Origin of the sequence: Bacillus tequilensis (genome assembly GCF_012225885.1) — a bacterium.
Lineage (GTDB): Bacteria > Bacillota > Bacilli > Bacillales > Bacillaceae > Bacillus > Bacillus tequilensis.
The window spans coordinates 1,874,728-1,932,398 of record NZ_CP048852.1 but is presented as its reverse complement, the minus strand read 5'-3'; the positions used below and the strand labels follow the sequence as shown (position 1 = coordinate 1,932,398).

Genomic DNA, 57,671 nt, shown 5'->3' with positions numbered 1-57,671 from the left:
CGGACAATACAGCGGTTGTATTCGAGGGTAAACAATTCACCTACGAAGAACTGAACCGGCGGGCTAATCAGCTTGCGCGAACCTTGCGGGCAAAAGGAGTGGGGGCGGATCAGCTTGTCGGCATTATGACTGAACGCTCGCTGGAGATGATGGTAGGCATTTTGGGAGTTTTAAAAGCGGGCGGCGCATATTTGCCGATAGATCCTGATTCTCCGTCTGAACGCATTCGTTATATTTTGAGCGATTCAAGTCTCAGCGTATTGCTTTATCGTGGGAAGCTTCCGGATGGTATCGACTTCCCAGGAACATGTATCGATCTCATGGAGGAACATGCCTACCATGAAAAAGGCAGCGGCCTTGCGCTCTCTTATCAGTCGAGTCAACTGGCCTACGCCATTTATACTTCCGGCACGACGGGCAAGCCTAAAGGCACGTTAATTGAACATCGCCAGGTCATTCACCTGATAGAAGGGCTGAGCCGCCAAGTATACTCTGCCTATGAGACGGAGCTGAATGTAGCCATGCTCGCCCCATATTATTTTGATGCTTCTGTTCAGCAGATGTATGCTTCCTTGCTGTTAGGTCATACCTTGTTTATTGTTCCCAAGGATGTCGTGTCAGACGGTGCAGCATTATGCCATTACTATCGGCAGCATTGCATTGATATAACTGACGGAACACCTGCTCACTTAAAGCTTTTGATAGCTGCAGGGGATTTGCAGGGAGTCCCGCTTCGGCATCTGTTAATCGGAGGAGAGGCTCTTTCCAAAACGACGGTAAATAAATTCATGCAATTATTCGGCAAGCCTGGGGATGCGCCTGCGATCACCAATGTATATGGGCCTACAGAAACTTGCGTAGACGCGTCCCTGTTCAACATAGAATTTTCTGCCGAGGCTTGGGCACGCAGTCAAATTCATGTTCCGATAGGCAAGCCGTTAGGCAGAAACCGCATGTACATTCTTGATTCAAAAAAACGGCTGCAGCCGGCTGGCGTTCAAGGCGAGCTGTATATTGCCGGGGACGGGGTCGGGCGGGGTTACTTGAACCTGCCGGAACTAACGGATGAAAAATTTTCTGCCGATCCGTTTGTCTCGACGGACCGAATGTATAGAACCGGTGATCTGGCCCGCCTCATGCCGGATGGAAATATTGAATTTATCGGCCGGATTGATCACCAGGTGAAAATTCACGGTTTTCGAATTGAGCTCGGTGAAATCGAAGCGGTCATGCTTAACGTTCCTGATATTCAAGAAACCGCCGCAATTGCCCTTAAAGATGCGGATGGAGATTATTTCCTATGCGGATACTATACTGCGGATAAGCCAATACAGATCAGTGAACTTCGCGAAAGAATGGCCCGGCATTTACCGGGATATATGATACCGTCTCATTTTGTGCAGCTGGATAAGCTGCCGCTGACGCCAAACGGGAAGTTGAATCGCCAGTTATTGCCGGCTCCGGTCAAAAAGCGTGACAGCGGCATAGAGTACGTCCCGCCGCAGACTCCGACAGAAATCCAGCTGACAGCTATTTGGCAGGATGTTCTCGACTTAGAGCAAGTCGGGATTCGAGATCACTTTTTTGATATTGGCGGACACTCTCTGCGTGCAACCGCGCTTATCGCAAAAATACAAAAGCAAATGCATGTCAAAATTCCTTTGCGGGACGTGTTCCGTTTCCCAACCATTGAACAGCTCGCGCGGGAAATCACGAAAACTGAGCTAACTGGGTATGCCGCCATTCCTGCAATTGAAAAAAGACCTTATTATCCGGTATCCTCGGCTCAAAAACGATTGTACATTCTTAATCATCTGGAAGGCGGAGAACTCAGTTACAACATGCTGGGACTGATGGCTGTCGAAGGTAAGCTTGACCGTGATAAACTGCAGCAAGCCTTCCGCACGCTGATTCAGCGTCACGAATCTTTGCGCACCGGTTTTAAAATGACCGGCGGAGAACCTGTTCAGTATGTCTTAGATCAGGCAAAGTTCGAAGTAGAGTGGTATCAGGCAGTAGAAAATGATGCGGACCTTTATATCCGCCAATTTATTCGTCCGTTTCATCTGGAGGAGCCGCCGCTGCTTCGCGTGGGGCTGATTGAATTTCAACCTGACCGCGGACTTCTCATGTTTGATATGCATCACATTATTTCTGACGGAACTTCCATGAGCGTATTGATTAGAGAATTTATTCGGACATATGAAGGAGAGACATTACCGCCTTTGCGCATCCAGTACAAGGACTACGCAGTATGGCAGACCGGAGAATCGCGGTTAAAGCAGATCCAAAACCAGGAACCCTATTGGTTAGAGCTTTACAGCGGCGACGTTCCTGTCCTTCATCTGCCGACCGATTATATCCGGCCGTCATCACGAGATTTTGCGGGAGCCACGATGCATTTTACACTTGATAAGCAAAAAAGCGACGGATTAAAAAATTTGGCATCCCAAACCGAATCTACTTTATATATGGTGCTCCTTGCCACTTATACATTGTTGCTTTCAAAATACAGCGGCCAGGAAGACATTATTGTCGGCAGCCCTATAGCGGGAAGACCGCATGCCGATTTGGAACCCATTATCGGAATGTTTGTGAATACACTGGCGATGAGAAATTACCCTGAAAAAGGGAAGACGTTCACTCAGTATCTGTCCGAGGTGAAGGAGAACGCATTAAAAGCTTATGAGCATCAAGATTATCCGTTCGAAGCGCTGATCGATCAACTGAATATCGCCAGAGACTTGAGCCGTAATCCATTGTTCGACACCATGTTTGTGCTTCAAAACACGGAGCAGGAACAGCTAGAGATAAATGACGTAACTTTTAAACCATATCCAAGCGAACATACGATGGCTAAATTTGATTTAACCTTAACGGCTGTGGAAGAAGAGTCGGGTATTCACTTCACGATGGAATACTTGACGGCTCTGTTTAAACCCAAAACGATCGAACGCATGATGGGGCATTTTATGCAGCTGATTGATTCGATTATCAAACAGCCTGAGGCCGAGCTGGCTTGTTTGGATATGATGACCCAAGAAGAGAATAGTGACATTCAGAAACTCTTTAACGATACTGCAGCAGGAACACGAATTCCGACTACAGTTCATCAACTTTTTGAGCAGCAGGCTGCGCTTAACCCGGACCATGAAGCCGTCATGTTTGAAAATCAGACTCTGACTTATCGTCAGCTGAATGAACGCTCCAATCAGCTGGCGCGCATCCTTCAAGATAAGGGTGTTGGCACTGATCAGGTGGTTGCCGTTCTCACGGATCGCTCAGCAAATATGATCATCGGCATTTTAGCCATATTAAAGGCGGGCGGAGCATTTCTACCTATCGATCCGGAACTTCCTGATGAACGGCGGGCTTTTATGTTGAAAGACAGCGGCGCCAGTGTGCTTTTGTCTGGCGCGGGTTATGCCATTCCGACGCTCTTTAAAGGGGAAGTGCTTCTGCTTGATGATCCGTTGCTATATCAGGGCGGGACAGACAATCTTAATCTTTTCTATTCGGAAAATGACTTAATGTACGTCATTTACACATCTGGTACAACAGGGAAGCCAAAAGGAGTTCAGCTTGAGCATAAGACGATGACGAATCTGCTCGCTTATGAGCAGGATCATACGCAGCTTCGCTTTGACAGAGTGCTGCAATTTGCCGCAATGAGCTTTGATGTCTGCTATCAAGAAATGTTCTCCGCGCTTTCAAGCGGAGGAACACTCTGTATCATCAGCAATGAGGCAAAACGGGAAATACGCCAGCTCAATGAATTTGTCAAAATGCACAGGATACAAACAGCATTTCTTCCGACCGCGTTCCTTAAGCTTCTTGCCTCGGAGAAACACTATTTCGAACCATTTGCCGAATGCATGGATCACATCATCGCTGCGGGAGAACAGCTCATCGTAACAAGGATGCTGCGCGACATGCTGGCACGCCATCAAGTCACATTGCATAATCATTACGGTCCGTCGGAGACGCATGTCGTGACCATGTATACCGTTGATCCGAATACAGATCAGGAGCTGCAGCCGATCGGCAAACCGATTTCAAATACGGAGATTTTCATTTTGAATGAAGCCGGAACGCTTCAGCCTGTCGGAATCGTCGGCGAACTTTGTATTTCAGGGGTCAGCTTAGCAAGAGGTTATCATAACAGGGAGCCTTTGACGCTCGAAACTTTTGTTCCGCACCCATATGACTCGAATCAACGGATGTATAAAACAGGCGATCTGGCCCGTTACCTTCCTGACGGAAACATTGAATATGCTGGAAGGAGGGACCATCAGGTCAAAATCCGCGGTTACCGGATTGAACTCGGCGAGGCGGAAGCTGCTCTGCTGAGCTTCGAGCATGTACAGGAAGCAGTCGTTCTGTCCAGAGAAAATGCAGATGGCCAAAGCGATTTATATGCCTATTTTACAGCGGAGCAATCACTCTCGATCAGTCAGCTGAAAGAAAAACTCGCTGAACAAATACCGGGATACATGATCCCTTCATACTTTATCCAATTAGAGAAACTGCCGTTGACCTCTAATGGAAAAGTAAATCGAAGAGCATTACCAATTCCTGAAGCAGGTTTGCATACAGGAACCGACTACGTTGCTCCGAGGACGAATATGGAAAAGCAGCTGATATGCATCTGGCAAGACGTTTTGAAGGTAAAAGAAATAGGTGTAAAAGATAACTTTTTCGATTTGGGCGGCCACTCGTTGCGGGGGATGACGCTCATCGCCAAAATTCATAAGCAATTCAACAAAAACATTTCATTGAGAGAGGTCTTTCAATGTCCGACAGTTGAAGAAATGGCAAAGATCATTACGGAATCTGAAGACATCGGGACGGATTATATTCCGGCTGCCAAAGAAAAAGATGTTTATCCTGTATCCTCCGTACAGAAGATGGTTTACCTATCAACACAAATTGAAGGCGGCGAACTCAGCTACAATATGCCGGGAATCCTTACATTAGAAGGAAAAATTGATATAAATCGCTTACAAACTGCTTTCCAAAGATTGATCCAGCGTCATGAATCGCTGCGTACAGGATTTGAAATGGTCCGCGGAGAGCCGGTGCAGGTGATCAAACCGCAAGTGGAGTTTTCTATTGAAAGATACAAGGCAGCAGCTGACGAGGTTGAGGAATGTTTCCGCGCCTTCGTGCGGCCGTTCGATCTCAGCCAGGCTCCATTACTTCGGGCCGGACTCATCGAGTTAGAACAAGACCTGCATATTTTCATGTTTGACATGCACCACATCATTACAGACGGCGCCTCCATGAATATTTTTGTCGAAGAGCTGATTCAATTGTATGACGGCAAAGAGTTAGCTCCGCTCCGTATTCAGTACAAAGACTTTACGGAATGGAAACATCAAAAAGAACAGAAAGAACGAATCAAGAAGCAGGAAGATTATTGGCTCGGTGTATTTCATGAAGAACTGCCGTCATTCGAGCTGCCGAAAGATTTTGCAAGACCGCCGGTAAGAAGCTTCGATGGGAAGCGGCACAATTTCACGCTCGATAAGACTGTGATCCAAGGTATAAAACAGCTGGAAGACTTGACCGGTTCCACCGCTTATATGATTTTGTTTTCGGCCTATTCCATACTGCTGGCTAAATACAGCGGTCAGGATGATTTCGTCATCGGTACGCCTATTGCAGGGAGACCGCATGCGGATTTGGAATCCATCATCGGTATGTTTGTCAATACATTAGCCATCCGTACCGCTCCGATGGCGGAAAAAACATTTATGGACTATATAACTGAAACGAAAGAAACAATGCTGAAGGCTTTTGAAAATCAAGAGTATCCTTTTGAAGAACTAGTAGAAAAACTGGGTGTAAAACGGGACTTAAGCCGAAATCCATTGTTCGATACGATGTTTGTCCTGCAAAATACGGAACAAACGGATATTGAAATAGACTCTCTCACCGTCAAACCTTATGAACAAACGAATGCTACAGCTAAATTTGATTTGCAGCTGACTTTTGTAATGGACGACCAAGATGAGATACAAGGCAGCTTTGACTACTGCACGAAGCTATTTAAAAAGAAAACCATTGCTGTATTGGCCAAGGATTACGTCATGATCCTCTCGGCGATTTTACGAAACCCATCCATTCCTTTAAAAGACATTCAATTAAGCGAAAAAGTGAACAAAAGGAAACATCTCGCAAGCTCAATCGAATTGGATTTCTAATCATGGCCGGCAGCGGCAGTCCCGGCACGAATGCCGCGGCTGCCGCCAGCCGCCTTCAAAACAGGAATGAAACCAACTGGAGGGATATGAATGTCAGAATTTAAACAACAGGAGTTGTTCTGGGGCAGCATGTTTCACACGGAAGACCGTCCCAGTGCATTCCCTTCGTTTCAAATGTCCGACTCAACAGTAAAGCGTGATGCAGCGAGTGCATCTGACTGTATTCACAGTTCATTGAGTTCAGATGTATCCCGGCGCATCCTGACCATGACGAATCAAACGCCGATGGCCGTCTATCTGGTTCTCGTGATCGGAATTAAATCTCTACTGTACAAATACACAGGAGAAGAGAGCGCAATTACAGGGATTCCAACCTTTGAAGACGAAACTGATGAAGATCTTCGTTTAGAACAGCTCATGTTAATCAAACAGAATATCAATGCCGACAGTACGTTTAAATCGATATTCCACGAACTGAAACATACGCTGGACGAAGCGATCTTATATCAGGACGTTCCCTTTGAAAAAATGGCCGGACAGCTGCAGCTGAACTATAATAAAAGTCATTTGCCGATCATCAATACGGTTGTTTCATTAGAGCAAATCCATTCTGATCGTTTCATAGAAACGGCTGCTTCAGATGCTTTGTTTCAGTTTGCTATGGGGGAAGACTCGATAAATGTAAAGTTATGTTTTAATGAACAAGCTTATGACCGCGAGTATATGATACAGGTGATCGGGCATTTAAATCGTCTATTTTCTATCATGTTATTCCAGCCCGACCTCACTCTCGGCCAAGTGGATATCTTGTCTGAAGCAGAGACTAATACTTTTCTCGCTGACTATCATCATACGAAAACTGAATATCCGCGGGATAAGACGATTTATCAGTTATTCGAAGCACAGGTGAAACGAACACCGGATCAACCAGCCATTATTTGCGGAGAAAAGCAATTCACGTATCGCCAGCTCAATGAACGCGCCAATCAATTAGCCCGAACCTTGAGGGCCAAGGGCATCGGGAAGGACCGGCTCGCAGCCATCATCAGCGATCATAGCATTGAGCTAGTCGTGGGAATACTGGCCGTATTAAAAGCAGGCGGTGCCTATGTGCCAATTGATCCGGGTTATCCGAAGCACCGCATCCAGTATATAGTAAATGACTCTGAAGCTGATATCATCTTGACAGAGAGCCATCTCAGACAACAGTTGGATCTTTCGGGCTCAATAGTTTTCATTGATGAAGAAAGCTCTTACCACAAGGACGACACTGACCTTGAACCGATCAGCAGTACGAAGGATTTAGCTTATGTCATCTATACGTCAGGCTCCACAGGCAAGCCAAAAGGTGTGGCGATTGAGCATCAAGGCTTAACCAATTATATTTGGTGGGCCCACAAGGTATATGTCAAAGGAGAAAAAACCAACTTTCCGCTCTATTCGTCCATCGCTTTTGATCTGACAGTAACGTCTGTTTTCACTCCGCTTATTACCGGGAATGCCATGATTATCTACGGAGGCGAAAACAAGGCAGTCTTGCTTGAATCCATTGTGCAGGATCCAAGAGTTGATATTATCAAATTGACCCCGGCTCATTTGCGGTTATTAAAAGAAATGAACATTCCTCATGAGTGCGCCATTCGGAAATTCATCGTTGGCGGCGACAATTTAAGCACTGGGCTCGCCCGAAACATCAGCAGGCAATTCGGCGGCAGAATCGAAATCTTTAACGAATACGGGCCTACAGAGACAGTCGTCGGCTGTATGATCCATTCCTTTGATCCGCAACATGACAGAAGGGAATCAGTGCCGATCGGAACCGCCGCAGACAATATGAACATTTCTGTACTCGATAAGAGCTTGAAGCCGATGCCGATCGGCGTCCCGGGAGAAATCTATATCAGCGGGGACGGTATTGCCAGAGGTTATTTGAATCGGCCGGAATTAACAGCGGAAAAGTTTCTGCCGCACCCGTTTGTACCGGGGGCAAAAATGTACCGGACAGGAGACTTGGCAAGGCGGCTTCCGGACGGTAAGATCGAATACCTCGGAAGGATCGACCACCAGGTGAAAATTCGCGGTTACCGCATTGAAATCGGTGAAGTCGAAGCCGCATTTATTCATATACAGCCGATTCAAGAAGCTATCGTTATTGCATACGAAACCAATGGAGAAACATCTTTGTGCGCCTATTATACGGCACAGCATTCTTTAACCGTAAGTGAAATCCGAGTACATCTGTCCCGGCAGCTTCCCGACTATATGATACCTGCTTATTTCGTACAGCTGACAGCGATACCGCTTACGCCCAACGGAAAAATCGATCGTCAGGCATTGCCTGCTCCAACAGGCAACCTCACAGGCGATACCTATATAGCTCCGCGGACAGAACTGGAAAAAACCCTAGCCGGAGTGTGGGAGTCGGTATTAGGCGCAGAACGCGTCGGAATCGACGATCATTTCTTTGAGCTTGGGGGAGATTCAATTAAGTCGATTCAAGTGACTTCAAGCTTATATCAATCAGGGTATAAGCTTGACATCAAACACTTGTTCAAGCATCCGACAATCGCTGGGGTTGCTCCTTTTGCAGAGCCGGTCACGCGAATTGCTGAACAAGGAGAAATCAAAGGCCGATCGCTGCTGACACCGATTCAACACTGGTTTTTTGCCCAGCAATATCCTGATTCGCACCATTATAATCAATCTGTCATGCTTTATTTCAAAGAGGGGTTGGACGAATCGAGGCTTCAAAAAGTCATGAAGAAGATTGCAGAGCATCACGATGCTTTACGCATGGTTTATGTTCCGACAGACGACGGATATGAAGCCCGAAATCGAGGGATCGATGAAGGAGATTTATTCAGCCTTGAAGTGTTCTCATTACTCGAAGAAACCAACCCGGCCCAAACGATAGAAACGATCTCCAATGGCATTCAGCAATCCATCAATTTAGCCGAAGGACCTCTTATGAAACTGGGATTATTTCAATGCCAGGATGGAGATCATTTGCTAATGGCGATTCATCATCTAGTTGTCGATGGCGTCTCGTGGAGAATTTTACTTGAAGATATAACATCGGCTTATGAGCAGCTCGAAAACGGTGAAGCGATTACGTTGCCTAAGAAGACAGATTCCTACCTTTTATGGGCTGAACAATTGAAACGTTATGCAGAAAGTCACGAATTTGAAGCCGAAAATCAATACTGGTTCGAACAGCAGTATATCCCGCCATATACATTGCCAAAGGACAATGAACAGGAGGCTGGTCTGGCCAAAGACAAGGAAGCGATCATCGTCCAATGGACAGCGGAAGAAACCGAATGTTTATTAAAAAAGTCGAACCGGGCCTATACGACTGATATGAACGATTTATTGCTGACCGGACTTGGAATGGCTATCTATCGTTGGACCGGCCATGAAGACATTCTCATTAGTCTGGAAGGGCACGGCAGAGAATCTATTTTTCAAGACCTTGATATATCACGTACAGTGGGATGGTTCACAAGCCAATACCCTGTTTCTCTCCAAATCAAAGCGGACCAAGATATCTCACAGCGTATTAAAACAGTGAAAGAGCAGTTGCGTCAGATTCCCCAAAAAGGAATAGGATATGGTATGATCAAATATTTATCCGATCATCCGAAAGCACCTGACTGGACCGGACATCCGGAAATCAGCTTCAATTACCTCGGCCAATTCGATCAAGATGTCCGAAATGGAAAAATTAAGATCTCCCCTTACTCCGGCGGAGAAATTGCCAGCAACAGGCATCCCATTACCTATGCGCTTGATATAAACGGCATGATTTCAGACGGACAGCTCTCACTGGCTATCAGTTACTCTGGAAAACAATATCGAAGAGAAACAATAGAAAGATGCGCCGATCTCTTAAAGAGCAGCCTGCAACAAGTTATCGAACATTGTACAGCTCAAGAACAAATACAGCTGACGCCCAGCGATATTTCGCTAAAAGACATCACAATTGCAGAATTAGACCAATTTGCTCAGCAAATACAGCATATTGGCGACATTGAAAATATATATCCCTTAACCCCCATGCAGAAAGGTATGCTGTTTCACAGCTTAATCGATTCAGCTTCCAGAGCTTATTTTGAACAAGCCGCTTTTGATCTCAAAGGAGATTTGGATATCGAAGCATTTACAATGAGTTTATCGCAGCTGGCAGACAGACATGAGATTCTTCGGACTCATTTTTATACGGAATGGAAAGATCAGCCTCTGCAAATCGTATTTCGAAAAAAACCGATCGAAATAACCGTTGAAGATATTCGAACCATGGAGAATGAACAACGCGCCAAGTTCATCGCCGACTTTTCACAAAAAGATCAAGCAAGAGGATTCAATCTTACTCAAGATGCGTTAATGCGTGTATCAATCCTTCGTACAGAGGACGACCAAGCACGAGTGATATGGAGCTTCCATCATATTTTAATGGATGGCTGGTGTATGCCTCTTATTACGAAAGAAGTGTTTGAAACCTATTATGCCATTCTCGAAAAAAGGAAACCGAAGCGAGAAGCCGTGCCCCCGTACAGCCGGTATATCGAATGGCTGGAAGATCAGGATCATAAAAATGCTTCAGCCTATTGGCAGAAATATTTGAACGGCTATGAAGGGAAGACTGTTTTGCCGAAAGAACCCGTTTCAAACCAATCCACTGGATATCAAAAACAAAGACTTGCATGTCATCTGGGAAAACAGCTTTCTGAGGAAATCAAACAGACCGCAAGCCAACATCACGTCACCGTAAACACTTTGATACAAAGTGCATGGGGCTTGCTGCTGCAGCGATATAACAACAGTCAGGATGTCGTTTTTGGAACGGTCGTATCCGGCCGGCCGGCAGAAATCGCGGGTATTGCATCTATGGTCGGTTTATTTATCAACACCATTCCCGTACGTATTTTCGCTCAGCCTGAAATGACCGTTGAACAAGTATTGAAAACGAGCCAAGATCAGGCACTGGTTTCTCAGGCATTTGATACATTTCCATTGTATGAAATACAGGCTCAAACCGAACAAAAGCAGCAGCTGATCAGTCATATTATGGTGTTTGAAAATTATCCGGTCGAGAAACAAATGGAGCACATGAAACAGGATCGTGACACGTTGGACATTCTCAATTTCTATATGGAGGAGCAAACCCATTACGATTTCAATTTCATTGTCATGCCTGCAGAAGAAATAGACATTTATTTTGTGTACAATGGCAACGTCTATGATCATGATAGTGTCAAACGGATGAAAGAGCATTTTCTGCAAATCATTAAGCAGATGGTGAAAAACCAGACAGCGCACATTCGAGATTTAGATATAGTGACAGCTGATGAACGCTCGCTCCTCATCGAAACATTCAATGATACGGCAGCAGATTATCCAAAGGAAAAGACACTTCATCAATTGTTTGAGGAACAAGTGCAACGTACGCCTGATCAAGCGGCTGTTATATTTGGAGAAAAACAGCTGACATACCGGGAACTGAATGAAAGAGCAAATCAACTTGCCCGGGCATTGCAATCAGAAGGCGTGCATCCAGATCAGCCGGTCGGGATTATGTCCGAACGTTCATTGGAAATGATCATAGGACTCTTTGGGATTTTAAAAGCCGGCGGCGCGTATGTACCGATCGATCCGAGCTATCCGGAAGAGCGTATTCGATATATATTGGAGGATTCGGATACGAAGCTGTTGTTAACACAGAGTCATTTGAGGAAGGGCGTGCCTTTTAAAGGGAAAGTGTTAGATCTGAAAAATCCGCGCTTCTTCAAGGAAGATGCTTCGAACTTGAAGCAGACAGCCGGTCCGAATCACTTAGCTTATGTCATCTATACTTCAGGATCCACGGGCAAACCGAAAGGAGTGATGGTTGAGCACCGATCCGTCGTCAACCGTCTCGTTTGGATGCAGGAAAACTACCCGCTGGACAAGCAGGATGCCATTCTGCAAAAAACCCCTATTACCTTTGATGTATCGGTGTGGGAGTTGTTCTGGTGGTCGTTAACGGGTTCAAAAGCAGTATTGCTGCCAAACGGAGGAGAGAAGAACCCTGACATCATTTTAGAGACGATTGCGAAAGAAGATATTACCGTTATGCATTTTGTACCTGCGATGCTGCATGCCTTTCTCGAATCCATGGAGCAGAAAACCGCCGACGAATTAAAGAGAAAGCTGGCGTCATTAACATATGTATTTGCAAGCGGCGAGGCTTTAACGCCTGCGCACGCTGCCGGATTTCATCGCATCATCACACCGGTAAGCGAGTCTCAAATCATCAATTTATACGGGCCGACAGAAGCAACGATTGATGTATCGTATTTTGAATGTGAAACGGGAGAAACGCTCGACTCCGTTCCAATTGGTAAACCGATTTCCAACATTCAATTGTATATCGTACAGCCTGAATCAGAATTTCTTCAGCCGCTCGGTGTACCAGGAGAACTGTGTATCGCAGGAGACGGGCTTGCACGTGGCTACTTGAACCGTCCGGAGCTGACAGCTGAAAAGTTTGTAAATCACCCATTTGAGGCAGGAAAGCGGCTTTACCGGACAGGAGACTTAGCAAGATGGCTGCCCGACGGTAATATCGAATATATAGGGCGAATCGATCATCAGGTGAAAATCCGCGGGTACCGGATTGAACTCGGCGAGATCGAAACGTCTTTATTACAACTCGATGCTGTCAAAGAAGCAGTTGTCACCTCAGTTGAAGAAAAGGGCTCCAATCAACTCTGTGCCTACTTGACAGGGGACGAAGTACTGAATCCAATCCATTTGAAGGAGAAATTGCTTCAAAAACTGCCTGCATATATGATTCCAGCCTATTTTGTACAAGTAGAGAAGATGCCAATCACTAGTAATGGAAAAATCGATCGAAAAGCTTTGCCGGCTCCTGAGAAAAATAAGGTGGCCGGAACTGAGTACACAGCACCGAGAACACCAATTGAAAAACAGCTGGCTGAGATATGGAAGAGCGTTTTAGCCCTCAGTAACCCGGGAATGAAAGATAACTTCTTTGACGTTGGCGGCCATTCGCTCAAAGTATTGCAAGTTATTCATCAAATCAACGACAGTATGGGAATCAACATGCATTATCAAGCCGTATACGAATATCCTACCATCGAAACAATGGCACGCGCCATTCAAGCGGCAATGTTTGAAAACAAGACGGATAACGTATTCGTCAAGCTGAACCAAGGAGATTCAATCCCTATATTCTGTTTCCCGCCTTTAATCGGGTATGGACTGGTTTATCATGAAATGGCGAAAAGACTTGACGGCGGTTGCACCGTCTATGCGGCTGATTTCTTAGAAGAGCCGTCTCGTGAGAAAGAGATCGTTGACCGGTATGCAGAAAGCATGATAGGCATCCAGGAACAAGGGCCTTTTGTTTTGCTTGGTTACTCTTCGGGATCGAATTTGGCTTTTGAGGTTGCTAAAGCTTTGGAGAAGCGGGAACGCACCGTATCTGATGTGATTATGCTGGATTCTAAAATAACCACTTCGGTAACTTATTTATCGGAAGAGGAAATCGAAGAGATCGTCCATCTGAATATGGACATTATTCCGGACTATTACAGAGAATTATTAACCATTCCTTCGATTAAGGATAAAATCAGAAGCTACCTTGCGTATCACAATGAACTGATCAATTCGGGCGCCGTCAACGCCAACATTCATCACTTATTATGCGGCGTCGATTTGACAGATAGAGGATGGACGCAATCAACTGTACAGCATTACCTTGAGTACCAATTAAAAGGAGAACACGTAACGATCTTTGAACCTCACAATATCGAAGAAAATGCAGATGCGATCCGATCTATTATCAAAAGAATTGAAGAACGGCATAAAAACGGACTTCTTCTTGAAGAACAACTGTCAATGGGATCGTTTGCTGGAGACACGAAGTTTGACAAAATGTAAATGATCCAGTGCATAATGCCGCTGACTGCCAACAGCGGCATTTTTTATTGAAAAGGTGAAAGTCATACTCCTGTGTTTGCACGTTTTACTCTAGAAATCATTCATTTATTAGTTTTTGAGACCTGTTGTCATCAATATTAAAAGGAAAAGAGACTCAGCCATTTAAAGGAAAAAAGAAGGATGTTAAGTGATCAGTAAAAAGTGTAGCTTATGTTTATGGGGTCTTGCTTTATGATTGAGTTGCTTATCTGGGAAGTCGTCGTATGCTGCCAATACTGCAATTTCCCAAAAGAACCCCTATTTTAGGAAAAAGGAGGATATTAAGTAATGAGGAAAAAGTGTAGCTTATGTCTATGGGTTCTTGTTTTATTATTGAGTTGCTTATCTGGGAAGTCTGCGTATGCTGCCAGTACGTCAATTGCAAAACATGTAGGGAATTCAAACCCGCTGATCGACCATCATCTGGGCGCAGATCCATTTGCGCTGACCTATAACGGAAGAGTCTACATCTATATGTCAAGTGATAACTATGAATATAATAGCGACGGAACGATTAAGGATAATACATTTGCCAATTTGAATAAAATATCGGTCATATCTTCAGCGGATATGGTGAACTGGACAGACCATGGATCCATTCCGGTAGCAGGAGCCAATGGGCTGAATGGCGGCCGGGGGATTGCAAAATGGGCAGGTGCGTCCTGGGCTCCGTCAGTTGCAGTTAAAAAGATAAATGGCAAGGATAAATTCTTCCTTTATTTCGCTAACGGCGGCGGAGGTATCGGGGTCCTCACAGCAGACAGTCCGACCGGCCCGTGGACAGATCCGATCGGAAAAGCATTGGTTACAACAAATACACCAGGAATGTCCGGTGTTGTGTGGCTTTTTGATCCGGCAGTGTTCGTAGATGACGACGGCACCGGTTACCTGTATGCCGGCGGAGGCATCCCTGGCGGTTCAAATCCAACACAGGAGCAATGGGCAAATCCTAAAACAGCAAGAGTCATGAAATTAGGGCCTGATATGACCAGTGTTGCTGGAAGTGCATCTACGATTGATGCGCCTTTCATGTTTGAAGATTCTGGAATGCACAAATATAACGGAACATATTACTATTCCTATTGTATCAATTTCAGCGGCGCGCACCCGGCCGATAAACCCCCGGGTGAGATCGGCTACATGACCAGCCCAAGTCCTATGGGTCCCTTTACGTATAGAGGACACTTCCTAAAAAATCCGGGTGCATTTTTCGGAGGCGGCGGAAACAACCATCATGCCGTTTTCAATTTTAAAAACGAGTGGTACACGGTGTATCATACTCAAACTGTCAGCTCCGCTCTGTTCGGGGCCGGCAAAGGATACCGTTCTCCCCATATTAATAAGCTTGTGCATCATTCAGACGGATCCATTCGAGAGGTAGCGGCAAATTATACAGGCGTAACACAGCTTTCTAATTTGAATCCATATAACCGGGTAGAAGCTGAAACGTTTGCCTGGAATGGACGGGTTTTGACCGAGAGTTCCTCTGCACCCGGCGGGCCGGTAAATAATCAACATGTAACAAGCATTCATAACGGAGACTGGATTGCTGTAGGAAATGCAGACTTCGGGTCAGGCGGTGCCAGGACGTTTAAAGCAAATGTAGCATCCGCTCTTGGCGGGAAAATAGAAGTGCGTCTCGATAGTGCAACCGGTAAGCTTGTAGGAACCCTGAATGTCCCTTCCACAGGCGGAACGCAAAATTGGAGAGAAATAGAAACTGCGGTAAGCGGCGCAGCCGGTGTGCACAACGTATTCCTTGTATTTACCGGAACAGGTTCAGGAAACTTGTTTAATGTTGATTACTGGCAGTTTACGCAAAGATAACACCAGTTATGGCACCGCTTGTTTGCGATATAAAAGCAGACAGAACACATCTTCTAATACGGTAAAAGACATTGAAGGAGAGGAAAAAATAATGTCGAGCGTCAAAAAAACAATTTGTCTATTATTGGTATGTTTCACTATGCTGTCAGTAATGGTAATGGGCCCAGGCGCTGCTGAGGTCTTGGCGGCAAATGATGTAACAGTTAATATTTCTGCAGAAAAACAAGTGATTCGCGGTTTTGGAGGAATGAACCACCCGGCTTGGGTTGGAGATTTAACAGCTGCTCAAAGAGAAACTGCTTTTGGCAATGGACAGAATCAGTTAGGCTTTTCGATCTTAAGAATTCATGTAGATGAAAATGGAAATAATTGGTACAAAGAAGTAGAGACTGCAAAAAGCGCGATCAAACATGGGGCAATCGTGTTTGCTTCTCCCTGGAATCCTCCAAGCAATATGGTTGAGACCTTCAATCATAATGGTAACACATCAGCTAAACGTCTAAGATACGATAAGTACGCCGCATACGCTCAGCATCTTAACGATTTTGTTACTTTCATGAAGAATAATGGTGTGAATCTGTATGCGATTTCCATCCAAAACGAGCCTGATTACGCTCACGAGTGGACATGGTGGACGCCGCAAGAAATACTTCGCTTTATGAGAGAAAACGCAGGCTCGATCAATGCCCGTGTCATTGCGCCTGAGTCATTTCAATACTTGAAGAATTTGTCGGACCCGATCTTGAACGATCCTAGGGCTCTTGGCAATATGGATATTCTCGGAACCCACCTGTACGGGACTCAGGTCAGTCAATTCCCTTATCCTCTTTTTAAACAAAAAGGAGCGGGGAAGGACCTTTGGATGACGGAAGTATACTATCCGAACAGTGATAACAACTCGGCGGATCGATGGCCCGAGGCCTTGGATGTTTCACAACATATTCACAATTCGATGGTAGAAGGGGATTTTCAAGCTTATGTTTGGTGGTACATCCGAAGATCATATGGTCCTATGAAAGAAGATGGCACGATTAGCAAACGCGGCTACAATATGGCTCATTTCTCAAAGTTTGTGCGCCCTGGATATGTAAGGATTGATGCAACGAAAAACCCTAATCCGAATGTTTACGTGTCAGCCTATAAAGGTGACAACAAGGTCGTGATTGTCGCCATTAACAAAACCAATACAGGGGTCAACCAAAACTTTGTGTTGCAGAACGGATCTGCTTCGCAAGTATCCAGATGGATCACGAGCAGCAACAGCAATCTTCAGCCTGGAACGGATCTCAAAGTAACGGACAATCACTTTTGGGCCCATCTGCCGGCTCAAAGCGTGACAACATTTGTCGTAAAGCGTTAAGGGAACCTAAGCAAGCTGTTCCGCTTCGTATAACCGCTGATGGTGGTGCAAAAACCTAGAAGGCTTGTTAAGCAAAACATTGAATGAAAATTCAACGCTCTTCCATACTATGTCTGAAAAAGCGATATTCCGATCGGAATATCGCTTTTTTCGTCTCTCCAATATAGGAAACAGATAGTCTATAGAACAAATAAAAAATAGCAGAACACAGAATAATAAGTCTAAAAAATCAAGGGCAGGCTATGTAGCATTCATTCGAACTAATGCTTTATCAAATTCAGGCTCAAAATTGCACGAATTCTTACGAGGATAAAAAAGCGAATGGATTAAACAAAGGGGGAAATGAAGTATTTAAAAGGACTATCAGGCTCCAAAGCACTTGCAAAAAATTTAGAGGTCCAAATGAATATTTAAGTATTTGTTTTCAAGTTTAGTCATAACTATGTCTATATTTAAAATAATATCTATTTAATAATCAAGAGAAAAACACATTTGCACTGCATAGTCATTGCTGTTTTGATTAGTGTAAGATGCACATTCATGCGAGGGAATGAACCAATATACAAAAAATGGCGCGGGAAAATTTAAATAGCAATCTTGTAAGAATAGCAGCTAAGCTATTGAACAGCTTTTATAAAATGTTTTTTGACTTTGAATTGCTCTTTCTCACTATGATAAAACTTCTTCATCAGCGCTCTCCCCTAAATCCATATAGTAAAACCCTCAATTACATTGCAAATGCCCAGAGTGTTTTCCCTGTCTTTAGATAAGGTCCAAACATCATTCTATTGGTTATCCAAGAAGCTATTACTGCTTTCTCGTTTTCGGGCACTTATATTTATATAATCAGGAAGAGAAAGTGATTCAGAGACATTCACCTTTTTTATTTTAGCTAGTGAAGTGAAAGACCGCTGGAGCTTTTTCTGCATAGAATAGCTGGAACTATTCAAAAAGGCAGGGGATGAAGTTGAGTGAATGATGTGATTGTAAATAGAGGTTTTGAAACAGGCAATCTGACGGGCTGGGCTTCTGCAAATACTTCCGTTATTAATACTTTTGCCCATTCTGGAAGATATTCCGCACAGTTTATCAGTAGCCAGCCGTATGCTTTTTTAGGGCAGATCGTCCCTGTCGTTTCTGGACAATCTATGATATTCCTCATTTCGCTTGGGAGACTTGGAAACAATCCAAGTCCTCAAGTAACTATACAAATTTTATTTGTCAACAGTGAAGGGGAAGAGATTGAAGGCGGACAGGAAATTATCATTACCCCCGGAAATTTACCAAATGTCTCATTTAATACATGGAATGAAATATATAGAACAATTGAAACCCCCGCTGAAGCAGTAAACGCAGTAGTGGTAATAAGTAAAATTACTTTTGGGTCTGTTCTAATTGATGATGTTTCTTTAATAGAGTCTATTGGATCGACTGGACCGACCGGGGCTACTGGCGCTACTGGACCAACTGGGGCTACTGGCGTAACCGGGCCAACTGGCGCTACTGGAGTAACTGGAGTAACTGGAGTAACTGGTGCAACCGGGGTAACTGGTGCTACTGGAGTAACTGGACCAACTGGCGCTACTGGAGATACAGGACTAACCGGAGGAACTGGTGCAACTGGCGCTACTGGAGTAACTGGACCAACTGGCGTAACTGGGGCAACGGGAGATACAGGTGCTACCGGGCCAACAGGAGTAACTGGGGCAACGGGAGATACAGGTGTAACTGGACCAACTGGCGCAACGGGAGTAACTGGCACAACCGGGCCAACAGGAGTAACTGGGGCAACGGGAGATACAGGTGTAACTGGACCAACCGGAGTAACTGGAGCTACTGGTGTAACTGGCGCAACGGGAGATACAGGACCAACCGGACCAACCGGGCCAACTGGAGCTACTGGTGTAACTGGGGTAACCGGGGTAACTGGTGCTACTGGAGTAACTGGAGTAACTGGAGAAACAGGTGCCACTGGGGTAACTGGTGCTACTGGCGTAACTGGTGCAACTGGAGTAACTGGACCAACTGGCGTAACTGGTGCAACGGGAGATACAGGTGCTACTGGCGTAACTGGCGCTACTGGCGTAACTGGCGCAACCGGAGATACTGGAGTAACTGGAGTAACTGGGGCAACCGGAGATACAGGACCAACCGGAGTAACTGGGGCAACCGGAGCCACTGGAGCTACTGGACCAACCGGAGTAACTGGGGCAACCGGAGTAACTGGGGCAACCGGAGATACAGGACCAACTGGTGCTACCGGAGATACAGGTGCAACTGGGCCAACTGGCGTAACTGGCGTAACTGGACCAACTGGTGCTACCGGAGTAACTGGTGCTACTGGAGATACAGGTGCAACTGGGGTAACTGGTGCTACTGGAGATACAGGGGCAACCGGGCCAACCGGGCCAACCGGGCCAACCGGAGTAACTGGACCAACTGGCGCTACCGGAGATACAGGTGCTACTGGCGTAACTGGGGCAACCGGAGATACAGGACCAACCGGGCCAACCGGAGTAACTGGTGCTACTGGAGATACAGGTGCCACTGGGGTAACTGGCGCAACCGGAGATACAGGACCAACCGGTCCAACCGGAGTAACTGGCGCTACTGGAGATACAGGTGCCACTGGGGTAACTGGCGCAACCGGAGATACTGGAGTAACTGGTGCCACTGGAGTAACCGGAGATACTGGCGTAACTGGCGCAACCGGAGATGCAGGGCCAACTGGTGCTACTGGAGTAACCGGCGCAACCGGAGATACAGGTCCAACCGGGCCAACTGGCGCTACTGGCGTAACTGGCGCAACCGGAGATACAGGACCAACTGGTGCTACTGGAGCCACTGGTGCTACTGGCGTAACTGGTGTAACTGGAGTAACCGGAGATACTGGCGCTACTGGCGTAACCGGGCCAACTGGTGCTACTGGCGTAACTGGTGCTACCGGAGATACAGGTGTAACTGGACCAACTGGCGCTACTGGTGTAACTGGCGCAACCGGAGATACAGGACCAACCGGAGTAACTGGTGTAACTGGAGTAACTGGTGCAACCGGGGTAACTGGTGCTACTGGACCAACCGGTCCAACCGGAGTAACTGGAGCCACTGGAGTAACTGGGGCTACCGGAGTAACTGGCGTAACTGGAGTAACTGGAGCCACTGGAGTAACTGGGGCAACCGGAGATACAGGACCAACCGGAGTAACTGGGGCAACCGGAGCCACTGGAGCTACTGGACCAACTGGTGCTACCGGAGATACAGGTGCAACTGGGCCAACTGGCGTAACTGGCGCTACTGGAGATACAGGACCAACCGGGCCAACCGGAGATACAGGACCAACCGGGCCAACTGGCGCTACTGGTGTAACTGGGGTAACCGGGGTAACTGGTGCTACTGGAGCTACTGGAGTAACTGGAGTAACTGGAGTAACTGGAGTAACTGGAGAAACAGGTGCCACTGGGGTAACTGGTGCTACTGGCGTAACTGGTGCTACTGGAGTAACTGGACCAACTGGCGTAACTGGTGCAACGGGAGATACAGGTGCTACTGGCGTAACTGGCGCTACTGGCGTAACTGGCGCTACCGGAGATACAGGTGCCACTGGGGTAACTGGGCCAACTGGTGCTACTGGCGTAACTGGCGCTACTGGAGATACAGGACCAACTGGAGCTACTGGAGCCACTGGAGAAACCGGAGATACTGGCGTAACTGGCGCAACTGGAGATACAGGACCAACTGGAGCTACTGGAGCCACTGGAGAAACCGGAGATACTGGCGTAACTGGCGCAACTGGAGATACAGGACCAACTGGAGCTACTGGAGCCACTGGAGAAACCGGAGATACTGGCGTAACTGGTGCTACTGGAGATACAGGTGCCACTGGAGTAACTGGCGCAACGGGAGATACAGGACCAACCGGAGTAACTGGTGTAACTGGAGTAACTGGTGCAACCGGGGTAACTGGTGCTACTGGACCAACCGGTCCAACCGGAGTAACTGGAGCCACTGGAGTAACTGGGGCTACCGGAGTAACTGGCGCTACTGGTGTAACTGGGGTAACTGGCGTAACAGGACCAACTGGTGCAACCGGAGTAACTGGCGCTACTGGCGTAACCGGAGTAACTGGGCCAACTGGAGCCACAGGACCAACCGGTTCAACCGGGGCAAATCCTCAGCTGTTTTTCAATGAGGTAGCTGGCCCAGTTTCTGTTGCTATTAATGGTACTGAAACGTCAATTGGGACTGTAAGTGTGCCAACAGTCGCTGGCCAATTAATAAAATTAGATTTTGCCATTTCTGTGGATGTGACGACGACAGCTAACTCGAACTTTACTTTCCAAACCAGAATTTATAGAAACGGAGTATTGGTAGATACACGCTCCATCCAAAGAAATGTTAATGCTGCAATTACGTCAAGATTTCCAATTGCATCAACATATGTAGATACTGCAACAGTCACAGGCACGACTTCTTATGAGCTTAGGATAATCTTTACAGCAGTAAGTAATGTGAGCAGCAGCAGCGCACTGAATTTGGATATAAACGCTATTAGATTCCCTTAAATACTAAGTACGTATTCAGTTCACTATTTATTTGATCTTAAATCCCAAGCATATCAAAATAGAAACCTACTTTTTATAAAGTAGGTTTCTTGTTGTGCCCAATGAAAGATTTATCAAGTTTTGAAATATTCACGGGAAAATTTCTCTAGGTAAAAAGAATACTGGTCTGAATCAAATTCATTGCCGCATGCATGTAAGACCCATGGCTCTTTCTGATGAGGGATGCCGACTTCATATCCTTTTTTTCTGAACTCAAAGCATTGAGAAATGTCATACAAATGCCAGCCGTCAAAAACCTCTTTTCGCCACGGAATATCGTACTGAGTAGCCAGCAATAAACCGTCTAATGCTTGAACTGTTTTGACAGTTTCATCAATTTCATCAAATAACAAATAGCTGTACGTATTGCGGTATTCAATGACTTTTCCGACTTTTTTAGAAGCCTCCCACCAAATCCCGCTTTGCGGCACTTCTTCAGCTCCTATGACACCTATCATGCCCAGACCATCATTCTGCTGAAAGACATGGAGGATATCATAAATAAAGGAGCGATTGATGATAAATGTGTCCTGATGTAAATACACTTTATATTTTGAGTCTGAGTCCTCCATTGCCGCCTGGTAGCCGGAGGCCATACTGCCTGTGTCTCGGATATTAATTAATTCTACCTTCATATGAGGCGGGACTGAAAGAGATTGGATATGCCGCTGACAGAGATCATAAAGGGTATCGTCATTCACACATGTAATAAAGCTAATTGAATTTTCATTTGTATGCTGATTCATCTTTTCTCTGCCTTTATGACATATTGATAGGCTCTGACTTCCTCCTCAAAATCTGTGTAGTGGATACCCATGCAAGCCCTGACGTGAGCCAGTTTACTGATCATTTTTTCATAATAGGCAGTTGTAAAGGGAATGGGCTCAATTTGACTGATCTTGTAACCTGTTTCATGAAACATCTTTTTCATTTCCTGCAAGGTAAAAAAACGGAGGTGTGTTTTATCGAGCAGCCCTGCCTGTGTATACGTCCATTTGCCGGACAGCAGACTTTCGAAAATTGAGATATGCCCGATATGCGGGATGCTTGCTAAAATGCTTCCTGTCTCTTTCACATAAGGCTTGAGGTTACCTAAAACTGCCCACGGGTCTTTTAAATGTTCCAATACATCGCCGAAGATGATATGATCAAATGTATTTATTTGAAAAGGCAGCTTCAGTGTTTCAATATCTCCCATTATTACTTCGTCAATGTGATGAGCTGCTTTTTCGGCAGCTGGTGGATATGATTCAATCCCATAATACGAGCAATTCGTTTTTTCCTTAACAGCTGCTCCAAACAAGCCTTCAGCACATCCGACTTCAAGAATGTTTTTTGCATGAGGCCCTACCAGTTCAAACAGTTTCCAGTTGACTCCTTTGTAATACGCTTTATCTTTTAGCTGATACTCTTTCATAGACTCAGCTTGTGACCGTTTATTAATTTCCATGCTGTTCACCTCCCGAACTAGCTTGCTTCTGCAGAATATCTTCAAAGTATTTTTTGTTTGCTAGCATTCTTGAATCATGAGGACGGTATTGTAAAGCCGATTCATTATGCTGATAGGCAAGCTGATGCTCGCCAAGCTTATCATAGCAGACGGCTAATTGTAGGTGGGGCAGCCAGGTGGCGCATGCGCGGTTTTGAAAAGCCAAGCTTTCCGTGCCTCTGTTTTCCATTGCTTTTTCATACCAATAGACCGCACCTTGAAAATCATTTTTTTCTAAAAAAGAGAATCCCAGCCTGCAGCAGGTTTCGGCTCTAGGCGGCCCATAGACGAGTGTGTGAAGCACCCAGCTTAATTCTTTTTCCTTCAGCCCTAGTGAATGATAACAATCGGCTAATTTATTGCACGCTCTAATATTATCTTCTATCCATCCCTGTTTTGTTTTCAAAAAACGCAAATAGTACTCAATTGCTTTTTCTATTTTCCCGTGATCACACAACTCGTTCGCATAGTAAAATAAATCTCTTGGCGAAAAATCCTTTTCCGAAGAGGCCATGTTTTCATAAATCCGCAAATTTCGGTCTGCGTCATGACTAAGTGGCATGTGAGAAACCGCCGCTTCACTATGGTGAAGATTTCCGTACACTTCTAAATATTCATGGACAGAGCCGATCCACTTAAAACCCTTCTCCCGTTTTACGAGCCGGTATCTTCTTAAGCTGGATGTGACGTTGTTTTCTTCATCAAATGCCAAATGATATTTCATTGAAACCGCGTCAACACGTGGATCAAGCGTTCTTTTTAAATGTAGCAACAGCTTTTGATCCTTCTCGGTAAACACGTCGTCGGCATCAAGCCATAAAATATAGTCGGCTGTTGCCTGCTGAAACGAAAAATTTCGGGCTGCCGCAAAATCGTCGATCCATTTAAAATCAAAAATTCGGTCTGTATAACGAGCAACGATGTTTTTCGTCTCGTCATCCGAGCCGGTATCCACAATGTTAATTTCATCAGCTATCCCTTGCACAGAATCTAAGCATCGCCCAATAACAGCTTCTTCATTTTTCACAATCATACATAAACTGATTGAAATCACATGGCCACCTCCGTTTCATTCTGTTTTTTCTTTATGGCATGAACAAACATGTAATCAATATGGGCATGTTTTGACAAGTGATCCAAAGACAAGCCAAATTGCCCGGCAAGAAATTGCATTTCTTGTAAAAAGAGCTGTATGTGTGATTCAGTATCGTTGGAATGGGAGGTGATGGATTTTATGTTATAAAGATATTCAGGAAATAACATATTTACGTTGTGAGGTGTGATGAAATGTGTGTGTGTCGATGCACAGAGTAATAAAGAGAAAAATGAATCTGCATAGGCAGTATTTGGGATGCTGCAAATCAGCGAGCCTGAAGGCTTTAAATAAACGGCAAGAGTCTCAATCGTATGTCTGGGATTCATCGAGCAGTTTAAAAGGTCTCCGATCAAAATTGCATCGAAAAAGGCATCAGGGTAGGGGAGATCGGATGTTTCCACATCTGCCGAAATGACTTGTTCGTAATATGCGCTTGCAATGGTCTGTAACAACTCATCATTCTCAACTCCATACAATGTACAAGTTTGCCTGTTCAAAAGTTCTGTCCCCGCAGCTCCCGCGCCGCAGCCGATATGTAAGATAGTGCCGGCTTCCACGGGCACAAATGCTGTCAGTTGAGGCTGAGAATCAAAGAATGTTGTTACATCCACCTTCCATTTTCCGATGAAGCGTTGTCGATTTTCTCCATATAATCGACTGATGCTCAAATCTGGATTGCCTGTAAACGTAGCATGACCGTGATGGTGGACAAACGAATCCAGAGCAATTTTCAGCTGATAACCGGCTTGTAGTACACGAAGGCTTAAATCATCATCTTCAAATGAACCGCCTTCAAAACGTTCATCAAAACTGCCGACTTCGTCCAACACCTCCTTTTTGACAAGCAGGCAAAACCCTACGAGCCTCAATACAGCTTTTGACTTGCCTCGCTGCTGCAAACAGTAAAGGCGGGAAAAATCTTCTATTCCCTCAATATTTGTGTAGTCAACGGGAACTTGCTGCGGACCGCTGACATAATTGCTTACAGGTCCGACCATGCCGATTTTATCATCCTGATAAAGCAGCTTGATCATCGGCTCCAGCCATTGATGTGTTACAACAGTATCATTGTTTAAAAAAAGAATATTGTCCCCTGAGGCAGCTTCAAGTCCCTGATTGCAGGCTTTTGCGAAGCCTTCGTTCGTTTTGTTAAAAATCGCTTTAATTGAAGATATCTGTTTGAGGTAGTCACGTGTACCGTCAAGAGAGCCGTTATCTATAACAATTACTTCTATACAGTCATTATTCGTATGCTCCCATATGCTCTCCAAGCATTGTTTTGTTAAAGCTAATTGATTATAAGTCAGAACAATAATACTCGTTTTCACCATAACCTCCGCCCTTCACCATATGATTCGGATACTATATGTATATCGTAAGGTTCAGACGGAATGATTCTTTCCTGTAAAAAAGAAGAATGATGCTTAACGGAATAAATTGGGACGTTTTAAAAAACATGAATGGTCTTTTAAAGAAAAGGGACTATTTTTAGCTTGATTTGTATTTAGGGATCAACAGGGTTGGAAGAAATAGAAAGAAGAATATTGATGAGGGCATTATTTTATTTAATAGCGTTGATAGCAGGGGGGAGGACGACATTTCGGTCAAGTGGAGGTTTTGTGACATCAACTGCGATTTTATTAAGATTTTTGCAGCGAAAAAAAGAAGCAATCATTGCGCTGAATTAGCAAGCCTTCTTAACAACGGATAAAGGATGATACAAAATTTTAAAGAGAATGGAAGTGCTACTCAATGTATACGCTCATACAAATAAAAAGAACAACGAAAAAAATAGCTCGTTTAAACTTATTAGTTCTACTTCTAGCCGACCTCAAAATTCAAAGAAAAAAACATAATAGACTATTCAAGATTAGCAAATCCTTTGATGTAATCGTTTCACAGTATTCAGCGCTTATATCGCAATGTATGTATTTCACATTCGTCACTTTATTCATTAAGGGGGAAGAAGAGAATGAAAACTTATGATGCATTTCCAGAACCAATTGGCGGCTATACTGTCGGGCGAACCCAAATGGATTTTGAGTACACGGCATCAGATCACTCAAAAAGAGAACTGACGGCGTTTGTGTACTATCCGTCCGACAGCAGCGAAGGGAAGAATACATCAACATACATGTTTCCTGAAGTCTACGAGATGTTTAACGAACAGACCCTTGTCACTGCGTTGAAGGATGTTTTCTCTATCGATATCAAGACCCAATGTTATGACGACCTTGCTCTCTCTGGGAAAGAAAAGCGTTATCCGGTGTTATTCTATGTTTGCGGCGGAGGCGGTTCTCCAGAATGGGGCACAGTGATCTGTACAGACTTGGCAAGCATGGGATATGTGGTGGTAAGCATCGGCCATCAGAATAGCACGATGTATAAGCGTAAAGATGGGCGCCTGTTTAATGTATCAAAGGATTTTTCTGATGCCATTTTGGCGTTTTCTGAAGATCCGGAGATGCTGGCGTTGTCTGGTAAGATGGAGATGCGTCCTGACGATGAAACTGCCATTGAGATGTGCCGTAACGTGCTTACACTGCCGATTCTTGGCGAGTTAACACTGGACTCCGGAGAGCTGAATTCCATTTTTAAGGGCAGATTGTTGCTTGATATCGGCATGGGCATAGTCGGACATTCTTATGGAGGGCCTACAACGGCGATTGTTTGCCGGGACGACGACCGGTTCGCCTGCGGGATTGGCTTGGATATCGGTGCGTTCGGCCTTCTGGACAGCGACCTTAAGAAACCCTTTTTGCTGCTGTTTTGTGAACCGAACTATAACATGAATGCGATCATTGGCGCTAACAATAGCATGGAAACCTATTATTTCTCTGTTGATCGTGTTGCGCATTTAGATTACTGCGACATCATGTTTACCAGTGTGAACGAGGAACTCAGAGGCGAACGAGATGCTATGGAGATGCGAAATCTTGTTACAGACTATACGAAGAACTTTTTTGATCATTACATCCTGCAGAAGGATACAAGTGTGGAAAGTCTGGCATATGCTGGCGTGGACTTGATCAAGAAGACCAGCAACAAGTGACATAACCTAGAGGTTGCTGATAAACACATGTCAAAGAGCTAGCCGTACTGTATAGAACAATATGTATATATTTGATTGGTTAGAAAATGAAATGAGTGAGACGAACAACTAACTGAAAAAACCTTTATGACCGATTAAATTTATTTATTGAGGACGTAAAGGTTTTTTGCTATTACAAACAAAAGGGTGAAAGTGTAGATAAGAAGAAAATTGATACGTTAACTTAAACTCGATTATTCTAGTTAACATAATATATATTCTAGGAAGTTAAAGAAATAAATGAATTTCTGTCTCATCATTAAAGTATACTTAAGTAAGTGAGACAGAAATTAAAATGTTACTGCTGCACGTCTACATTAAAAAAATGATGTTTTCAATCCATAATAAACGGCTTCTAAATCTTCCAGCGTCATATCGCCATATGCACATTTGATAACCGAGTCAGCAAATACATCGTAGTCATAATCGGTTGAAAAACCTTGCTGCAGCTGTTTTCCGTAAGCGTCGATCTGTTCTTTTTGATGTTGAATGTCTTTTTCCTTACCTGGATAATCCGGACCATTTATCACATTATTCATTTCCTTGAACAACATCATATACTGTTTCAGTGTTTCGTCCACTACGTAAACCTCCTTGTTTTGCTGTATAAGATATGAAAACGGACATCATTGCTGATGCCCGCCTAAAGCTTAACTAATTGGGTTCTGTTCCCCAAATCAGTTTTCCTTGATGATATAATGTGATTTTTTTCGTTGTTTTAAACGTATTTGATTGGAAAAAGGAATAATCGCTGCTTTGTGCATAATTGCTCCAGTCATCATTGTGAAGACGAAGCTGAATATTCCCTGTGCTTTCTCCTGGTGACAGCGTTCCTTTTTTAAACCCCAGTTCCAGATAGGTATCTGCGCCTTGCTTAGGTTTATGCAGCGTCACAAACTTGTGGGTCAGATTGCCGCATCCAATCTGCGCGTAGTCACAGTCAAAGTTTTGTCCTTTGTTTTTCGCGTTATACCAGTAACGGGCAGTGACACCTTTTAAATCAACCTTGGTATTCCCGGTATTTTTTATGGAAAGCTGCGGGCGGATTTGGTTGCTGTTCACATCCCCATCCCCTGCTTTGTATTGTACAGAAATGCCGTTTTCCTTTGCGGGATTATCTTGTGCTGGCGTTTCAGGGCGTTCTTTCGTTGAATCTTTGTTGCCGAGAATGTTTTCTCTTACGAATGTTCCTGAAGCAGTTAAATCTGACAGCGGCCAGCCGCCTGTTTTAGATGCTCCCGGCTTTAATGCTGAGGATGATTCCTGCTTATCAGAAAGATTCCAGTTCACCCAGCTGATTTTCTTGCTGTCGAGATAATTCAGCCATTCCCGCGACTGGTCAAGGAATACACCGCCATTTCCAGACGCGTCGCTTGTTCCCCATTCCGTCACGAAAATAGGCGCTCCTTTACTGAGTGCATAGTTTGCTTTATCCCGTAAAGATTGGCCGTGTGTGCCGGCATAAAAATGAAGTGCGTACATGACGTTTGCATCTTTTAGCTGATCATCGGCTGCATCATTCACATCCTGGCTCCATGTACCGGTACCTACAATGATGGGATTGTCGGGGTCATTTTTTCGGATAACGGAAATCACTTCTTCCGCATACGGTTTAATATCCCGCTTCCAGTTCACATCGCCGTTTGGTTCATTTGCAATTTCATAAATGACGTTTGGCGTGTTTCCGTAAAGACTTGACATTTCCTTGAAAAATTCTTTCGCCTTCTCTTTATTTTGGTTTGGATTGCCGTCATTTAAAATATGCCAGTCAATAATGACATATATCCCAAGTTCTTTTGCTGTTTCAACTGCTTCTTTCACTTTGTTTTTCACAGACGGGTTGTCAATATAACCGCCGTCTGCTGTATACATTGCCGCGCGGAAAACGGTGATGCCCCAATCGTCTCTCAGCCATTTCAAGCTGTCTTTATTGACGAAATCGCCATACCATTGTAATCCGTGTGAACTGATTCCTTTCAGCTGTACCGCTTTACCGTCTCGGTTTACGAGCTGTGTCCCTTTTATGCTAAGCTGGCCATTCTTGGCTACTGGCGTTTTTGTTCCTGCTGCAGATGCCGGCGAAGCCTGCAAGCCGCCCATCGTCAATACCGCAATCAATAAACACGTAATAAAAATAGAGATTGACCGTTTCATATCTATCTTTTCCTCCTTCTCATCATTTTGGCTCTCCACTTCTTATGAGCACGAACTCATTGTAAAAATCTTTCTCTTGATTGTCTATCAACCTAATTTCTTGTTTTTAGAAGGTGTAAAAGCCTGTCAATGTGCTCTTTCTCTATTGAATTAGTTACACCTGACACATATAGAACAAAGAAAACTGGACTGAACCGGGACTTTACACGTCATTTTTCAATCGAGTCGAAAAATTAAATTTATTTCCAACAATGAAAAAGCTGCATTCAACAACTGAATGCAGCCTTGTTTTATATTGATATTACGCTTCTTGTTTCTCATCTTCCCATGTTTCAGCATTTTTCAGCCCTGGGATGTTTTTCGCCTTAAATACAGGATCAAGTCCTTGTTTACGCTGTTTCGCGTAATCTTTATATACTTTGTAAGCAACGTTTGACAGCAGCGTAATCACAATCAAGTTAATCAGCGCCATGATGCCCATAAAGAGGTCCGCCATATCCCAAACGATTTGGAAACCTGATAAAGATCCATATACAACCATAGCAATAACAGCGATACGGTATATATTCAGCCATGTTTTGCTTGTTTTAATAAATTCAATGTTTGTCTCGCCATAATAATAGTTTCCGACTACTGAACTGAAAGCAAACAAGAACATTGCGACTGCGATGAAAGTCGGCGCCCAGCCTCCAATGTGATGGTTAAGAGCAGCCTGTGTTACTTGGATGCCATCGCCTTTTGGTGTTACACTGTATAGCAAAATAATAAATGCTGTGGACGTACATACGATAAATGTATCGAAAAATACGCCTAAAGTTTGAATAAATCCTTGCTTTGCCGGATGGGATACATGAGCTGTTGCAGCCGCGTTTGGCGCGCTCCCCATTCCTGCTTCGTTTGAGAAAAGCCCGCGCTGCGCACCGATAACGATGATGCCGCCTATTCCGCCGCCGACAACTTGTTCAAAGCCTAAAGCATTTTTAACAATTGTAGCGATAACGCCAGGGAAAGCTGTAATATTGGTGATAACAACAAATAAAGCGATAAGAATATAAATGCCTGCCATAACCGGCACAATTAACTGTGAAACAGCGACAACACGTTTTAAACCGCCAAAAATAATAAACGCAGTTAAAACCGCCAGAACAATGGCGACAACCGTTTTATTCACATGGAATGCGCCATCCAATGCGCCTGAAATTGTATTTGTTTGAACAGCATTAAAAATTAAGCCGAACGAGACAGTAATTAAGACAGCAAAAACGATGCCAAGCCATCTGACTCCAAGACCCTTTTGAATATAGTAGGCCGGGCCTCCGCGGAAGTCCTCCCCGTCTCTCACCTTATAAAGCTGCGCTAATGTACTCTCAACAAAGCTTGAAGCCATGCCTACAGTAGCTACGACCCACATCCAAAATACAGCGCCTGGTCCGCCTGTCGCGATCGCTAAGGCGACACCAGTCAAATTCCCTGTACCGACTCGGGATGCGGCAGAAATAAAGAATGCCTGCATAGATGAAACACCTTTATTTCCCTCGGGTTTCTCCCCTACGATTCTAAACATTTCAATAAAGTAACGGAATTGGATAAAACCAAAACGTATGGTGAAAAATAATCCAAGCCCTATTAAAATATAAAATAGGTATTTCCAGATGAAATCACTTGGAATATTAATCAAACTATTGAAAAAAGCCTCCATATTTACCTCCCGTTTTCATCAATTCATTGTGAATTCGATCTTGATGTTAGATTTTTTAACATAACGAGTATTATTATATCACAATATGTCGAATTAGGAAGTTTTTTCGTGAAGATGATTGTCCTAGATTGAGGTTCAGTCATTACCTCCCCCTCTCTATTATTTTCCTATGAAGGAATAATCCTTAAACATCAAACATATCATCTTAAATGTGTTTTTCATCACCTCTTATAATGGGTATACATACACTAATAAAAGAAATTTCACTTTCAATAATAAGAAAAAAGATATATACTTAACAAAGTGAAATTTTATTTTTAAATTTAAAAAATCAAGTTTACTTTTAGGATGGGTTAGGGTATTATTATAAAAATATTCAGTAATATTAAAGGAGGGGGAGATCATTTGAAAAAAGTAACGATACTGAAAGCGTCCATCTTATTTTTGGCAATTGCCAGTTTTCATTTGTTCTCCATTCCCCACGCCTTTGATATCGGCCATCATTATAAAGCCGTAGCCGACCAGCAGGAAATGCATGAGATGAAAGCCGGTCAAAATGCTGATGATGAGAAGAAATCCATCACAGGAGCATTTGCGCTGACTGCTTTTTGGGCAATGGCTGTTCTGCTTCTGACCGCTGAAAGCAAAAGTACGGGATACACCCGCAGGCGTCAGCGGAAAAAAAGCTTTATATTGGCCAAATTTTATCAATCGTCTTATTTCGACAAACTTCATGTTCAACATCACCTGATAATATAACGAAATATGAGGAGGCTGTTAAACATGTTGTTTATCTTAAGAATGGTGATTTTAGGCTTGTTTTCTTTCACGGCGCTGAATTTATTTGTATGGCAAGGAATCGAAGTTATTCATGCCGTAACAGATCTTTTCACCAACCATGAAAGCTGATAAAAACAAACAAAACCCGCTCACGTGATATGAGCGGGTTTTTTATTATTGTTCTGTATGAAGGCGCCAGACAGCTGTGATCTTGCCTGATTCCTCTTCATCAATAAAGAAAGAGCCATTGCTGTATCTGTCGTTTGTCCGTAAAGTTTTTGCCTGCAGTTCTTTTCTGTCGCCTTTTTCTGTTTCCGCCATAAGCCGCTGTTCAAGACCGCAAGCGAACAGCGCAACGACACGGTGAGGGTTCTTCTTCAGTTCCCTTAGCATCACGGCACCGCGTTTTGCACGGGATGTCTTTTCAAACTCGGAAAGACTCATGCGTTTTACCGCTCCCCGCTGCGTGAACAATACAATGGAATCAGATTCTTGAAGGATCTCTCCGGAGACAACAAAGTCATCTTCTTTTAAGTTAATCCCTTTGACACCTGCCGCACGCGCGCCAACTACATTTACTTCGTCTTCTCCAAACCAAAGGCCGTATCCTAAATGAGTAGCCATAAAGATCTGGCTTTCCCCATTTGTTACATGTACATCAATCAGTTCGTCTTCACCCTTCAAATTTAATGCGACAAGCGCTTTAGAATAACGCTGTGCTTTATAATGGGTGAGCTCTGTCTTTTTCACCATTCCGTTTTTCGTAAAGAACAAAAGATATGCCGACGGATCAAATTCTTCTATCGGTATCGCCTTTACAATCGTTTCATCACGGTCAATGGTGATTAGGTTTGAAAAATGCTGCCCCATGTCCTTCCATCTGATATCAGGCAGCTGGTGAACCGGACAATAAATGTAGCTTCCTTTGTTTGTAAAGAGCAGCAGCACATCCGTCGTATTCATTTCAAACTGATGCAGCATCCTATCCGTATCTTTCATGCCGAAATCCTGACCATTAGAAGCCGCAAATGAACGCTGGCTCGTCCGTTTTAGGTAACCATCCTTCGTAACGGTCACATATACATCCTCAGACGCAACCATGACTTCGAGATTGATTTTAATTTCCTCAATTTTTTCTTCAATCACGGAACGTCTCGTGTCTGCATATTTCTTTTTCAATGCTTTTAAGCTGTTTATGATCACTTTTAACAGCTTTGAATCATTGCTCAGAATGGATTCGAGCTCTTCAATCTTTTTGCCAAGCTCTTCTGCCTCTTCCTTAAGCGCTGTAATATCTGTATTGGTTAAACGATAAAGCTGCAATGACACGATGGCTTCAGCCTGAGGCTCTGTAAAGTCATATTTCGCTGTCAAATTGTTTTTAGCGTCACGCTTATCGCTTGAAGAACGGATTGTTGCAATGACATCATCCAAAATAGACAGAGCTTTCATGAGACCTTCTACGATGTGATGTCTGTCTTTTGCTTTTTGAAGCTCATAAACAGACCGGTTTGTGACGACTTCCTTTTGATGGCCGATATATGCATCCAAAATAGACGGCAGGCTCATCAGCATCGGACGGCGGTTATGAATAGCCACCATATTAAAGTTATAGGTCACTTGCAAATCTGTATTTTTATATAAGAAATTCAAAATGCCTTTGGCATCGGCTTCTTTTTTCAGTTCAATAACCACTCTCAGCCCTGTTCGGTCCGTTTCATCACGAACCTCTGAGATGCCTTCAACCTTTTTATCAATGCGATACTCATCCATTTTTTTCACAAGGTTGGCTTTGTTGACTTCAAATGGAATTTCCGTAATGACAATTTGTTCACGGCCGCCTCTGATTCCTTCAATTTCAGCTTTTCCGCGGATAATGATTTTTCCTTTTCCGGTTTCGTAAGCTTTTTTTATGCCGTCAACGCCCTGAATAATACCGCCTGTCGGAAAATCAGGCCCTTTAATGACTTCCATCAGCTCATCAACAGAGCAAGTTGGCATTTGAATGCGTTTAATGACAGCATCAATGACTTCTCCAAGATGATGAGGGGGAATGTCGGTCGCGTATCCTGCTGAAATCCCGGTCGATCCATTGACCAATAGGTTAGGAAACATCGCTGGGAGCACGACAGGCTCTTTGCTCGTATCGTCAAAGTTCGGCACAAATTCAACCGTGTTTTTATCAATGTCCCGCAAAAGCTCAGACGCGATCGGAGATAACCTCGCTTCTGTATAACGCATGGCAGCCGGAGGATCTCCGTCGATGCTTCCGTTGTTCCCATGCATTTCTATTAACACATTACGCACTTTCCAATCCTGGCTCATCCGCACCATTGCTTCATAAACCGAACTGTCACCGTGCGGATGATAGTTACCGATGACGTTACCGACCGTTTTGGCTGCTTTTCTGAAGTTTTTATCAAACGTATTTCCATCTGTATGCATCGCATACAAAATTCTGCGCTGTACGGGCTTTAAGCCGTCTCTCGCATCAGGAAGCGCCCTGTCTTGAATAATGTATTTACTATAGCGTCCAAAACGGTCGCCTATCACCTCTTCTAATGGTAAATCATGAAATAATTCTGGCTGTGACAATCATTAAACCTCCTCAGCGACCGATAAGTTTTCATTTTCTAAAATATTGCTTTCTTCATCTAAACCGAAAGCGACGTTTTTCTCAATCCACTTTCTGCGCGGCTCTACTTTATCTCCCATTAACGTCGTCACACGTCTCTCTACACGTGCCGCATCGTCAATTTTGACCCTGACAAGCGTACGGGACTCCGGATTCATCGTCGTTTCCCACAGCTGGTCTGCATTCATCTCTCCAAGACCTTTATATCGCTGAATGGTATAGCCTTTACCGACTTTTTTCAAGACATCATCCATCTCTTCGTCAGACCATGCGTACTCAATGATTTCCTTTTTCCCGCTCCCTTTGCTGACCTTATATAAAGGAGGCAGTGCAATGAACACCTTGCCGTGCTCAATGAGCGGCTTCATATAGCGATAGAAAAACGTGAGAAGCAGCACTTGAATGTGAGCGCCGTCTGTATCGGCATCGGTCATAATGATGATTTTGTCATAGTTGATGTCATCGATTGAGAAATCCGCTCCGACTCCACCGCCGATCGCATGAATGATCGTATTGATCTCTTCATTTTTAAAGATATCTGCAAGCTTAGCTTTTTCCGTATTAATGACCTTACCGCGTAAAGGCAGAACCGCTTGGAATCTGCGGTCTCTTCCCTGCTTGGCTGACCCGCCTGCTGAATCGCCCTCAACGAGATACAATTCATTTTTTGCCGGGTTTCTCGAACCCGCAGGCGTCAGCTTTCCGCTTAATGTCGCTTCTGATTTTTTTCGTTTTTTGCCGCTTCTTGCTTCTTCACGGGCTTTGCGTGCCGCTTCGCGCGCCTGGCTCGCTTTGATTGCTTTTTTAACAAGCAGCGTTGCGGTATCTCGGTTTTCCTCTAAAAAGTAAGCAAGCTGCTCTGAAACAATCGCGTCGACTGCTGATCTTGCTTCACTGGTCCCGAGCTTTCCTTTTGTTTGTCCTTCAAATTGAAGAAGCTCCTCAGGAATACGGACGGAAATAATGGCTGATAGACCTTCCCTTATATCGGTGCCTTCCAGGTTTTTATCCTTTTCTTTCAGCAAAGCCACTTTTCGCGCATATTCATTAAAAGCACGTGTCATCGCTGTTTTTGCACCCGATTCATGAGTTCCGCCGTCTTTTGTTCTGACGTTGTTAACAAACGATAAAATGTTTTCAGAATAGCCGTCGTTAAACTGGAACGCAAAATCCACTTCGATTGAATGGTGCTCTCCCTCAAACGAAACCACTTCAGACAAGGCGTCCTTTTCCTCATTTAAGTAAGCGACAAACGCTTCTATGCCGGTCTCATAACAAAAGACCTCGTGCTGATCATTGCGCTCGTCAATCAGCTCGATTTTTAATCCTTTTAACAAAAACGCAGATTCTCTTAAGCGCTCAGAAAGCGTTTCAAAATTATAAGTCGTTGTGCTGAACATTGTTGAATCTGGCTTAAAGTGCGTCAGCGTTCCTGTCTTTTTTGTTTTGCCGATCTTTTCGAGAGAGGTAACCGGTTTTCCTCCATTCTCAAATCGCTGCTGATAGACGAAACCGTCCCGCTCAATGGTCACCGTCAGCCATTCAGATAAAGCATTCACGACTGATGCACCAACTCCGTGCAGCCCTCCGCTCGTCTTATAGCCGCCTTGGCCGAACTTTCCTCCGGCATGAAGCACCGTTAAAATCACTTCAGGGGTTGGTTTGCCGAGCTTATGCATTCCGGTCGGCATTCCGCGGCCTCTATCCTGTACAGAAATACTGTTGTCTTTATGTATTTTGACGATAATGTGGTCTCCATGGCCGGCGAGCACCTCGTCGACAGAGTTATCTACGATTTCATAAACCAAGTGGTGCAAGCCCCGCGCGTCAGTAGAACCAATATACATACCCGGCCTTTTCCTGACGGCCTCAAGGCCTTCGAGCACCTGTATGGCATCTTCGTTGTAATCAAATTGCTGTTTTCTAGCCAAACGTACAAACCCCTTTCAAAAACTAACATTGTCTTTCTCTTTTTCAGTGTTGCGTATCAATTGTATAAAATATTTTTAAACCTCGCCTTGAGCCGGTACTGCCTCGGACTCCTCATTATAACCAATATGTTTGCAATCGCAACATAGAGCGAACGAATCAGTTCGCAAAGCATCGGCATATGCTGTTTTCACATCACGAGAACGTATGTTTGTTTATTATATATAAAGCAGCAGGCCTTCGCAAATCGAACGGCCGAAACCCAGTTAGACAAGGTATTTCAAAAAGCTGTTCAAGCTTTATTGTATCTGTTTCACCGTAATACGCAAACAATATCTTAAAATTAAAAAGCAAAAATCCTTGAATTCACAAGGATTTTTGCAGTTCTGCGTCTATTTTGTTACAGCGTGAGCCACTTTTATGCACAGATCCATGATCACCGTTCTGCCTTTTCCCTTTAACATCTCATAAGCTTCTTCGTTTGCCAGTCCTTGCTGTGCCCAAAATACTGGAGCATCTGTCTTTAAAAACTCTTCCGCCACGCCTGGCAGCTGTTCTGAGCGCCGAAATACATTGACGATGTCGATCGGACCGTCAATCTCCTGTAAAGATGAAACTGCTTTAACACCAAGTGCCTCATCAATTGTAGGATTAACGGGAATGATCTCATAGCCTGCATCCTGCATCGCTTTGGAAACCATATAAGACGTTCTATCCGGCCGGTCTGAAAGCCCGACTACCGCGATTCGTTTGCTTTTATCAAGAATCTCTTTAATTTCCGCTTTGGAAGGGTTTTGCATCATGAACACTCCTTTTTTATCTATTTTACACGATTAAAATGGCAGAAATCAAAATATGATGCATATTCGATTGGGTATGTAAGTAAACTTTACAAAAAAACTTATCATCAGATCATGACATCTCATGTTAAAATAAAAAGAAGGGATTTTGAAAAAGGAGAAATGTAGATGTTAATTGCTTTATTGATTATTTTGGCCTACTTGATAGGCAGCATTCCATCTGGCTTAATTGTGGGCAAGCTTGCCAAAGGAATTGATATTCGAGAGCACGGAAGCGGCAACTTAGGCGCCACCAACGCATTCCGTACGCTTGGCGTAAAAGCTGGTTCGATCGTGATAGCCGGAGATATTTTAAAAGGGACGCTGGCAACTGCTTTGCCTTTTCTCATGCATGTTGATATTCACCCGCTTCTTGCAGGAGTCTTTGCGGTTTTAGGCCATGTGTTTCCCGTCTTCGCCAAATTTAAAGGCGGCAAAGCCGTCGCAACATCCGGAGGCGTTTTGCTATTTTACGCTCCACTTTTATTTATCACGATGCTCGCGGTGTTTTTCATCTTTTTATACTTGACTAAGTTTGTTTCTCTGTCATCAATGTTAACAGGGATCTATACTGTGATATATAGTCTCTTTGTTCATGATAAGTATTTATTGATTGTCGTTATCCTGCTCACTATTTTTGTGATATACAGACACCGGGCAAACATTAAACGAATTATCAATAAAACAGAACCTAAAGTAAAATGGTTATAAACGTAAAAATCTTCTCTTTTGACACTGAATAGTCTAATGAGTTTATAATAGAGAAAATTCAAACCAAGAACAAAGGGGTGTTCTGTTATGAATATGACGATTAACGAAGATGCACTGAACTGGTATAAAGAAGAGCTTGATTTAGAAAGCGGAGACCATGTTCGTTTTTTTGTCCGCTACGGTGGCTGCAGCAACGTTCAAAAGGGTTTTTCTCTCGGAGTAGCGAAAGATGCCCCACAAGAGGCTGGCGTCAAAGCAGAAGCCGGCGGCATCACCTTCTTTATTGAAGAAAGTGATCTATGGTACTTCGATAACCACGACCTTCTCGTCAGCTTTTCAGAAGACGCAGATGAACCGGTTTTTGAATACCAATAAAAAAGAACGCACATCATGTGCGTTCTTTTTTTACAAACCAAATCGTATAAGATGATCGGTCAGGTTTTCTTGTTCCAAAATATATTTTTGTGTCTCACCCAGCAGATCAAAGTGGGGAAATTCACTTTTCTTATGTATCCATTCTTTTTTTAAACCGTACGCCGCTCCCCATTGTATCAGTTTATCAATATCTGCACAGCCTGCTTTTGTTACAGTCTTTGCTTCAGGAAACCGGTCATCCAGCCAGTAATGTGTTAAAAAAGCGATTTCTCCTCTTTTCACTGCTTGTTTCCACAGGTTAAGTTCCTCACGTTTCACGCCAAACGCCATATCTCGTTCACTTCCCTATTTTCTGGCCTTTTCATAAGCTTCGTGCCAATCAGGAAAAGCTTTTCGGAACTGAATAGGCTTAAAACTTTCTTTATCCACACAAATATGAGATGAGGTGGCTTCGATGGAGAGCTCGCCGGCCGGATTATAAATGTGATAACCATAGACGGTTTTAAAGCCGTTGTATTCCTCTATCCATGTATGCACAGCCGCGGTTTCTCCGTAATGAAGCGGCTTTTTATAGGAAATATTGATATCGACAACCGGGGACAAGACACCTTTTTTTTCCATGTCACTGTATAAAAAGCCTAAGTCCTTAATAAGGGCCGTCCTGCCGACCTCCATCCATACTAGATAATTTGCGTGATAAACAATCCCCATTTGATCCGTTTCTGCATAACGCACTTCTATTTCTTTTTTTGATACATGCAAGATTACTCTGCTCCCTTAACGTCAATTTAGCCCCATTTTACCATAATCAAATCAGAAAGAAAAAAACCAGGTTTCCCTGGTTTTTATGAACGGTATCCGTTTTGTCTCGCTGCGGATTCATCTTGGATTTCATTGCGAAATGCTTCGATACTCTGCTCGCGTCTTGCATTTTTTTCTTTGATTCGCTGTTTATCTTCTCCTGACGCAAATTCCATTGATGATTCTGCTTCTTCTATGTTTTCAATTGTATTTTGAACCATATCCTGCAATTTTTCTACGTTATCAGAACGATCATCAGGATTAGGCTGCTGGTATTGATTTTGTTTTTTTGACATTCAGATGTACCTCCTAGAAATAAACTCGATTCAGTGCTACTCGCCTTTTGTCTGCATGATAATCGGCCGCTGTCCGGAGGTATCATGCATTTTTTCCCCTTTATTGGCTTTATATTTTACAGGCTTGGTACCCAAGTGGCTTGGAGCATATTGAGGCTGACCGTTTTTCTTGTTGTTTCCCATGTTTATCCCTCCTCAACAGATAGGATTCTCAAAAGGAGGGGTAAACATGAATACAATTTAAAGGTTATTTTTGCTTAAATCGCTGCTCAAGCTTTTCCTCAAGCTGATTCAAATACTCCGTATTGGTCATCAGCTCTTTTTTATTCTCCATGACCAGCTCATGAAAAGACCGCTTTCTCATCTTCTTCACTCTTCTCACCTCCGCATATTCTTTTATTTTTTCCAATTCTGAAAACTTGTAAGCATATCTAAACATAAAAAAACTGAACCTAATCAAGATTCAGTTTTTCTTCCATTTCTTTTTTTGTCATGGTGCCTATGTGTATGTCTTGAATGACACCTTTTTCATCTAAGATATACGTCGTTGGATACGACATCACGTTGTAGTCAGCATTAATCCCTTTTTTATCAATCAGAATAGGAAACGTTAAATCATACGTATCAGCAAACGCCCGGACCTGTTTTTCACTTTTCTCGGCTGAAGTGAAATTTACCGCTACAATGGCAAGGTTGTCTGGGTGCTCTTTTTGCAGCTGTTCCATCGCTGGCATTTCCTGACGGCACGGTTTACACCAAGTTGCCCAAAAATTGAGCAAGACTTTTTTGCCTTTTGTGTCTTGCAGGGAACGATTCTCTCCTGATAACGTTTTCAAAGAAAAATCAGGAGCTTGCTGTCCCTCTTCAATTCCCACTTCTTTTTTGCTGTATGTTTGATACAAGTTCCATCCCATATACCCGGCAAGCATGATAAGTACGATCCCAGCGAGCCATTTTTTCAGCATATGCCACCTCCGCAGCACACTTTGTCATAAAAAGAAGAGAAAGCAAAATGCCTTCTCTCCTTATTGATTCATCAGGACTGTTTCATTTTTTCACGAAGCACCATTTGCAGGATGCCGCCATGGCGATAGTAATCAATTTCAACTTCACTATCAAAGCGGACGACCGCTTCAAATGTTGTGACATTGCCGTCTTCATTGATCGCTCGTACTGTGACAAGATCACGAGGGCGAACTGTTTCATCAACATCTACCTCGATGACTTCTTTACCAGTTAAGCCGAGTGTTTCAGCATTTTCACCTTGTTTAAATTGAAGCGGCAGCACACCCATAAATACAAGGTTGCTTCTGTGGATTCTTTCAAAGCTCTCTGCAATTACCGTTCTGATGCCGAGAAGGTTTGTTCCTTTTGCAGCCCAGTCACGTGAAGATCCCATACCGTAGTCTTTTCCGGCTAATACGACAAGACCGGTTTTATCTTCTTTATATCTCATGCACGCCTCATAGATAGATGTTACTTCACCAGTCGGCCAGTACGTTGTAAATCCGCCTTCTGTACCCGGCGCGATTTGGTTTTTGATGCGGATGTTTGCAAATGTTCCTCTCATCATGACTTCATGGTTTCCGCGGCGGGAACCGTAGGAGTTAAAGTCACGAGGAGAAACACCTTTCTCTTGCAAGTACTTTCCGGCAGGCGTGTCTTTTCCGATTGCCCCCGCAGGAGAAATATGGTCAGTTGTGACTGAATCACCAAACTTACCGACAACACGCAGTCCTTTTAATGGCTCAACCTTGCCTGGCTCAACAGACATCTCTTCAAAGAATGGCGGGTTTTGGATGTAAGTTGACTCGTTATCCCATTTATATAATGCTTCATCTGTTGTTTCAATCTCGTTCCAGCGCTCGTTGTCATCAAATACCGTTTCATACTCTTTACGGAAGAGCTCAGGCGTAACAGTTTGCTTAACAAGTGAATTGATTTCGTCTGTTGACGGCCAAATATCGTTAAAGTATACGTTTTGACCATCTTTACCCACACCGATCGGGTCGGTTTTCAGGTTAATGTTCACCGTTCCAGCCAGCGCATATGCCACTACAAGCGGCGGAGAAGCAAGGTAGTTGCCTTTAACAAGCGGGTGAATACGTCCTTCAAAGTTACGGTTTCCGGAAAGGACAGACGTAATCAGAAGATCATTTTTCGCAACCGCTTCTTCGATTTCTGGTGAAAGCGGACCTGAGTTTCCGATACATGTTGTACAGCCGTACCCAACAAGATTAAAACCAAGTTCTTTCATGTATGGAAGAAGGCCTGAATTCACAAGATATCCTGTAACGACTTTAGAACCCGGTGCAAGTGACGTTTTCACGTAATTAGGCACCTTAAGCCCTAACTCAACCGCTTTTTTCGCTACTAGTCCTGCACCGATCAGAACGTAAGGGTTAGATGTATTCGTGCAGCTTGTAATCGCGGCAATAGCGATCGCACCCGTTTTCATAACTGTTTCTTCACCATTGAGAAGTTTAAACTTAATTTCTTTATTCTCTTCCTCAGCGTTTAAACCGAACCCTTGGTTACCCGCAGGGCTGACTAAGTGCTTTTTAAACGTTTCCTGCATAGCAGAAAGCGGAATTAAATCCTGAGGACGCTTTGGACCTGATAGGTTTGCTTCAATTTGTGAGAGGTCGATTTCAACCACATCAGTAAATTGAGGGTCTTCCGCATCAGGAGTGTAGAACAAGCCATTGCTTCTGCAGTACGCTTCAACAACATCAATATGTTCAGGATCACGGCCTGTCAGGCGCATGTAGTTGAGCGCTTCTTCATCTACTGGGAAGAATCCGCATGTAGCACCATATTCCGGCGCCATGTTCGCAATTGTTGCGCGGTCTGCGAGCGGCAGTTCAGCAACTCCCGGCCCGAAGAATTCAACAAATTTGCCGACAACGCCTTTTTCGCGCAGCACCTGTGTCACTTTTAACGCCAAGTCAGTAGCTGTTGTTCCGTTTGGAAGCTTGCCGACAAGTTTCGCGCCGATTACCTCTGGAACTGGAAAGTAAGAAGGCTGTCCAAGCATTCCTGCTTCAGCTTCAATTCCGCCGACACCCCAGCCGAGAACACCGATACCGTTAATCATTGTTGTATGTGAGTCCGTTCCGACAAGCGTATCAGGATACGTGACAAGCTCGCCGTCTTCTTCAATAGCGTGGACGACACTTGCCAGAAACTCAAGGTTTACCTGGTGCACGATACCTGTTGCAGGCGGCACTGCTTGATAATTATTAAACGCTTTCTTTGCCCAGCTTAAAAATTTATAGCGCTCAGCATTTCTTTCGAATTCCAAGTCCATATTGATGGCTAACGCATCTTCAGTGCCCGCTTTATCAACCTGTACAGAGTGGTCGATCACAAGATCAACAGGAATTTCAGGGTTAATTTTATCAGGATCTCCGCCGACAGCTGCCATCGCTTTACGCAATGAAGCTAGGTCTACTACTGCCGGTACCCCAGTGAAGTCTTGTAAAATAACACGAGACGGTTTAAACGGAACGTCGATTTCCTTTAATTCGGCAGTTCCCCATTTTGCCAAATTTTCCACGTGTTCTTTTTTGATCACGAATCCGTCAACTTGACGCAATACTGATTCTAAAAGAACTTTGATGGAATAAGGAAGCTTCGAAACCTTCCCGATACCCGAGTCTTCTAACGCTTTTAAAGAGTAGTAATGATAGGTTTTCCCATTTGTAGTAAACGTTTTTCTCGCTTGGAAAACGTCTTTGGCTGCAGTTTTTTGCTCATTTGCCATTCTCCAAAATCCCCCTTCAGATCAGATCATCCTAGATGAACGTAAATTCCATCACAATTTTCTCACAATTTCATATTAAAACAAAATCATACATAAGTAAATATCAATGTTTTTATTAAATACAATAAGTTCGGCTTATCAGACAAACGTACCGGTAATTATTACTGTTGATGACTTCTCATATAACGCAGTATAAGAAGCCATATTATGATTGAGGTGATAATGATGGTCAAAAGAAAAGCGAATCACGTCATTAACGGAATGAATGACGCGAAAAGCCAAGGCAAAGGTGCCGGATACGTTGAAAACGACCAGCTAGTACTGACTGAAGCGGAACGCCAAAATAATAAAAAAAGAAAAACCAATCAATAACATCGGACTCTTTTAAGGAGGTTCTCATTTCATGACCAATAAAAATACAAGTAAAGATATGCATAAAAACGCCCCTAAAGGACACAATCCGGGTCAGCCGGAGCCTCTCAGCGGAAGCAAAAAAGTGAAGAACCGAAACCATACAAAACAGAAGCACAATTCAAGCCATGATATGTAAGAAAAGCAGACCTTAGTGTCTGTTTTTTTATGCGTTCACCCATTTCTGCATCTCCGCATATGATGGTAAGCAAGGTTGATATGTGGAGGAATGCTTCCATGACCCATTCAAAACGTGATGATCCTAATGATTTCGATAGTATGGACGAATGGCTTCGGCAATTTTTTGAAGACCCCTTCGCCTGGTACGACGAAACATTGCCTATTGATTTATATGAAACAAGTCAGCAGTATATTATTGAAGCTGATCTGACTTGTTTACAGCCGACACAAGTAACAGTTACCCTGTCTGGATGCGAGTTTATTTTGACAGTCAAATCGTCAGGACAGACTATTGAGAAACAAATGATGCTTCCTTTTCATCTTAATGACAAAACCATTCAAACCGAATGCGAAAATCAAATACTCACAGTTGCCGTCAATAAAGACACAAAAGATGGTTCTTCTTTTTCTCTTCAATTTCCTCTCAGCTAATATAAAAAGTCACTTTCATCCCCTATTATGAAAGTGACTTTTTTTCCGTCCATTTATCGTCAAATACCCTCTAGCGACTCTCCCATGGCCAAATAGCAGATTCACTATACAATAGAATATGATCTATTCTTTCTTTTGACTAGACGTCTATCACTTTTTTCTATTCTTTTTTTCCTGTGTTCTTCTAATCTCGCTTCATATACAATATGGTTAGAATAGAAGGGGGAATGGTTGATGCTGGAAGGCTGGTTTTTGTGGTTTATTCTGTTTTGGGTGATCACGATGGTTGTCTTATTATCAATCGGCGGTTTTTTTATGTTTCGAAAGTTTTTAAAGCGTTTACCGAAAGAAGACGGCAGGTCAGAGCTTGATTGGCAGGATTACTATATCGAAAACAGCAGGGATTTGTGGAGCCATGAAAACAAAGAATTTCTGAATGAATTGGTATTGCCGGTTCCAGAGCTGTTCAGAGATGCAGCCAAAGCCAAAATCGCAGGTAAAATCGGTGAGCTTGCATTAAAAGAAAAGGTATCAAAGATTGATCAGCAGCTTATAATCAGAGGCTATATTCTCGCTACTCCTAAAAGAGATCATACCTTCTTAAAAAGGCATCTGCGAGACAAAAAAATCGATCTCGAACCTTATCAGACCCTTCTCAAATAAAAAACCTTTCCTGATAGAAGGAAAGGTTTTTTAATTCATTTGAATATTAGCTGACTGCAGCTCGTTATGAAGTTTACGATATGATAAATACATGGCGATTCTCCATGGAACAATCATACCGAAAGCCAGAATCCAAAACATTCCGCTCAGTGCGCCGTAGTCAATTGATGTGCTTAAGATCGATTTCATCACGATTCTGATCACTAAAAGACCGACTAATATAAAGACAAAAGCTTTAGAGCGTTTCATATAGATTTCATTATTTTTAATTTCAAATTTAGAAGTTTTGATTAGAAAAATAGAGAAAATCACGCCTAAAGTGATCGCTTCTAAAAACTCTGCACCAGTCACCCAAAATACCGGAAATACAAACATTAACGCTCCCGTACTCATAAAAATGGGCGGAAGAATGATTTTTTTCGGTGAAACGGGCTTGTCAGAGGACTTTATTCTGACCACCATCACAGTTACAGCCATTAACACAGCAATAATCGATGAAACTATAATCATCATACTTATCATTCCTTTGTTTCTCGGAGTGTTGATACTATATACTATACTCCAAAACAATAAAAAAAACCATTTTGAAAAGAAATGACTTTAATTTCCTATGACGCGGCTAACAGCTTCTAACACTTTTGTTTCTTCGAATGGCTTAACAATAAAGTCTTTTGCCCCCAGCTCAATCGCTTCAGCTACAATTCTATGCTGACGCATAGCGGTGCACATGATGACCTTTGCTTTAGGATCGAAGGTTAAGATATCACGAAGTGCCTTAATGCCGTTTTTCACCGGCATTGTAATATCCATTGTCACGATGTCCGGCCGCAGTTTTTTATACAGGTCTGCCGCTTGCTCACCGTCCGCCGCTTCGCCTGCAATTATGTAATTTGCCTCTTCCAAGATCTCTCTGATTTTGACTCTCATGAACTTGGCGTCGTCTACAACTAAAACTCTTGTCATATTCCCCTCCAAAAATCGATTTCCACAGATAATAGTCTTATTGTATCAAAAATAAAGGGATTAGCAGTAGTGCAAAAGTAACCATTCGTCAAAAACCGGTAAATCCTCCAAACAGATCAGACAGCAAAATAATGATCAGGCTCATCCAATCAAAGAATAACAGCACACCAATTACAATCATTAAAACGCCGCCTGCTTTCATGATCAAAAGCTGGTTTTTTCTTATCCACTTCAGCTTTGTGATAAAGAAAGACAACAAAAGAAATGGAACAGCAAAACCGAGTACATAAAACATCATATACGGCACAGCTGAGCCTGGATTTGTGCCCGCAAGTGTGATAACAGCACCTAATATCGGTCCGGTACACGGCGTCCATCCCGCCGCAAACGCCATCCCGATGAAGACAGAACCTAAAAATCCGCTTGGCTTATGCTTAAAATGGATTCTCCGTTCTTTCATCATCGCCTCAGGGCGGAACACGCCAAGCGTAAAGAAACCGAACAAAATAATAAGCAACGCGCCAATTTGCCTTATCGCATCGTGATAACCCCTAAACAGGCTGCCAATAAACGAAGTTCCATAGCCTAAAGCGATAAAAATAATGGAAAAACCAAGCAAGAAACACAAAGTATGAAACAAGCTTCTTTTCTGCATTAGCAGCTTTTCTGTTTTCACATCATCCATGCTGACCCCTGTAATATAAGACAAAAAAGCAGGATAAAGCGGCAGGCAGCAAGGCGAAATAAAGGATAAAAATCCCGCTCCGAAAGTCAAAAATAAATTCACGTCTCCCATGTCATCATCCCTTCATGATTTGACCTTCCTTCAAGTTATGACAAAATCATTTCATTTTTTTAACACTTTCCCTTGAAGGATTTCTATTTTCAGAAAAAACTTATATAATTTAATTTGACATTGAGATATTGTACTCCTTCTCATTTGAAAATTAGTATAAATATGGATATAATATAATCATTCAATTTGAAGATCTAATGTATGAAAGGATACATCCCTGTGATTAGAGAGCATCTATTAAATGAAATCGAAAAAAAAAGAGCAGAGCTGCTGCAAATTGTCATGGCGAACGGAATGACATCTCATATAACGATAGAGCTCAGTCAGGAGCTTGACCATCTTCTCATACAATATCAAAAGCAGCGCCTAGAGAGTAGCGGGTAATGATTCATTGCAAAATAAAAAACCCGTATAAGGGTTTTTTATTTTATAACCATGTTTCTCTATATCATAATCTTTACGTATTATTTCGCTTGATTATTCATGGCTTTCATCATTTGATTAATTTTCTTTTGAGAAGGTTTCATTCCCATTTGCATCATCATCATGCGTAACATTTGTTCATTAATAGGCGGATTCTTTTTAAGATAGCTCATCATATATTTACGAGCAATAAAAAACCCGAGTGCAACACCTATGAGCAATGCAACAACGCCCACTAGGATGCCAACCCATAAAGTCATTTTATTTCCTCCTTCATGTTGTCTAGTTTAAAGTGTACTAAACCAAAAGCTATTATACAACATTTACATCTCTTTTTCTTCGGTTTTAGACAAAATTTCTTTCTTTCACGGGATTTAGCCATCCATATCTCTTCGAATTGAAGTCCATTGCCAGAAAGCAAGGGCTGACTTTTCTCAACACTTCAAAGAAAATCGTTTCTGCCTCGTAATCCCCCGAAGCCACAATCTCTATCATGTGCTCCTTCATCATAAACGTCGCGTGGCCTTTTGCTTTCGGCAAAGCTAATCTATAAATATAATCCAGCTGTCTGTAATCTGCATTGTTTAAATTCATTCTTAACCGCTGATGCATATGTAAAATCGGGATTGGCTGTGTAATATATTGAATCTGTTTTTCTGTCATTTCATACTGCTGCTTTGTCAGGCTTGTCCAATGATAGTCTTGAAACAGCTCAAACATAATCGATTCCCGCCCGAAATAGTGATTGGCAAACTCCTCTTTTATCAGGTACGTATAGTAATGACGTTCCATCTTTTCATCCCCTTTTTCAGCAGCATTTCATTTGCTCTCTATTATACAAAAGTAGAAAAAAAAGATTTGTCTATTACTGTTAACCAGCCAATACTATTTTTGTCGGATAAACAAGAAAAAGAGGATGATTTGACTCATCCTCTTTAAAAGACTTTTATTTATTGAGTAATGCTTTCACTCGGTTCACTACGTTCGGAACTGAGAAGCCGTATTCATTGATGACGGTTTCGCCAGGAGCTGATGCACCGAACCGGTCTATACCAAGCACGTCTCCTTCAAGTCCCGTGTATTTGCCCCATCCAAAAGATGCACCCATTTCAATCGCAAGCCGTTTTTTCACGTCTGCAGGAAGGACAGCGTTTTTGTATTCATCAGATTGTTTATCGAAACGATCCATTGATGGCATGCTGACAACGGAAACATCGATATTTTCTTTTGCTAATTCAGCCTGCGCATCAACGGCAAGACCTACTTCTGAGCCAGAAGCGATGAGGAGAGCATCAGGTGTTTCGTTTTTAGATTTAGAAACGACATATGCACCCTTTTCTACCCCTGCCAATGCTTCTTCAGCTGTTTGGTCGATCGTAGGAAGATTTTGGCGTGTCAATACTAATGCCGTTGGCTGATCAGTACTTTGCACTGCAAGCTTCCATGCTGCTGCTGTCTCATTGCCGTCTGCAGGACGGATTAAGGAAAGATTAGGCATCGCGCGGAGTGAAGCGAGCTGTTCAACAGGTTCGTGTGTCGGGCCGTCTTCACCTACCGCAATGCTGTCATGTGTGAAGACATATGTGACAGGAAGACCCATTAACGCTGCAAGACGAATCGCCGGACGCAGATAATCAGAGAAGACAAAGAAAGTCCCGCCGAATACACGAAGTCCGCCATGAAGCGCCATACCGTTTAAGGCTGCACCCATCGCAAATTCACGAACTCCAAACCAGAAGTTTTTGCCTGAGTAATCAACCGCTGTAAAATCACCGGCATTTTTAATTGTCGTTTTGTTAGATCCCGCTAAGTCAGCAGATCCTCCGACAAAGAAAGGAATTTTTTTCGCAAGTCCATTAAGAACTTCACCGGAAGATGCACGGGATGCCAGGCTGCTTCCTTTTTCATATACAGGAACCTCTTGATCCCAGTCCTTCGGAAGCTCTCCTTTGATTGCCAGCTCAAGCTGTTCAGCAAGTTCAGGATAAATTTCTTTATATTTAGCGAATTGGGCATTCCATTCCTGTTCCTTTTTCTCGCCAGATTCTTTAACCTCTGCTGCGAAATGCTCATATACTTCAGACGGAACGTAGAAATCTTCTTCATACGTCCACGCGTAAGCTTCTTTTGTTAATTTGCTTTCCTCTTTACCAAGCGGCGCGCCGTGAACACCGGATGTACCGGCACGGTTAGGTGATCCGAATCCAATTGTCGTTTTCACTTCAATTAATGTAGGTTTCTTTTCATTTTGGCGTGCTTTTTCGATTGCCGCTGTTAATTCTTTAATGTTGTTTCCATCCTCAACATAGAGAACTTCCCAGTTCATTGCTTCAAAGCGCTGTTTTACGTTTTCAGAGAATGAACGGTCGAGATCTCCGTCGAGTGAGATGTCATTAGAATCGTATAAAACGATCAGACGTCCAAGCTGGAGATGGCCTGCAAGTGAAGCGGCTTCAGAAGAAATCCCTTCCATTAAGTCACCATCACCGCAAATGCTGTATGTATAATGATCGACTACGTTAAATGAATCGCGGTTGTAAGTTTCCGCTAAATGGCGTTCAGCAATAGCCATACCGACCGCCATAGCAATCCCTTGGCCGAGCGGACCTGTTGTTGCATCTACACCGGCAGTATGTCCGAATTCCGGATGTCCAGGTGTTTTGCTGCCCCACTGGCGGAATCCCTTAAGATCTTCAATACTAAGATCAAACCCGCTTAAATGAAGCATGCTGTATAAAAGTGCTGATCCGTGTCCGGCGGATAAAACAAAACGATCACGGTTAAACCAGCCAGGGTTTGCCGGACTTACGTTCATAAATTTTGTCCACAGCGTGTATGCCATAGGAGCGGTCCCCATTGGCATCCCAGGGTGACCAGAGTTTGCTTTTTCAATAGCGTCTATTGACAGTGTGCGAATGGTAGCAACTGATTTTTTTTCAATTGTATCCATAAAAATCCCCTTCCTTATGTGTTGTACCCTTACATCATAAATGTCTGACGACTTTTTCTCAACTGTTTCAGCTTAAATTTGAGAGAAACTTGTTGAATCTTGTCACATGAGAGATTTGCTTATAGTATATACAAAAGAGGAATACGATATTGCCGTATTCCTCTTATATTAGTTAAGTTTATTATTTCTTTTTTCTCTTTTTAGCTTTTCCGGTGTTACATCATTGCCTTCCGGGTCAATGATTTTCACACTCTTTAACGTGTTTTTCATAGAAGAACGAAAACCTTTCAGGTACTCTTGACGGAGCTGCTGCTGTTCGGCTTTTTCTTCATCTGTTATAACGCCAACTTTGGCTTTGGCAGCAAGTTCATTAATTCTGGCAATTTTTGCGTTTGAAATCATGTTAAACTCCTTTATGCATTTTGTCTATATAGTACTAGATCAAACCGAGTTTTACAACTGATTCACTGTGCTGTCTCTTCATTCTCTATGTATTCCTGAAACCGCCGATGGACTGTCGCTTTAGAGACATCGTAGCCAAATCCTCTTAGCGTAGCCGCGATTTCTGCAAACGTCAGTTTATTCGCTCTGAGGCGGACGATCTCTGAAATGGGAACTTCAATTCTTTCTTTTCCACTGTTTTCATGTTGGTTTTTTAGGTTTTTTTGCGGTTTAAAACCGTTTTTCACTGCCCGTTTCATTCCCCGCTTGATTTTCATGTTGTGAATTTTCCGCTGATACTCTTCCACAATGCTGACGATCTCCAGCACCATCGAGTCAGCCTCCGATAACTCCAGTTCACCTCTGTGAGCCGTTGTATAAACTTTCACACCCTCTCTGTAAATACAATGAAGCAGTGCGATTTTTGCGTTTCCCCGCCCGAGCCTTGTCTCATCCTGAACCAAAATAACATCAATTCCAGCATTCTTGATCTCATCAAGCAGTTCAAATACACCATCCCGATCCATCTCATATCCGCTGGCTTTTTCAGAAATCACTTTGACCACTTCCATTCCGTTCTCCTCTGCAATGGCCGTAAGCTCCTCCTCCTGCCGCTTTAATGATGTTTCCTGCTGTTCTTTATTTGTACTTACGCGGGCATAAATGAGTGCTTTCATTTATTCTATCTTTCCTCTCTATCTTACAGTTGCCAATTCATATGCATCCTGATGTTTCTTTTCCAACGGAATTACTAACTCATCTCCCGGCTGGATATCAGACGTCTGAAGATGATTTTTATCAGCTATCCATTCAATAAAATCACTTTTGTTTATCTTTTTTGTATCTGCTACCTGATCAGCAATTGACCAAAGTGTGTCGCCCTGCTGGACTTCTATTTTAACATACTGATTAAGCTCCTGGCCGCTGCTTGTATATGACAGCAATAGGATAACCGCGCTCAAAATCACTGTGAACAGACCGACAAAAATAATAGATTCTTTATTCATGATCATAACCTCCGACAGGAATGTTTGTTCGCTTTTTATAGTTTCAGTATATACGAACAAACGTTTCTGTCAATTATTTTTTCGAACCTATGTTTGTACTGAAAGGAAAATCATGCTATAATCTTCTTAAAATCGACGTTTTGAGGTGCGAAAAATGACGAAGCTATCAAAAAGGCAACTTGATATCCTCAGTTTTATTAAAGCAGAGGTTAAATCAAAAGGATATCCGCCTTCCGTGAGAGAAATCGGAGAGGCTGTCGGGCTTGCGTCCAGTTCAACTGTCCACGGCCATTTGGCCCGTTTGGAAACAAAAGGGCTGATCAGACGGGATCCGACAAAACCCAGAGCAATAGAAATACTTGATGAAGAAGTAGACATTCCGCAAAGCCAGGTCGTTAATGTACCGGTCATCGGGAAAGTCACTGCGGGTTCTCCTATTACAGCAGTAGAAAATATCGAAGAATATTTTCCGCTCCCTGACCGTATGGTTCCCCCGGACGAGCATGTGTTTATGCTGGAGATTATGGGAGACAGTATGATTGACGCCGGTATTCTCGATAAGGATTATGTCATCGTTAAACAGCAAAATACTGCTAACAACGGGGAAATAGTAGTTGCGATGACAGAAGATGATGAAGCTACGGTAAAACGTTTCTATAAAGAGGATACCCACATTCGTTTACAGCCAGAAAACCCAACGATGGAACCTATCATTTTGCAAAATGTCAGCATTCTAGGCAAGGTGATTGGCGTTTTCAGAACGGTCCATTAACCTACTGATCTATTATTATGAAATAACCCCCTCTTCCTTTACGGAGAGGGGGTTTATTGTTCAAAAAAGCAGACTTGCCCTGATTTTTAAGAGCGAGCCTGAATAGGAGGAAAAAGAACATCATGTTTACACCATAATTATCCACCAAACAATTGTTGAAGTCAAGAAAATTTCTTTCCTTTAGGAAACTTTTATCAGAATGCTATCTGTTTAAATAATTAGACGACATCTTCTTAAAAACGTTTCATTCTTTTAGGGCGTGGAATGTTTAGGCTTAAAGTTGATTTAAGGAGCGTGAAAATTCTATTGTAATGAAAATTTAGTACATAGTATAGTTAGTTTATTCCACTCTGAAAAAAGCTCACTCTCCTTTATCATTGAAAGCTTAACAGACGTCAATATTTTCACTTTAGCACCCGTCAGTGCTTTGATTTTAGTTCCAGACTTTATTCTAAATGACATCATAAAATCGTTAATACGCGTGAAGGATCATGCTATAACTTTGCTCATTCATAAAAATCCATATGCGTTTTTTCCTGTTTATAATAACGGAGCCTGTCTTGAAGGGTCCCGGTATGAAATTCAAATTTATGGCCGTCAGGGTCGGTAAAATAAATCGATTTGCAATCACGATCATCTCGTTCCCTGCCAGGCAGAATATTGACATGAAGCCTTTTTAATTTTTCTGACATTTCCTCAAACTCATCATCCTGAATAGTAAAAGCAATATGGGTATAGGACGCCTTGATGTCATTTCTCGGAATATCAGGTTCTTCATTAAGCGCAAGCCAGATGCCATTTAAATCAAAATACGCTGTCGTTCTACCCTTTACCAGAAGCTTGACATCAAACACGTTTTGATAAAAATCAATCGATGTATCCAGCTGAGAAACTGAAAATAACAAGTGATTGATCCCTTTTATCTTCACAAATCATTCCCCCTTGAAAGCTGATCATCCTTATGTACGGCTTTTTTTCAAAAAAGTTTCGTGCAGCCAGCAAAAATACAAGTATAAACAAAATTGGATTGTTCAAAATAATGACTGTAACAGCGATGTCCTTTATGGATTCAATCCTACTTATGGTTATAATTTGTTTACTGCCAACGGTTTTCCTCAAAAATACAATTTAGGTGGTCAAATGAAACATATCATTGCTCTCGCTTCAAAGATTGCTTTCACACTTGCTCTTTTATATGTGATTTTGGATAGAGTTTATCACGCTCCCTTTTTAAGTGTGATGTTTATTGCACTTTTCTTAGGTTTTGTGTCATACCTGTCCGGGGACATGCTCGTCCTGCCGAGAACAAACAATATTACAGCTTCCTTAGCTGACTTTGGACTTTCATTCGTTATTCTTTGGGTTTTTGTTTTAGCCCAAACAAGGAATGATTTCCCACCGTTTGCAGCCGCTCTTCTTTCCGCTGCCTGTCTTACTGTTTTCGAATATTTTTTTCATCGGTATTTGCTGAAAAATGTGCTGGATGAAACCTTTCGAAATGAACTATCAGCCAGAGATAACACGCTGCAGTATCAAACTGAAGCCGCAGACGAGCTGTTTCCTGACGTGACGAATGAGAATGATAAGGAATAGGAGGCAATAAGCCTGCCTCCTATTTTTCAGTAGTTACTTTTCAGAAAGCGGGATATCACTTCAGTAAAATCATAAAACCTCTCATTTTGAGTAACAGATCTGCTTTTTAAAGAAAAAACGCCGAACAAAGATCTTCTAAATCCTGTGCTCATTTCTAATTGGATACTCAGACCTGTTTTTGATTGATTTGCGATGTTATTCGGGCTTACGCCAGCATGCGGGTGATCCGTACTGAGCAATATAGCAGGTAAACCGGCATGTTGCAGTTTTTCAACTAAATCTGCCGCTCTTACGCGATCTGTACCGCCTACTTCGATCTGCTGATCTTTGTCTGCATACCCGTGCAATGAAATAACATATTCATGACTTCCCGTCATCTTCAGGGCCTGAGGCTCATCAAATTGTGTGCTTGTAATATGCAGCACTGCATTTCCTGACGATTGTAAGCCTTCAAATAAATACATCGAGTACTCTTTGCTAAGTTCTCTCGCAATTTCACTGGTTCCGCCTTCAATACCTCCTCCGTGAATCGCTAAAATGAGAACTGGGCTTCCCGTTTCTTTTGTAACAATGCCGTAATCGGAAGGGTCTTCAATGTTTCTTAATTCTTCAAAATTCTGATATACATCTTCAGCATATATTGAAGAAATCGGAGTGAATACCATAAAAACAAACAAAAATTTCACAATTTTAAGAGTTGTTAGGAAATGTTTGGCTATGTTACAATCAACATGCTTCAAGGAATGGAGCAAACGGCGGAGCAGGGATACTTTGGCCGGTTTCATCTACTCCGCCTCTAAGTCCAAATAAACAGGATGTTGGTTTCTTTGAGGCTTTAGCACGAATTCTCTCGTCCTCCTTATTAAATTTTTGTTAAATTCACAATATTATATACCATTAGCCCGGGCGCTGTTCTTCTCATTTTTAATTTATGAAAAGGTAAGGCACCTCCTTTTTCCAATTCCCATATTAAACAAAATAAAAACGCACTTGCCTTTTTAGGCCCGTGCATTTTTATTTTCTTCTCATTCTTCGTTTTTTTGCTTTATTCAGTTTCATGATGTTTTTTTCAATTTTTCTTATTTTTCGCCTTTGCGGGATTGTTTTCATTTCATGATATACGGCCATAAATCCTCTTATTGTCATTGCTGCGATGTAAAGAGCTCGCTGTTTGATCATCCTGTCTGCCCGGCCATGATCACCCGCTTCTTTTTCCAGTCTTTCCATCACAGCTTTATCAAACAGCTGATCGACATACACTTGTTTCATCCCCACTGCAAACCCTGCAGCCAGCCAGAGAATCAGAAAACAACTCATATAAAACATCATTTATCGTTCCTTTCCGGTGGTGTTTTGTATTGCTTGCTCCGCCACCTCATCACTGCACCTTCCTATATATGAATAGAGGACATATGGAACAATCTAGCGCTTGGAACCACACATTCCAGTCAGTAAGTATTGATATCAAGTTATCCATCCGTCAATTTCCTTCATTCGAACAGAATTATTTTTCTTTATATCCATTTTTTCAATAAAAAAAGCATGATGTATCTTTCGGGACTGACCCCCGTTTTTGAGACAGGGATCAAAACACCTTTTAAACAGCCAATTGCCGATAGTTTATCGGTGATTGGTTGTTTAGTTTAGTTTGGATACGAATATTGTTATAATAATGAATGTATTCTATGACAGTGCGTTCTACGATGGCGGTCGTAGTTCGATCAATGCTGTTAAGATAGAACGTTTCAGACTTTAGTGAGGAATGAAACGATTCGATGGAGGCATTATCAGCGGGCGTCCCTTTGCGGGACATGCTCATGGTAATGCCTTTTGTTTTAACAGCTTTTTGATACTCGTAAGATGTATACACAGAACCTTGGTCACTATGTAACACGCAGTTCTCAGGCAACATTGGCAGCTGATCAAGTGTGTCTAAGACAAAGGCTGTATCCTGCTTATCCCCAATCGTAAAAGCAATCACTTCTCCATTGTATAAATCCAATATACTGGAAAGGTACAATTGTTTCTGTCCATAAGGCAAATACGTAATGTCCGTTACTAGTTTTTCAAGAGGGCGATCAGACTGAAAGTTCCGATCCAATATATTATCGACCACGGCATATGGCTGCCCATCCTTCTTGCGCTTTTTCACCTTAACCCGGCACTGCCATTGATTTTTCTGCATAATACGTTGAACCGTTTTATGGTTAATATGCATACTCTTTTTTAGTATAGCTGTGATTTTTCGATATCCATATCGATACTTGTGCTCTCGGCACAACGTGCCGATTTGTTTTTCCAAATGGCGCTTGGGATGATCCTTCATCGGATTCTTCTTCCAGCGATAATAAGACGCTCGAGAGATACCTAAATGAATACAGATATCCTGTATGGTCATTGTGCTGTTCAATATTTCTACAAGTTCGACTGACGTTTCGCTATCAACTTCCTTTCCAATTCGTTGTACTTTTTTAAAACTTCATTCTGTTGTCTCAGGTAACGAATCTCTGCCTGCATTTTCTCTAATTCGGAAGAATACTCCGGACCTTTTCCGTAAGTGTATTGCTTTCCAACAGGCTGTTCGAATCGATGTGTATCCCCAGCCTTATGCCATCTAACCCATGTCTGAACCTGTGTCTTATTCTTAATATTCAACTCCTGCATGATCTCTTTCATAGGTACGCCTGCCAATCTCATTTCTACAGCCTTCTGTTTCACTTCAACCGGATAACTCACTCTTGTCCCCATAGAAAAAACACCTCCAAGTCTAATTTCGGATAACAATCATCCGTATTCAAACTTGAAGGTGTTTTTTATTTGTCTCATCTTATGGGGTCAGTCCCTTCATCATACTTTTCAAAAATGCGCCTTTGCAGTCTGGAATAGACTAAAACTCCAGTTTGAAGCTTTCTGCCTGATCTGAAACTTCCACAGGTATTCCCATTATCGTTTTCGGTTTGGAAACGGAAACAAAGCGCATCTCTTCCTCTAATTGCTGAAACGCCTTTTCACTGACTACAATTCTAGCCGGCTTTCCCGGGCTGTTATCAATGGCTGCTTTAATTTTTCCAAGCATAAAAAACCTCCTGTTCTAGATATTAAATCAGACTATCATAAAATTGATGACAGTTTAAAATTAAAAAAAGATGATATACGTTTGTCCTCTCTAGAAAAACAGCATATAAACTAAAACCAATGACTACATTGAATCCGCGCAGAACGTTCTGACTGTGAAGAATTTTCGGTTCAAAAATAATGACTGCCCCTGCACATACGATCAGGAACGAAACCATACACTTTCTCACTGTATGTTCTTTCCCATACATGCATAGCCTCCCTTTTCAAAGAGCAAACTGACACAATACTCATCAACAGAGTTGCAGCATAAATAATGCAAGCTAT

The 57,671-nt window shown here is 43.0% G+C and carries 48 protein-coding genes (1 of these 48 running past the window's edge); 17 read left to right on the top strand and 31 right to left on the bottom strand.

From position 1 onward, the window contains the following. From G4P54_RS10410 to G4P54_RS10390, 5 genes are all read left to right on the top strand, one after another. A protein-coding gene (locus tag G4P54_RS10410) for a non-ribosomal peptide synthase/polyketide synthase (RefSeq protein ID WP_167872603.1) crosses the window boundary here: on the top strand, nucleotides 1–6,206 show its 3' end. 9,889 nt of this gene lie to the left of the window's left edge; 6,206 of the gene's 16,095 nt are visible here — the last part of the coding sequence; its start codon lies off the left edge, out of view; its stop codon occupies nucleotides 6,204–6,206. Between the two features lie 90 nt (nucleotides 6,207–6,296). After that, nucleotides 6,297–14,150 (top strand): non-ribosomal peptide synthetase, encoded by a 7,854-nt coding sequence (locus G4P54_RS10405; protein WP_167872602.1) that lies wholly within the window; start codon nucleotides 6,297–6,299, stop codon nucleotides 14,148–14,150. A 327-nt stretch (nucleotides 14,151–14,477) separates the two neighbouring features. Beyond that, nucleotides 14,478–16,016, top strand: a complete 1,539-nt coding sequence (locus tag G4P54_RS10400; RefSeq protein WP_167872601.1) for a glycoside hydrolase family 43 protein — start codon at nucleotides 14,478–14,480, stop codon at nucleotides 16,014–16,016. A 91-nt stretch (nucleotides 16,017–16,107) separates the two neighbouring features. After that, nucleotides 16,108–17,376 carry a glucuronoarabinoxylan endo-1,4-beta-xylanase XynC gene (gene xynC, locus G4P54_RS10395; protein ID WP_420809523.1) on the top strand — a complete coding sequence of 423 codons (1,269 nt, stop codon included), beginning with the start codon at nucleotides 16,108–16,110 and terminating at the stop codon, nucleotides 17,374–17,376. Nucleotides 17,377–18,347: 971 nt separating this feature from the next. Continuing rightward, the gene (locus tag G4P54_RS10390) at nucleotides 18,348–21,938 is read left to right on the top strand and encodes an NTTRR-F1 domain (RefSeq protein ID WP_167872600.1); all 3,591 of its coding nucleotides are present in this window, start codon (nucleotides 18,348–18,350) and stop codon (nucleotides 21,936–21,938) included. A gap of 113 nt (nucleotides 21,939–22,051) precedes the next feature. Here the strand turns inward: G4P54_RS10390 and G4P54_RS10385 are convergent, their stop codons facing one another. Genes G4P54_RS10385 through G4P54_RS10370 form a run of 4 tightly spaced genes read right to left on the bottom strand, consistent with a single transcriptional unit; the run spans nucleotide 22,052 to nucleotide 25,893 of the window. Further along, on the bottom strand, nucleotides 22,052–22,723 hold the full coding sequence (locus G4P54_RS10385) for a glycosyltransferase family protein (RefSeq protein WP_167872599.1): 672 nt from the start codon (nucleotides 22,721–22,723) through the stop codon (nucleotides 22,052–22,054). After that, a complete protein-coding gene (locus tag G4P54_RS10380) occupies nucleotides 22,720–23,427 on the bottom strand; it encodes a class I SAM-dependent methyltransferase (protein ID WP_167872598.1) in 708 nt (235 codons plus the stop codon). The genes G4P54_RS10385 and G4P54_RS10380 overlap by 4 nt, the downstream gene beginning before the upstream one ends. After that, on the bottom strand, nucleotides 23,417–24,520 hold the full coding sequence (locus tag G4P54_RS10375) for a tetratricopeptide repeat-containing glycosyltransferase family 2 protein (protein ID WP_167872597.1): 1,104 nt from the start codon (nucleotides 24,518–24,520) through the stop codon (nucleotides 23,417–23,419). Before G4P54_RS10375 ends, G4P54_RS10380 begins: the two co-directional genes overlap by 11 nt. Then, nucleotides 24,517–25,893, bottom strand: coding sequence for a glycosyltransferase (locus G4P54_RS10370; RefSeq protein WP_167872596.1), 1,377 nt, complete (start codon nucleotides 25,891–25,893; stop codon nucleotides 24,517–24,519). The genes G4P54_RS10375 and G4P54_RS10370 overlap by 4 nt, the downstream gene beginning before the upstream one ends. A gap of 641 nt (nucleotides 25,894–26,534) precedes the next feature. On the opposite strand from G4P54_RS10370, the gene G4P54_RS10365 reads away from it, so the two are divergent. Next, nucleotides 26,535–27,614, top strand: a complete 1,080-nt coding sequence (locus G4P54_RS10365; RefSeq protein ID WP_167872595.1) for an alpha/beta hydrolase — start codon at nucleotides 26,535–26,537, stop codon at nucleotides 27,612–27,614. A gap of 356 nt (nucleotides 27,615–27,970) precedes the next feature. Here G4P54_RS10365 and G4P54_RS10360 read toward each other — a convergent pair whose 3' ends face one another. From G4P54_RS10360 to G4P54_RS10350, 3 genes are all read right to left on the bottom strand, one after another. Continuing rightward, nucleotides 27,971–28,234 carry a YnfE family protein gene (locus tag G4P54_RS10360; protein ID WP_024715904.1) on the bottom strand — a complete coding sequence of 88 codons (264 nt, stop codon included), beginning with the start codon at nucleotides 28,232–28,234 and terminating at the stop codon, nucleotides 27,971–27,973. Between the two features lie 73 nt (nucleotides 28,235–28,307). Then, a complete protein-coding gene (locus G4P54_RS10355) occupies nucleotides 28,308–29,807 on the bottom strand; it encodes a cellulase family glycosylhydrolase (RefSeq protein ID WP_167872594.1) in 1,500 nt (499 codons plus the stop codon). Between the two features lie 301 nt (nucleotides 29,808–30,108). Next, nucleotides 30,109–31,506, bottom strand: coding sequence for an alanine/glycine:cation symporter family protein (locus tag G4P54_RS10350; protein WP_024715906.1), 1,398 nt, complete (start codon nucleotides 31,504–31,506; stop codon nucleotides 30,109–30,111). Nucleotides 31,507–31,911: 405 nt separating this feature from the next. Here G4P54_RS10350 and G4P54_RS10345 point away from each other — a divergent pair, with 405 nt between their 5' ends. Both G4P54_RS10345 and G4P54_RS21480 read left to right on the top strand, forming a co-directional pair. Beyond that, on the top strand, nucleotides 31,912–32,265 hold the full coding sequence (locus tag G4P54_RS10345) for a hypothetical protein (protein WP_167872593.1): 354 nt from the start codon (nucleotides 31,912–31,914) through the stop codon (nucleotides 32,263–32,265). A 24-nt stretch (nucleotides 32,266–32,289) separates the two neighbouring features. Beyond that, nucleotides 32,290–32,415 (top strand): hypothetical protein, encoded by a 126-nt coding sequence (locus G4P54_RS21480; RefSeq protein WP_003231548.1) that lies wholly within the window; start codon nucleotides 32,290–32,292, stop codon nucleotides 32,413–32,415. A 45-nt stretch (nucleotides 32,416–32,460) separates the two neighbouring features. On the opposite strand, the gene parC is transcribed toward G4P54_RS21480, so the two are convergent. The 3 genes from parC to G4P54_RS10330 all read right to left on the bottom strand — a co-directional run bounded on the left by parC (nucleotide 32,461) and on the right by G4P54_RS10330 (nucleotide 37,650). Next, nucleotides 32,461–34,881, bottom strand: coding sequence for a DNA topoisomerase IV subunit A (parC, locus tag G4P54_RS10340; RefSeq protein ID WP_167872592.1), 2,421 nt, complete (start codon nucleotides 34,879–34,881; stop codon nucleotides 32,461–32,463). Between the two features lie 3 nt (nucleotides 34,882–34,884). Next, on the bottom strand, nucleotides 34,885–36,852 hold the full coding sequence (parE, locus tag G4P54_RS10335; protein ID WP_167872591.1) for a DNA topoisomerase IV subunit B: 1,968 nt from the start codon (nucleotides 36,850–36,852) through the stop codon (nucleotides 34,885–34,887). A 390-nt stretch (nucleotides 36,853–37,242) separates the two neighbouring features. After that, complete coding sequence (locus G4P54_RS10330) at nucleotides 37,243–37,650, bottom strand: CoA-binding protein (protein ID WP_024715910.1); 408 nt, start codon at nucleotides 37,648–37,650, stop codon at nucleotides 37,243–37,245. A gap of 168 nt (nucleotides 37,651–37,818) precedes the next feature. On the opposite strand from G4P54_RS10330, the gene plsY reads away from it, so the two are divergent. Together plsY and G4P54_RS10320 are read left to right on the top strand one after the other, a co-directional pair. Then, a complete protein-coding gene (plsY, locus tag G4P54_RS10325; RefSeq protein ID WP_167872590.1) occupies nucleotides 37,819–38,400 on the top strand; it encodes a glycerol-3-phosphate 1-O-acyltransferase PlsY in 582 nt (193 codons plus the stop codon). Nucleotides 38,401–38,487: 87 nt separating this feature from the next. After that, on the top strand, nucleotides 38,488–38,775 hold the full coding sequence (locus G4P54_RS10320) for a HesB/YadR/YfhF family protein (RefSeq protein ID WP_167872589.1): 288 nt from the start codon (nucleotides 38,488–38,490) through the stop codon (nucleotides 38,773–38,775). A 30-nt stretch (nucleotides 38,776–38,805) separates the two neighbouring features. Here the strand turns inward: G4P54_RS10320 and G4P54_RS10315 are convergent, their stop codons facing one another. The 7 genes from G4P54_RS10315 to acnA form a co-directional block, all read right to left on the bottom strand. Beyond that, a complete protein-coding gene (locus G4P54_RS10315) occupies nucleotides 38,806–39,105 on the bottom strand; it encodes a hypothetical protein (protein ID WP_024715913.1) in 300 nt (99 codons plus the stop codon). Nucleotides 39,106–39,120: 15 nt separating this feature from the next. Further along, a complete protein-coding gene (locus G4P54_RS10310) occupies nucleotides 39,121–39,537 on the bottom strand; it encodes a YbgC/FadM family acyl-CoA thioesterase (protein ID WP_167872588.1) in 417 nt (138 codons plus the stop codon). Between the two features lie 83 nt (nucleotides 39,538–39,620). Next, on the bottom strand, nucleotides 39,621–39,872 hold the full coding sequence (gene tlp, locus G4P54_RS10305) for a small acid-soluble spore protein Tlp (RefSeq protein ID WP_024715915.1): 252 nt from the start codon (nucleotides 39,870–39,872) through the stop codon (nucleotides 39,621–39,623). A gap of 36 nt (nucleotides 39,873–39,908) precedes the next feature. Continuing rightward, nucleotides 39,909–40,055: an acid-soluble spore protein SspN gene (gene sspN, locus G4P54_RS10300; RefSeq protein WP_003231569.1), complete on the bottom strand. Its 147-nt coding sequence runs from the start codon at nucleotides 40,053–40,055 to the stop codon at nucleotides 39,909–39,911. A 64-nt stretch (nucleotides 40,056–40,119) separates the two neighbouring features. Beyond that, entirely contained in the window at nucleotides 40,120–40,245 is a 126-nt protein-coding gene (locus tag G4P54_RS10295) for an FbpB family small basic protein (RefSeq protein WP_003244964.1), read from the bottom strand. 79 nt (nucleotides 40,246–40,324) lie between these two features. Continuing rightward, nucleotides 40,325–40,837 carry a redoxin domain-containing protein gene (locus G4P54_RS10290; protein ID WP_167872587.1) on the bottom strand — a complete coding sequence of 171 codons (513 nt, stop codon included), beginning with the start codon at nucleotides 40,835–40,837 and terminating at the stop codon, nucleotides 40,325–40,327. A 71-nt stretch (nucleotides 40,838–40,908) separates the two neighbouring features. Beyond that, complete coding sequence (gene acnA / locus G4P54_RS10285) at nucleotides 40,909–43,638, bottom strand: aconitate hydratase AcnA (RefSeq protein WP_167872586.1); 2,730 nt, start codon at nucleotides 43,636–43,638, stop codon at nucleotides 40,909–40,911. 225 nt (nucleotides 43,639–43,863) lie between these two features. On the opposite strand from acnA, the gene sspO reads away from it, so the two are divergent. The 4 genes from sspO to G4P54_RS10265 all read left to right on the top strand — a co-directional run bounded on the left by sspO (nucleotide 43,864) and on the right by G4P54_RS10265 (nucleotide 45,324). Then, the gene (gene sspO / locus G4P54_RS10280; protein ID WP_003221239.1) at nucleotides 43,864–44,010 is read left to right on the top strand and encodes a small acid-soluble spore protein SspO; all 147 of its coding nucleotides are present in this window, start codon (nucleotides 43,864–43,866) and stop codon (nucleotides 44,008–44,010) included. A 31-nt stretch (nucleotides 44,011–44,041) separates the two neighbouring features. Continuing rightward, nucleotides 44,042–44,188, top strand: a complete 147-nt coding sequence (locus G4P54_RS10275; protein WP_167872585.1) for a small acid-soluble spore protein P — start codon at nucleotides 44,042–44,044, stop codon at nucleotides 44,186–44,188. Nucleotides 44,189–44,268: 80 nt separating this feature from the next. Next, a complete protein-coding gene (cotM, locus tag G4P54_RS10270; RefSeq protein ID WP_081719916.1) occupies nucleotides 44,269–44,661 on the top strand; it encodes an outer spore coat protein CotM in 393 nt (130 codons plus the stop codon). 234 nt (nucleotides 44,662–44,895) lie between these two features. Next, nucleotides 44,896–45,324 carry a DUF2621 domain-containing protein gene (locus G4P54_RS10265; RefSeq protein ID WP_024715920.1) on the top strand — a complete coding sequence of 143 codons (429 nt, stop codon included), beginning with the start codon at nucleotides 44,896–44,898 and terminating at the stop codon, nucleotides 45,322–45,324. Between the two features lie 30 nt (nucleotides 45,325–45,354). Here the strand turns inward: G4P54_RS10265 and G4P54_RS10260 are convergent, their stop codons facing one another. From G4P54_RS10260 to ccdA, 3 genes are all read right to left on the bottom strand, one after another. Further along, a complete protein-coding gene (locus G4P54_RS10260; RefSeq protein ID WP_081719917.1) occupies nucleotides 45,355–45,846 on the bottom strand; it encodes a CcdC family protein in 492 nt (163 codons plus the stop codon). A 78-nt stretch (nucleotides 45,847–45,924) separates the two neighbouring features. Further along, a complete protein-coding gene (locus tag G4P54_RS10255) occupies nucleotides 45,925–46,287 on the bottom strand; it encodes a response regulator (RefSeq protein WP_024715922.1) in 363 nt (120 codons plus the stop codon). An 88-nt stretch (nucleotides 46,288–46,375) separates the two neighbouring features. Beyond that, nucleotides 46,376–47,083, bottom strand: coding sequence for a cytochrome c-type biogenesis protein CcdA (gene ccdA / locus G4P54_RS10250; protein WP_167872584.1), 708 nt, complete (start codon nucleotides 47,081–47,083; stop codon nucleotides 46,376–46,378). Nucleotides 47,084–47,302: 219 nt separating this feature from the next. Between ccdA and ynzD the strand changes: the two genes are divergently transcribed. Next, nucleotides 47,303–47,467 (top strand): aspartyl-phosphate phosphatase YnzD, encoded by a 165-nt coding sequence (ynzD, locus tag G4P54_RS10245; protein WP_081719945.1) that lies wholly within the window; start codon nucleotides 47,303–47,305, stop codon nucleotides 47,465–47,467. An 80-nt stretch (nucleotides 47,468–47,547) separates the two neighbouring features. On the opposite strand, the gene G4P54_RS10240 is transcribed toward ynzD, so the two are convergent. The 6 genes from G4P54_RS10240 to yneA all read right to left on the bottom strand — a co-directional run bounded on the left by G4P54_RS10240 (nucleotide 47,548) and on the right by yneA (nucleotide 51,910). After that, nucleotides 47,548–47,766 (bottom strand): YneF family protein, encoded by a 219-nt coding sequence (locus G4P54_RS10240; protein ID WP_003153994.1) that lies wholly within the window; start codon nucleotides 47,764–47,766, stop codon nucleotides 47,548–47,550. An 85-nt stretch (nucleotides 47,767–47,851) separates the two neighbouring features. Further along, nucleotides 47,852–48,298 (bottom strand): sporulation inhibitor of replication protein SirA, encoded by a 447-nt coding sequence (sirA, locus tag G4P54_RS10235; protein WP_167872583.1) that lies wholly within the window; start codon nucleotides 48,296–48,298, stop codon nucleotides 47,852–47,854. A gap of 154 nt (nucleotides 48,299–48,452) precedes the next feature. After that, the gene (tkt, locus tag G4P54_RS10230) at nucleotides 48,453–50,456 is read right to left on the bottom strand and encodes a transketolase (protein WP_167872582.1); all 2,004 of its coding nucleotides are present in this window, start codon (nucleotides 50,454–50,456) and stop codon (nucleotides 48,453–48,455) included. A 168-nt stretch (nucleotides 50,457–50,624) separates the two neighbouring features. Next, complete coding sequence (locus G4P54_RS10225) at nucleotides 50,625–50,858, bottom strand: DUF896 domain-containing protein (RefSeq protein WP_167872581.1); 234 nt, start codon at nucleotides 50,856–50,858, stop codon at nucleotides 50,625–50,627. A gap of 62 nt (nucleotides 50,859–50,920) precedes the next feature. Further along, nucleotides 50,921–51,574 (bottom strand): YneB family resolvase-like protein, encoded by a 654-nt coding sequence (locus G4P54_RS10220; protein WP_024715928.1) that lies wholly within the window; start codon nucleotides 51,572–51,574, stop codon nucleotides 50,921–50,923. 18 nt (nucleotides 51,575–51,592) lie between these two features. Next, the gene (yneA, locus tag G4P54_RS10215) at nucleotides 51,593–51,910 is read right to left on the bottom strand and encodes a cell division suppressor protein YneA (RefSeq protein ID WP_081719918.1); all 318 of its coding nucleotides are present in this window, start codon (nucleotides 51,908–51,910) and stop codon (nucleotides 51,593–51,595) included. A 148-nt stretch (nucleotides 51,911–52,058) separates the two neighbouring features. On the opposite strand from yneA, the gene lexA reads away from it, so the two are divergent. Continuing rightward, nucleotides 52,059–52,676: a transcriptional repressor LexA gene (gene lexA, locus G4P54_RS10210; RefSeq protein WP_167872580.1), complete on the top strand. Its 618-nt coding sequence runs from the start codon at nucleotides 52,059–52,061 to the stop codon at nucleotides 52,674–52,676. A 506-nt stretch (nucleotides 52,677–53,182) separates the two neighbouring features. Here lexA and fosM read toward each other — a convergent pair. After that, nucleotides 53,183–53,605: a FosM family fosfomycin resistance protein gene (gene fosM, locus G4P54_RS10205; protein WP_167872579.1), complete on the bottom strand. Its 423-nt coding sequence runs from the start codon at nucleotides 53,603–53,605 to the stop codon at nucleotides 53,183–53,185. 211 nt (nucleotides 53,606–53,816) lie between these two features. On the opposite strand from fosM, the gene G4P54_RS10200 reads away from it, so the two are divergent. After that, on the top strand, nucleotides 53,817–54,269 hold the full coding sequence (locus G4P54_RS10200) for a YndM family protein (protein ID WP_024715932.1): 453 nt from the start codon (nucleotides 53,817–53,819) through the stop codon (nucleotides 54,267–54,269). Nucleotides 54,270–54,295: 26 nt separating this feature from the next. Here the strand turns inward: G4P54_RS10200 and G4P54_RS10195 are convergent, their stop codons facing one another. The 4 genes from G4P54_RS10195 to G4P54_RS10180 all read right to left on the bottom strand — a co-directional run bounded on the left by G4P54_RS10195 (nucleotide 54,296) and on the right by G4P54_RS10180 (nucleotide 57,345). After that, entirely contained in the window at nucleotides 54,296–55,054 is a 759-nt protein-coding gene (locus G4P54_RS10195; protein WP_167872578.1) for a gamma-polyglutamate hydrolase PghL, read from the bottom strand. Nucleotides 55,055–55,283: 229 nt separating this feature from the next. Then, nucleotides 55,284–55,598, bottom strand: coding sequence for a hypothetical protein (locus G4P54_RS10190; RefSeq protein ID WP_167872577.1), 315 nt, complete (start codon nucleotides 55,596–55,598; stop codon nucleotides 55,284–55,286). A 268-nt stretch (nucleotides 55,599–55,866) separates the two neighbouring features. Beyond that, a protein-coding gene (locus G4P54_RS10185) for an IS3 family transposase (RefSeq protein WP_167871594.1) occupies nucleotides 55,867–57,017 on the bottom strand; the annotation gives its coding sequence in 2 pieces (ribosomal slippage) (nucleotides 55,867–56,744 and nucleotides 56,744–57,017; 1,152 coding nt in all). 139 nt (nucleotides 57,018–57,156) lie between these two features. Then, nucleotides 57,157–57,345: a hypothetical protein gene (locus tag G4P54_RS10180; protein WP_167872576.1), complete on the bottom strand. Its 189-nt coding sequence runs from the start codon at nucleotides 57,343–57,345 to the stop codon at nucleotides 57,157–57,159. Nucleotides 57,346–57,671: the final 326 nt, after the last annotated feature.

What these genes read in the sequence shown, in the direction of transcription:
- G4P54_RS10265 (WP_024715920.1), top strand. Translation starts at nt 44,896, where the DNA reads ATGCTGGAAGGCTGGTTTTTGTGGTTTATTCTGTTTTGGGTGATCACG.
- G4P54_RS10330 (WP_024715910.1), bottom strand. Translation starts at nt 37,650, where the DNA reads ATGCAAAACCCTTCCAAAGCGGAAATTAAAGAGATTCTTGATAAAAGC.
- G4P54_RS10400 (WP_167872601.1), top strand. Translation starts at nt 14,478, where the DNA reads ATGAGGAAAAAGTGTAGCTTATGTCTATGGGTTCTTGTTTTATTATTG.
- sirA (WP_167872583.1), bottom strand. Translation starts at nt 48,298, where the DNA reads ATGGAACGTCATTACTATACGTACCTGATAAAAGAGGAGTTTGCCAAT.
- G4P54_RS21480 (WP_003231548.1), top strand. Translation starts at nt 32,290, where the DNA reads ATGTTGTTTATCTTAAGAATGGTGATTTTAGGCTTGTTTTCTTTCACG.
- ccdA (WP_167872584.1), bottom strand. Translation starts at nt 47,083, where the DNA reads ATGGGAGACGTGAATTTATTTTTGACTTTCGGAGCGGGATTTTTATCC.
- G4P54_RS10355 (WP_167872594.1), bottom strand. Translation starts at nt 29,807, where the DNA reads ATGAAACGGTCAATCTCTATTTTTATTACGTGTTTATTGATTGCGGTA.
- G4P54_RS10380 (WP_167872598.1), bottom strand. Translation starts at nt 23,427, where the DNA reads ATGGAAATTAATAAACGGTCACAAGCTGAGTCTATGAAAGAGTATCAG.
- G4P54_RS10385 (WP_167872599.1), bottom strand. Translation starts at nt 22,723, where the DNA reads ATGAATCAGCATACAAATGAAAATTCAATTAGCTTTATTACATGTGTG.
- G4P54_RS10255 (WP_024715922.1), bottom strand. Translation starts at nt 46,287, where the DNA reads ATGACAAGAGTTTTAGTTGTAGACGACGCCAAGTTCATGAGAGTCAAA.
- xynC (WP_420809523.1), top strand. Translation starts at nt 16,108, where the DNA reads ATGTCGAGCGTCAAAAAAACAATTTGTCTATTATTGGTATGTTTCACT.
- tlp (WP_024715915.1), bottom strand. Translation starts at nt 39,872, where the DNA reads ATGTCAAAAAAACAAAATCAATACCAGCAGCCTAATCCTGATGATCGT.
- plsY (WP_167872590.1), top strand. Translation starts at nt 37,819, where the DNA reads ATGTTAATTGCTTTATTGATTATTTTGGCCTACTTGATAGGCAGCATT.
- G4P54_RS10320 (WP_167872589.1), top strand. Translation starts at nt 38,488, where the DNA reads ATGAATATGACGATTAACGAAGATGCACTGAACTGGTATAAAGAAGAG.
- sspN (WP_003231569.1), bottom strand. Translation starts at nt 40,055, where the DNA reads ATGGGAAACAACAAGAAAAACGGTCAGCCTCAATATGCTCCAAGCCAC.
- acnA (WP_167872586.1), bottom strand. Translation starts at nt 43,638, where the DNA reads ATGGCAAATGAGCAAAAAACTGCAGCCAAAGACGTTTTCCAAGCGAGA.
- lexA (WP_167872580.1), top strand. Translation starts at nt 52,059, where the DNA reads ATGACGAAGCTATCAAAAAGGCAACTTGATATCCTCAGTTTTATTAAA.
- G4P54_RS10240 (WP_003153994.1), bottom strand. Translation starts at nt 47,766, where the DNA reads ATGACTTTATGGGTTGGCATCCTAGTGGGCGTTGTTGCATTGCTCATA.
- G4P54_RS10350 (WP_024715906.1), bottom strand. Translation starts at nt 31,506, where the DNA reads ATGGAGGCTTTTTTCAATAGTTTGATTAATATTCCAAGTGATTTCATC.
- G4P54_RS10180 (WP_167872576.1), bottom strand. Translation starts at nt 57,345, where the DNA reads ATGCTTGGAAAAATTAAAGCAGCCATTGATAACAGCCCGGGAAAGCCG.
- G4P54_RS10290 (WP_167872587.1), bottom strand. Translation starts at nt 40,837, where the DNA reads ATGCTGAAAAAATGGCTCGCTGGGATCGTACTTATCATGCTTGCCGGG.
- G4P54_RS10405 (WP_167872602.1), top strand. Translation starts at nt 6,297, where the DNA reads ATGTCAGAATTTAAACAACAGGAGTTGTTCTGGGGCAGCATGTTTCAC.
- G4P54_RS10220 (WP_024715928.1), bottom strand. Translation starts at nt 51,574, where the DNA reads ATGAAAGCACTCATTTATGCCCGCGTAAGTACAAATAAAGAACAGCAG.
- sspO (WP_003221239.1), top strand. Translation starts at nt 43,864, where the DNA reads ATGGTCAAAAGAAAAGCGAATCACGTCATTAACGGAATGAATGACGCG.
- tkt (WP_167872582.1), bottom strand. Translation starts at nt 50,456, where the DNA reads ATGGATACAATTGAAAAAAAATCAGTTGCTACCATTCGCACACTGTCA.
- G4P54_RS10260 (WP_081719917.1), bottom strand. Translation starts at nt 45,846, where the DNA reads ATGATAAGTATGATGATTATAGTTTCATCGATTATTGCTGTGTTAATG.
- G4P54_RS10275 (WP_167872585.1), top strand. Translation starts at nt 44,042, where the DNA reads ATGACCAATAAAAATACAAGTAAAGATATGCATAAAAACGCCCCTAAA.
- cotM (WP_081719916.1), top strand. Translation starts at nt 44,269, where the DNA reads ATGTGGAGGAATGCTTCCATGACCCATTCAAAACGTGATGATCCTAAT.
- G4P54_RS10365 (WP_167872595.1), top strand. Translation starts at nt 26,535, where the DNA reads ATGAAAACTTATGATGCATTTCCAGAACCAATTGGCGGCTATACTGTC.
- G4P54_RS10225 (WP_167872581.1), bottom strand. Translation starts at nt 50,858, where the DNA reads ATGATTTCAAACGCAAAAATTGCCAGAATTAATGAACTTGCTGCCAAA.
- G4P54_RS10195 (WP_167872578.1), bottom strand. Translation starts at nt 55,054, where the DNA reads ATGAAACCGGCCAAAGTATCCCTGCTCCGCCGTTTGCTCCATTCCTTG.
- G4P54_RS10370 (WP_167872596.1), bottom strand. Translation starts at nt 25,893, where the DNA reads ATGGTGAAAACGAGTATTATTGTTCTGACTTATAATCAATTAGCTTTA.
- G4P54_RS10200 (WP_024715932.1), top strand. Translation starts at nt 53,817, where the DNA reads ATGAAACATATCATTGCTCTCGCTTCAAAGATTGCTTTCACACTTGCT.
- yneA (WP_081719918.1), bottom strand. Translation starts at nt 51,910, where the DNA reads ATGATCATGAATAAAGAATCTATTATTTTTGTCGGTCTGTTCACAGTG.
- G4P54_RS10315 (WP_024715913.1), bottom strand. Translation starts at nt 39,105, where the DNA reads ATGGCGTTTGGCGTGAAACGTGAGGAACTTAACCTGTGGAAACAAGCA.
- G4P54_RS10190 (WP_167872577.1), bottom strand. Translation starts at nt 55,598, where the DNA reads ATGATGTTTTATATGAGTTGTTTTCTGATTCTCTGGCTGGCTGCAGGG.